General features: G+C 72.3%; 46 protein-coding genes and 1 pseudogene (2 of these 47 cut by a window edge). 25 read left to right on the top strand and 22 right to left on the bottom strand.

Annotated elements, in window-relative coordinates; genetic code table 11:
- The 3 genes in view from ACP4IX_RS22260 to ACP4IX_RS22250 are tightly spaced (at most 22 nt apart) and all read left to right on the top strand, a layout consistent with a single transcriptional unit that may run on beyond the window.
- Positions 1-3502: the 3' end of an SDR family NAD(P)-dependent oxidoreductase gene (locus tag ACP4IX_RS22260; RefSeq protein WP_426556458.1), read on the top strand. 3884 nt of this gene lie to the left of the window's left edge; the window shows 3502 of its 7386 coding nt (coding positions 3885-7386); the start codon falls outside the window, past its left edge; its stop codon occupies positions 3500-3502.
- The gene (locus ACP4IX_RS22255) at positions 3499-4872 is read left to right on the top strand and encodes a hypothetical protein (RefSeq protein ID WP_426521908.1); all 1374 of its coding nucleotides are present in this window, start codon (positions 3499-3501) and stop codon (positions 4870-4872) included. Before ACP4IX_RS22260 ends, ACP4IX_RS22255 begins: the two co-directional genes overlap by 4 nt.
- A gap of 22 nt (positions 4873-4894) precedes the next feature.
- Positions 4895-6001, top strand: coding sequence for a diiron oxygenase (locus tag ACP4IX_RS22250; protein WP_426521909.1), 1107 nt, complete (start codon positions 4895-4897; stop codon positions 5999-6001).
- Between the two features lie 287 nt (positions 6002-6288).
- On the opposite strand, the gene ACP4IX_RS22245 is transcribed toward ACP4IX_RS22250, so the two are convergent.
- The 5 genes from ACP4IX_RS22245 to ACP4IX_RS22225 form a co-directional block, all read right to left on the bottom strand.
- On the bottom strand, positions 6289-6507 hold the full coding sequence (locus ACP4IX_RS22245) for an EF-hand domain-containing protein (RefSeq protein WP_426556457.1): 219 nt from the start codon (positions 6505-6507) through the stop codon (positions 6289-6291).
- A gap of 169 nt (positions 6508-6676) precedes the next feature.
- Entirely contained in the window at positions 6677-6841 is a 165-nt protein-coding gene (locus tag ACP4IX_RS22240) for a hypothetical protein (protein ID WP_426521911.1), read from the bottom strand.
- A 70-nt stretch (positions 6842-6911) separates the two neighbouring features.
- On the bottom strand, positions 6912-7589 hold the full coding sequence (locus ACP4IX_RS22235; RefSeq protein ID WP_426521912.1) for a response regulator: 678 nt from the start codon (positions 7587-7589) through the stop codon (positions 6912-6914).
- A complete protein-coding gene (locus ACP4IX_RS22230) occupies positions 7586-8785 on the bottom strand; it encodes a sensor histidine kinase (RefSeq protein WP_426521913.1) in 1200 nt (399 codons plus the stop codon). Before ACP4IX_RS22230 ends, ACP4IX_RS22235 begins: the two co-directional genes overlap by 4 nt.
- 98 nt (positions 8786-8883) lie before the next feature.
- Positions 8884-11109, bottom strand: coding sequence for an MMPL family transporter (locus ACP4IX_RS22225; RefSeq protein ID WP_426521914.1), 2226 nt, complete (start codon positions 11107-11109; stop codon positions 8884-8886).
- A 385-nt stretch (positions 11110-11494) separates the two neighbouring features.
- On the opposite strand from ACP4IX_RS22225, the gene ACP4IX_RS22220 reads away from it, so the two are divergent.
- The gene (locus ACP4IX_RS22220; protein WP_426521915.1) at positions 11495-11908 is read left to right on the top strand and encodes a DUF2809 domain-containing protein; all 414 of its coding nucleotides are present in this window, start codon (positions 11495-11497) and stop codon (positions 11906-11908) included.
- 447 nt (positions 11909-12355) lie between these two features.
- Here ACP4IX_RS22220 and ACP4IX_RS22215 read toward each other — a convergent pair whose 3' ends face one another.
- Positions 12356-13414, bottom strand: a complete 1059-nt coding sequence (locus ACP4IX_RS22215) for a LacI family DNA-binding transcriptional regulator (RefSeq protein ID WP_426521916.1) — start codon at positions 13412-13414, stop codon at positions 12356-12358.
- Between the two features lie 138 nt (positions 13415-13552).
- Here ACP4IX_RS22215 and ACP4IX_RS22210 point away from each other — a divergent pair, with 138 nt between their 5' ends.
- The 5 genes from ACP4IX_RS22210 (at position 13553) to ACP4IX_RS22190 (ending at position 19831) form a co-directional block, all read left to right on the top strand.
- The gene (locus ACP4IX_RS22210) at positions 13553-14857 is read left to right on the top strand and encodes an ABC transporter substrate-binding protein (protein ID WP_426521917.1); all 1305 of its coding nucleotides are present in this window, start codon (positions 13553-13555) and stop codon (positions 14855-14857) included.
- Between the two features lie 10 nt (positions 14858-14867).
- A complete protein-coding gene (locus tag ACP4IX_RS22205; protein WP_426521918.1) occupies positions 14868-15824 on the top strand; it encodes a carbohydrate ABC transporter permease in 957 nt (318 codons plus the stop codon).
- The gene (locus ACP4IX_RS22200) at positions 15821-16639 is read left to right on the top strand and encodes a carbohydrate ABC transporter permease (RefSeq protein ID WP_426521919.1); all 819 of its coding nucleotides are present in this window, start codon (positions 15821-15823) and stop codon (positions 16637-16639) included. Before ACP4IX_RS22205 ends, ACP4IX_RS22200 begins: the two co-directional genes overlap by 4 nt.
- A complete protein-coding gene (locus ACP4IX_RS22195) occupies positions 16636-19017 on the top strand; it encodes a beta-glucosidase (protein ID WP_426556456.1) in 2382 nt (793 codons plus the stop codon). The genes ACP4IX_RS22200 and ACP4IX_RS22195 overlap by 4 nt, the downstream gene beginning before the upstream one ends.
- Positions 19018-19216: 199 nt before the next feature.
- Entirely contained in the window at positions 19217-19831 is a 615-nt protein-coding gene (locus tag ACP4IX_RS22190) for a DUF6629 family protein (RefSeq protein WP_426521921.1), read from the top strand.
- A 5-nt stretch (positions 19832-19836) separates the two neighbouring features.
- Here the strand turns inward: ACP4IX_RS22190 and ACP4IX_RS22185 are convergent, their stop codons facing one another.
- Positions 19837-21531 carry a PucR family transcriptional regulator gene (locus ACP4IX_RS22185; protein ID WP_426556455.1) on the bottom strand — a complete coding sequence of 565 codons (1695 nt, stop codon included), beginning with the start codon at positions 21529-21531 and terminating at the stop codon, positions 19837-19839.
- Positions 21532-21760: 229 nt separating this feature from the next.
- Here ACP4IX_RS22185 and ACP4IX_RS22180 point away from each other — a divergent pair, with 229 nt between their 5' ends.
- From ACP4IX_RS22180 to argG, 3 genes are read left to right on the top strand one after another with little or no spacing between them, the layout of a single operon-like run.
- Positions 21761-23029, top strand: a complete 1269-nt coding sequence (locus ACP4IX_RS22180; RefSeq protein ID WP_426521923.1) for an aspartate aminotransferase family protein — start codon at positions 21761-21763, stop codon at positions 23027-23029.
- 41 nt (positions 23030-23070) lie between these two features.
- Positions 23071-24510, top strand: coding sequence for an NAD-dependent succinate-semialdehyde dehydrogenase (locus ACP4IX_RS22175; protein WP_426521989.1), 1440 nt, complete (start codon positions 23071-23073; stop codon positions 24508-24510).
- A gap of 56 nt (positions 24511-24566) precedes the next feature.
- Positions 24567-26012: an argininosuccinate synthase gene (gene argG, locus ACP4IX_RS22170; protein ID WP_426521924.1), complete on the top strand. Its 1446-nt coding sequence runs from the start codon at positions 24567-24569 to the stop codon at positions 26010-26012.
- Positions 26013-26195: 183 nt separating this feature from the next.
- Here argG and ACP4IX_RS22165 read toward each other — a convergent pair whose 3' ends face one another.
- From ACP4IX_RS22165 to ACP4IX_RS22145, 5 genes are all read right to left on the bottom strand, one after another.
- Positions 26196-28472 carry a hypothetical protein gene (locus tag ACP4IX_RS22165; protein ID WP_426521925.1) on the bottom strand — a complete coding sequence of 759 codons (2277 nt, stop codon included), beginning with the start codon at positions 28470-28472 and terminating at the stop codon, positions 26196-26198.
- A 100-nt stretch (positions 28473-28572) separates the two neighbouring features.
- Positions 28573-29592, bottom strand: coding sequence for an oligopeptide/dipeptide ABC transporter ATP-binding protein (locus ACP4IX_RS22160; RefSeq protein WP_426521926.1), 1020 nt, complete (start codon positions 29590-29592; stop codon positions 28573-28575).
- Complete coding sequence (locus ACP4IX_RS22155) at positions 29589-31574, bottom strand: dipeptide/oligopeptide/nickel ABC transporter permease/ATP-binding protein (protein ID WP_426521927.1); 1986 nt, start codon at positions 31572-31574, stop codon at positions 29589-29591. Before ACP4IX_RS22155 ends, ACP4IX_RS22160 begins: the two co-directional genes overlap by 4 nt.
- Entirely contained in the window at positions 31574-32524 is a 951-nt protein-coding gene (locus ACP4IX_RS22150) for an ABC transporter permease (RefSeq protein ID WP_426521928.1), read from the bottom strand. The genes ACP4IX_RS22155 and ACP4IX_RS22150 overlap by 1 nt, the downstream gene beginning before the upstream one ends.
- A gap of 297 nt (positions 32525-32821) precedes the next feature.
- Positions 32822-34375: an ABC transporter substrate-binding protein gene (locus ACP4IX_RS22145; protein ID WP_426521929.1), complete on the bottom strand. Its 1554-nt coding sequence runs from the start codon at positions 34373-34375 to the stop codon at positions 32822-32824.
- Positions 34376-34560: 185 nt separating this feature from the next.
- Between ACP4IX_RS22145 and ACP4IX_RS22140 the strand changes: the two genes are divergently transcribed.
- The 6 genes from ACP4IX_RS22140 (at position 34561) to ACP4IX_RS22115 (ending at position 40807) form a co-directional block, all read left to right on the top strand.
- Positions 34561-35313: a FadR/GntR family transcriptional regulator gene (locus ACP4IX_RS22140; RefSeq protein WP_426521930.1), complete on the top strand. Its 753-nt coding sequence runs from the start codon at positions 34561-34563 to the stop codon at positions 35311-35313.
- A 294-nt stretch (positions 35314-35607) separates the two neighbouring features.
- Positions 35608-36624 carry an acetylxylan esterase gene (locus ACP4IX_RS22135; RefSeq protein WP_426556454.1) on the top strand — a complete coding sequence of 339 codons (1017 nt, stop codon included), beginning with the start codon at positions 35608-35610 and terminating at the stop codon, positions 36622-36624.
- Positions 36625-36650: 26 nt separating this feature from the next.
- Entirely contained in the window at positions 36651-38132 is a 1482-nt protein-coding gene (locus ACP4IX_RS22130; protein ID WP_426556453.1) for an exo-alpha-sialidase, read from the top strand.
- A 94-nt stretch (positions 38133-38226) separates the two neighbouring features.
- Entirely contained in the window at positions 38227-39186 is a 960-nt protein-coding gene (locus ACP4IX_RS22125; protein ID WP_426556452.1) for a dihydrodipicolinate synthase family protein, read from the top strand.
- A complete protein-coding gene (locus ACP4IX_RS22120; protein ID WP_426556451.1) occupies positions 39183-40130 on the top strand; it encodes an ROK family protein in 948 nt (315 codons plus the stop codon). Before ACP4IX_RS22125 ends, ACP4IX_RS22120 begins: the two co-directional genes overlap by 4 nt.
- Positions 40127-40807, top strand: a complete 681-nt coding sequence (locus ACP4IX_RS22115) for an N-acetylmannosamine-6-phosphate 2-epimerase (protein WP_426521935.1) — start codon at positions 40127-40129, stop codon at positions 40805-40807. Before ACP4IX_RS22120 ends, ACP4IX_RS22115 begins: the two co-directional genes overlap by 4 nt.
- A gap of 58 nt (positions 40808-40865) precedes the next feature.
- Here ACP4IX_RS22115 and ACP4IX_RS22110 read toward each other — a convergent pair whose 3' ends face one another.
- The 3 genes from ACP4IX_RS22110 to ACP4IX_RS22100 all read right to left on the bottom strand — a co-directional run bounded on the left by ACP4IX_RS22110 (position 40866) and on the right by ACP4IX_RS22100 (position 44126).
- A complete protein-coding gene (locus ACP4IX_RS22110; RefSeq protein ID WP_426521936.1) occupies positions 40866-42320 on the bottom strand; it encodes a glyceraldehyde-3-phosphate dehydrogenase in 1455 nt (484 codons plus the stop codon).
- 628 nt (positions 42321-42948) lie between these two features.
- Positions 42949-43554 (bottom strand): AMIN-like domain-containing (lipo)protein, encoded by a 606-nt coding sequence (locus tag ACP4IX_RS22105; protein ID WP_426556450.1) that lies wholly within the window; start codon positions 43552-43554, stop codon positions 42949-42951.
- 245 nt (positions 43555-43799) lie between these two features.
- Positions 43800-44126 (bottom strand): DUF2795 domain-containing protein, encoded by a 327-nt coding sequence (locus tag ACP4IX_RS22100; RefSeq protein WP_426521938.1) that lies wholly within the window; start codon positions 44124-44126, stop codon positions 43800-43802.
- 283 nt (positions 44127-44409) lie between these two features.
- Here ACP4IX_RS22100 and ACP4IX_RS22095 point away from each other — a divergent pair, with 283 nt between their 5' ends.
- Positions 44410-44811, top strand: coding sequence for an SseB family protein (locus tag ACP4IX_RS22095; RefSeq protein ID WP_426521939.1), 402 nt, complete (start codon positions 44410-44412; stop codon positions 44809-44811).
- Here the strand turns inward: ACP4IX_RS22095 and ACP4IX_RS22090 are convergent.
- The 5 genes from ACP4IX_RS22090 to ACP4IX_RS22070 all read right to left on the bottom strand — a co-directional run bounded on the left by ACP4IX_RS22090 (position 44808) and on the right by ACP4IX_RS22070 (position 49600).
- Complete coding sequence (locus tag ACP4IX_RS22090) at positions 44808-45209, bottom strand: MarR family winged helix-turn-helix transcriptional regulator (RefSeq protein ID WP_426521940.1); 402 nt, start codon at positions 45207-45209, stop codon at positions 44808-44810. The two genes, ACP4IX_RS22095 and ACP4IX_RS22090, sit on opposite strands and share 4 nt — an antisense overlap.
- A 164-nt stretch (positions 45210-45373) precedes the next feature.
- Complete coding sequence (locus tag ACP4IX_RS22085) at positions 45374-46405, bottom strand: LacI family DNA-binding transcriptional regulator (RefSeq protein ID WP_426521941.1); 1032 nt, start codon at positions 46403-46405, stop codon at positions 45374-45376.
- Entirely contained in the window at positions 46402-47307 is a 906-nt protein-coding gene (locus tag ACP4IX_RS22080; protein ID WP_426521942.1) for a carbohydrate ABC transporter permease, read from the bottom strand. The genes ACP4IX_RS22085 and ACP4IX_RS22080 overlap by 4 nt, the downstream gene beginning before the upstream one ends.
- Positions 47304-48284 carry a carbohydrate ABC transporter permease gene (locus tag ACP4IX_RS22075; RefSeq protein WP_426521943.1) on the bottom strand — a complete coding sequence of 327 codons (981 nt, stop codon included), beginning with the start codon at positions 48282-48284 and terminating at the stop codon, positions 47304-47306. Before ACP4IX_RS22075 ends, ACP4IX_RS22080 begins: the two co-directional genes overlap by 4 nt.
- Entirely contained in the window at positions 48281-49600 is a 1320-nt protein-coding gene (locus tag ACP4IX_RS22070; protein WP_426521944.1) for an ABC transporter substrate-binding protein, read from the bottom strand. The genes ACP4IX_RS22075 and ACP4IX_RS22070 overlap by 4 nt, the downstream gene beginning before the upstream one ends.
- A gap of 183 nt (positions 49601-49783) precedes the next feature.
- Here ACP4IX_RS22070 and ACP4IX_RS22065 point away from each other — a divergent pair, with 183 nt between their 5' ends.
- From ACP4IX_RS22065 to ACP4IX_RS22045, 5 genes and pseudogenes are all read left to right on the top strand, one after another.
- Complete coding sequence (locus ACP4IX_RS22065; protein WP_426521945.1) at positions 49784-51805, top strand: beta-galactosidase; 2022 nt, start codon at positions 49784-49786, stop codon at positions 51803-51805.
- A gap of 42 nt (positions 51806-51847) precedes the next feature.
- On the top strand, positions 51848-53410 hold the full coding sequence (locus ACP4IX_RS22060) for a glycoside hydrolase family 53 protein (protein WP_426556449.1): 1563 nt from the start codon (positions 51848-51850) through the stop codon (positions 53408-53410).
- 144 nt (positions 53411-53554) lie between these two features.
- Positions 53555-53842, top strand: a complete 288-nt coding sequence (locus ACP4IX_RS22055; protein WP_426521947.1) for an ArsR family transcriptional regulator — start codon at positions 53555-53557, stop codon at positions 53840-53842.
- Positions 53843-53972: 130 nt separating this feature from the next.
- A pseudogene (locus ACP4IX_RS22050) lies at positions 53973-54208 on the top strand (FluC/FEX family fluoride channel); the annotation flags it as partial.
- Positions 54209-54340: 132 nt separating this feature from the next.
- A complete protein-coding gene (locus tag ACP4IX_RS22045; RefSeq protein ID WP_426521948.1) occupies positions 54341-55177 on the top strand; it encodes an undecaprenyl-diphosphate phosphatase in 837 nt (278 codons plus the stop codon).
- 39 nt (positions 55178-55216) lie between these two features.
- On the opposite strand, the gene ACP4IX_RS22040 is transcribed toward ACP4IX_RS22045, so the two are convergent.
- A complete protein-coding gene (locus tag ACP4IX_RS22040; protein WP_426556448.1) occupies positions 55217-56275 on the bottom strand; it encodes a fatty acid desaturase family protein in 1059 nt (352 codons plus the stop codon).
- A 138-nt stretch (positions 56276-56413) separates the two neighbouring features.
- On the opposite strand from ACP4IX_RS22040, the gene ACP4IX_RS22035 reads away from it, so the two are divergent.
- A complete protein-coding gene (locus ACP4IX_RS22035; RefSeq protein ID WP_426521950.1) occupies positions 56414-57343 on the top strand; it encodes a glutaminase in 930 nt (309 codons plus the stop codon).
- Between the two features lie 16 nt (positions 57344-57359).
- Here the strand turns inward: ACP4IX_RS22035 and ACP4IX_RS22030 are convergent, their stop codons facing one another.
- A protein-coding gene (locus ACP4IX_RS22030; protein WP_426556447.1) for a D-alanyl-D-alanine carboxypeptidase family protein crosses the window boundary here: on the bottom strand, positions 57360-57671 show its final stretch. 870 nt of this gene lie beyond the right edge of the window; 312 of the gene's 1182 nt are visible here — the last part of the coding sequence; the start codon falls outside the window, past its right edge; its stop codon occupies positions 57360-57362.

Below are 57671 nucleotides of genomic sequence, written 5' to 3'. Positions count from 1 at the left end.
CCTGGACCGGATCCGCCCCCTGCTCGCCGATCTGCCCGACGCGCTGACCCTGACCCTGCCGGGTCTGCGCGTCGGGCTGCGACTCGCCCGCCTGCTGCGCGGAGAGGACGACCCCCGCGAGGTCCTCTTCGGCGAGGCCGACCAGCACTTCCTCACCCAGCTCTACGGCAACGCACCCCACCTGCGCCTGCACAGCGCCTACGCCGCGGAGCTGCTGGAAGCGATGGTCGGGCACTGGCCCGCCGACCGCCCCCTGCGCATCCTGGAAGTGGGAGCCGGGACCGGCGGCATGACCGCCGCGCTGCTGCCCGTACTGCCCCCCGAGCGCACCCGTTACGTGTTCACCGACCGCTCGGCCGGCTTCCTGGGGAAGGCGAAGGCCCGGTTCGCCGCCTACGACTTCGTCGAGTACACCACCTTCGATCTCGACCGCGACCCCGCCGAACAGAGCATGCGGGCACACGAGTTCGACGTGGTGATCGCCGCCAACGCGCTGCACACCGCCAAGGACCTGGCCGCCGCCGTCGGCCGGCTCGCCGTGCTGCTCGCCGACGAAGGCATGCTGCTGGCGCTGGAGAGCCACGACAGCGACTGGGTGTCCACCTTCTTCGGCGTGCTGGACGACTACTGGGACTACACGGACACCGCCCTGCGGCAGGACTCGCCCCTCCTCACCCGTGAGCAGTGGAAGGAACTGCTCGGCGCCCACGGATTCGACGCAGTGGCCTGCACCGGGGAGGCACCGGACGTGGAACGCGCGAGCGACTCGGTGATCCTCGCCCGGCGCGCGGCCGGCCCCGCCACCACCTGCCCGGCGCCCGCCGCGGCGGCGCCACCGGCCGCCCGGTGGCTGGTGGCGGCGGCCGCCCCCGACGCACTGTCCGGCCCCCTCGCCGAGGCGCTCGGCACCCGGGCCCTGCCGCTGGACGTGACGGACTGGGCCGCGACGGTGCCCTCCGGGCCCGACGCCTCCGTGCGCGTGGCCCTGCTGCTGGACCCCGCCTACCCGGCCGGCCCCACCGCCCCGGCGTCCGACCCGGCCGCCGCGATCACCCGCGCCGCCTGCCGCATCCGGGACGTGATGGCCGCCCTCGACACCTGCCGGGAAGCCTCGGTGTGGCTGATCCTGCCTCCGACCGGTCTCTTCCCGGCCCCGGAACGCCCCCAGGCACCCGAGGCCGCCGCCCTCTGGGCGCTCGGCCGCACCATCGCCAGCGAGTACCCCGCGACCGAGGTGCGGATGATCTCGCTGGAACGCTCGGGAGACACCGGACGGGACGCGGCGCGGCTGCTCGCCGAACTGCACGACCCCGGGGCCGAACGGGAGATCGTCCTGACCGGGGCCGGCCGCTTCGTCCCCCGGTTCACCCCGGCCGCGCCGCCGGTCCGCCGGCAGACCGACGGGTACCGGCTGAGCCTGCGCGACCCCGGCATGGCCCACCGTCTGGTCTGGGAACCGCAGGACGTCCCCGTTCCCTCGGCAGGCGAGGTGCTGGTCGCCGTACGGGCCGCCGCCCTGAACTACCGCGACGTGATGCTCGCCACCGGTCTGATCCCCGACGACCGGCCGGCACCCGGTCTCCAGGGACCCGCTCTGGGGCTGGAGGGCGCCGGTGAGGTGGTCGCCGTCGGAGCGGGAGTGACCGGCCTCGCCCCCGGTGACCGCGTCTTCGGCAGCGGAGTGGGCTGGCTCGCCTCGCACGTCACCGTCCGGGCCGAGCAGCTGGGACGGGTCCCGGAGCGGATGTCCTTCGCCGAGGCGGCCACCCTGCCCGCGGTCTTCCTCACCGTCCAGTACGGGCTGGAGCGTCTGGCGCGCCTGCGCGCCGGAGAGCGGGTGCTGGTCCACGGAGCGGCCGGTGGCGTGGGCATGGCCGCCCTGCAGTACGCGTCGTCCGTCGGCGCCGAGGTCGTCGCGACCGCCGGTACGCCGGCCAAGCGCGACCTGCTGCGGATGCTCGGTGTGCGGCACGTCCTGAACTCGCGGGACCTGCGCTTCGCCGAGGACGTCCGTGAACTGACCGACGGACGCGGTGTGGACGTGGTGCTCAACTCGCTTGCGGGCGAGGCCATCGCACGCGGTCTGGAATGCCTGAGCCCCGGCGGCCGGTTCGTCGAACTCGGCAAGCGCGACCTGTACGCCAACACCCCCGTCCTCCTGGGGCCTTTCCGGCGCAACATCGCCTACTTCGGCGTCGACGTGGCGACCCTCCCCGAGCAGCTGCCGAAGGTCGCGGCCGAGGAGTTCACCGAACTCTGCCGCCGGGTCACCGACGGCCGGTACCGGCCGCTGCCCCACCAGGTCCACTCCGCCGACGCGGTGCCCGAGGCGTTCCGCTCCCTGCGCCACTCCAGACACCTGGGCAAGATCGTCGTCGAACTCGGCGGGCCGGTCCCGGTGGAGCAGCCGGTGCTCCCGGCGGCCCTGGACGCCACCGGCAGCTACCTGGTCACCGGAGGTCTGGGCGGACTCGGGGCAGCGCTGGCGGAGCACCTGGTGCGCCGGGGAGCCCGGCATCTGATCCTGGTCGGCCGGCGGGGCGCGGACGCTCCCGAGGCGCCCGCGCTGCTGAAACGGCTCGCGACGGCCGGGGCACGGGTGACGACGCTCGCCGGCGACGTGGCCGACCGCGAGACGATGCGGCGGGCGATCGCCGACGCCGACGACGCGGGCCGTCCGGTGCGGGGCGTCCTGCACGCGGCGATGGTCCTCGACGACGCCCCGCTCGCCCAGCTGACGGCCGAACGCTTCGACGCCGTCCTGCACCCCAAGGTGCGCGGAGCCGCCGTACTGTCCGAACTCACCCTGGACCGCGAGCTGGACTTCTTCCACGTGTGCTCCTCGGTGGCCGCCCTGGCCGGCAACAAGCTCCAGGGCGCCTACGTCGCCGCCAACGCCTACCTGGAGGCCCTGGTCCGGCAACGGCGCGCCCAGGGCCTGCCGGGGTCCGCCCAGGTCCTGGGCGGTGTCGCCGAGACCGGCTTTGTCGTCCGCACCGGTTTCGAACAGACGCTGCAACGCCTGGGTTTCGGCTCGGTCACGCCGGAGGAGATCTGGCAGGCGTTCGAGAGACAACTCGAACACGGTCCCGACGTCGGGGTGTTCGGCCGGGTGGACTGGGAGCGGATGGGCCAGTTGCTCGCCGGGTTGAACCCGCCGGCCTTCGCCGCGTGCCGTCGGGCCGCCGGACGCACGGGGGTCGGCCGCGCCGAGGCGCTGCGCTCCAGGCTCGCCGCGCTCGGCGACGACGAGGCGGCGGAAGTGGTCTCCGAGGAACTGGCCGCGCTGGTGGCCGAGGTCCTGCAGACCACCCCCGAGCGCGTCGACCGCACCTGCAAACTGGACCAGCTGGGACTCGACTCGCTCATGGTCGTCGAGCTCTCCGTCGCCGTGGACCGGGCGCTGGGATGCAACATCCCCGCGCTGGAATTCATGGCGGCGAGCTGCCTCGACGATCTGGCACGCCGGATCCTGCCGATGGCCGCCGGAGGTTCCCGATGACCGGCCTCCCGGACCGCCCGGCGGTGAAGCTCGACGAACTGCCGTGGTGGCGGCCGCTGGTCGTGCAGGTCGCCGGTCGGCCCCACCCGGACGACACCGCGCTGGACGTCTTCGTCCGCCAGCTCACCGCGGCGTTCGAAGAACAGGGACACGCCGTCGTGGAGTCGTCGCACGGCGACGTCGACCTGCTGCTGATCGTCACGCACATCCCCACCGGTCCGCAGCCCCTGCCCGACCGGGTTCCCGAGCAGAGCCCACCGCTGAGCGCCCGGACGTGCGGCGAACTCGGGCTGCGCGTCGGCTCGCGCCGGACGGTGGTGGTCGCCCAGGTCCCCGAGGGGCTCGCCGGCCTGCCGCACACCGAAGCGGTCGAGATCGGGCGGACCGTCATGGCCCGGACGGCGGCCCCCCGCGTGGTCCTGGTCGGCCGTGGCGGGCGGGAAGCCACTCTGTTCACCCTGGAAGGCGGCCATCCCACCGAGACCGGGAGACCGGCCGACCGGATCCGCGACCGGCTGGTCACCGCCGCCTGCGCCCGGGACGTCGGCGACCGCTACGACGTGGTCCGCGACGCCCTGCCCGCCACCGCCTGGGCCGCCTCCCCGGCACCGGCACACCTGGCGGAGGCCGGGCGGCGCATGGGCCGGCTCGGCCTGCTCCCCGAACCGGTCCGCATCGACCGCTACGTCTCGGACGGCCTCGCCTCGCTGTACCGCGAGTACCTCGGCTGGAAGCGCCTCAGCGAGGGCATGCTGTTCCTCTACGACCCCGGCCTCGACGCCGTCGTGGTCACCGCCTCCGGCAGCTGGGACGTCGACAAGCGGGACCTGCGCGAGGACGAGGTCACCGTGCTCCACCCCCGCAGCCGCGGCGAGCGCCTGCGGGTCCTCGCCCCGGAGGGACTCGACCCCAAGGGGCCGTCGGTGGAGGCGTGGGAGGTGTGCGCCCTGCTCTCCTCCGTTCCCACCGTCCGTCTCGGGCGGTCGGCGAGCGGGCACTGGGTCGTGGACCCCGACGGCGAGCGCACGGCCCCGCTCATCCGCGGCGGCGTGCACGCCCACGTGGGAGTCGACCGGGCCGACGCGGCGGTCATCGAGTCGGTACCGCCCAACCGGGAGCTGTACCCGTACGGCTTCGGCTGCGGGACCGACCTGATGGCCGACGTGGCGGCCGACACCGCCGCCCGGTCGCAGGCCGTCAACGATGCCGCGGATCCCAGGCTGTACGTCCGCTGGCCGATGCTCTACCACGGAGAGATGGCGGTGGAACTGTGGAAGCCCGGCCTCCCCGAACGCCCGCTCCAGGGACTGCTGGACGCCTACGCCCACGCCGTCCGTTACACCCCCGACCACGTCGACCAGCCGCTGTAGCACCGGAAGGAGGACGACGCTCGTGACATCTCCCGCCCCGCCCCCGTCCGCCGCCGGCCACTGGACCGTTCCCGCCGGCGCGGCGAGCACCTTCTCCTGGGAGTACGACGACGGCCGCGAACGACTGCTCGCGCTCTACCAGCGCGGCAAGGACCGGCAGTGGGACGCCGTACGCAGGATCGACTGGCAGCTCGACGTGGATCCCGCCGACCCCCTGGGCACCCCCGACGAGGCGCTCCCGCTGTACGGCACTCCGTACTGGGAACGTCTGGGACCCGAGCGGCGCGGCGAACTGCGGCGGCACGTCGCCGCCTGGCAGTTCAGCCAGTTCCTGCACGGTGAGCAGGGCGCCATGATCTGCTCGGCCCGCATCGTGGAGACCACGCCCGGCCTCGACGCCAAGTTCTTCGCGGCGACCCAGACCATGGACGAGGCCCGCCACGTCGAGATCTTCTCCCGTTTCCTGCGGGAGAAGATCGGCCTGAACTACCCGGTCAACGACAGTCTGCGCACGCTGCTGGACGACACGCTGCGCGACTCCCGCTGGGACATGCCGTACCTGGGCATGCAGGTCCTCGTGGAAGGGCTGGCGCTGGCGGCGTTCGGGCTGCTGCGCGACACCACCCGCCGGCCCCTTCCCCGGCAGCTGCTCGCCTACGTCATGCAGGACGAGGCCCGCCACGTGGCGTTCGGCCGGATGGCCATGAGGGACCACTACCGGGGCCTGACCGCGAAGGAACTGGCCGAGCGCGAGGAATTCGTCATCGAGGGCTGCCACCTGATGCGGAGCCGGCTGCGCGGCACCGAGGTGCTGGAGAACTTCGGTGTGCCCCGTGCGGCGGCCGTCCGCATCGCGGAGGAGAGCGACTACCTCCGAGTCTTCCGCCGGGCGTTGTTCTCCCGGATCGCGCCCTGCGTCAAGGACCTCGGGCTGTGGAGCCCCGAGGTCCGGGAGGCGTTCGCCGACCTGTGTGACGGGGACGCGCGGGGGAGCGACCTGGACCGGCTGATGCGCCAGGACGACGAACTCGCCGAGGCGCTGGACGCGGAGCGGTTCGCCGCCGAGGAGACGGCGCGCACGGCGGAGGTCACCGCGATGATCTCCTTGGGAGAGGACGCGGGCCGGTGACGCCGCCACGGCGCCCGCCACGGTCCGGCCACGGGAGAACACCGACGGACTGACCGGCGTCGCCGCCGGCACTGACCCGCACGCACCCGCGCGGCCCGTGGACCGCGGCGGGCGCGTGCGGGGCGTCGCGCGTTCCGGCCGTCGGCACACCGGCCCGCTCCGGCACGGGACGCCCGCGGCGTCCTCGGCGTTCGCCCGCCGCGACCCGGGACCACCACCACCTGCCGGTCCGGTACGAGGACCGGTCGGGACCGAGCACCGGCCCGCTCCGTGCCCGGCCGGCGATGTCAGCGGTTGATGCCCGCCCAGAACTCGTCGAAGGACATCCGGCGGTCACCGTCGGTGTCGAGCGAGTCGATCAGTCCCCGGGCCTGGGCCTCGGTGATCTCGGTGCCCTCCAGCTCCGCCACGACCCGCCGGTACTCGTCCGCGGTGACCAAGCCGTCACCGTCCACGTCGTAGCGCTCGAAGACGCTCCGCGCCGCCTTCTCCACCATGTCCGCCATCTACCTCGTCCTTTCGTGATCTTCGATGCCGGCGCCAGCGTATCCGCCCGCGCCGGTCTCGGAGCGACCGAGGGATCAGGCTCTCGTGCCCGCCCCGGCAGACGGCCGTCAGGCACCGCCCGCCGGACATCGCCGGGCCGGCCCGCCCGGTGGCGCCGCCCCTCACCGGCTACGAGGCGCCGCGCAGGCCGTCCAGCAGTGCGCGGACCAGCCCTTCCGCCCGCACCGGTGCCTCGGCGCCCCGGCCGGTCAGCAGCAGACAGAGAGGCGAGCCGATCAGGGCGCCCACCACCGCGCCGACATCGGCGTCGGCGCGGAACCCACCGCTCCTCACGCCCGCGCGCAGCAGACCGGCGACGGTCGTGTGCCGCCCGCACCGGCGATCCGAGGGACCCGTGTGCGCGTCAACCGCCGGGGCTCGCACGGACCAGGCCGCTCTGGTAGGCGATCACGACCAGTTGGGCCCGGTCGCGGGCGTTGAGCTTGGTCATCGCGCGGGAGACGTGGCTGCGCACGGTCAGTGGGCTCAGCACCAGCTGGTCGGCGATCTCGTGGTTGGACCTGCCGAGCGCGGCCAGCGCCATGACCTCACGCTCGCGGTCGGTGAGCAGGGTGAGGTGCTCCGGCGACGTGAGGGGCCCGTCGTCGACCGGGGTGGCCAGGAAACGGGTGATCAGCGCCCGGGTGGCCGAGGGGGAGAGCAGGGAGTCACCGGCCGCCACGGTGCGGATGCCGTCCAGCAGGACGTCCGGGCCCACGTCCTTGCCGAGGAAGCCGCTCGCCCCGGCGCGCAGGGCCTTGGCGACGTTCTCGTCGTTCTCGAAGGTGGTGAGGATCAGGACCCGGGTGGCGGCCAGTTCCGGTCGGGAGCAGATGTCTGCGGTGGCGGTCAGACCGTCGGTGCCGGGCATGCGGATGTCCATGAGGACCACGTCGGGCGTGTGGAGGCGGGTGAGGTCGATCGCTTCCCGTCCGTCGGTGGCCTCCGCGACGACGGTCAGACCGGGGTCTGAGTCGATGAGGATGCGGAAGGTGGCCCGCAGCAGGGCCTGGTCGTCGGCGAGCAGGATGCGGATGGTCATGGGGCGGTGCCTTCGGCGTGGCCGTGCAGGGGAAGGGTGCAGACGACCTCGAAGCCGCCCTCCGGCCGGGGCCCCGCGCGGAAGGTGCCGCCCGCGGCGAGGGCCCGTTCGCGCATGCCGAGAAGCCCGAAGCCGCGCCCGGAAGCGTGACCGGACCCGGGCCGGGGCACGGGACCGGCGGTGTCGTTGGTGATCGTCAGGGTGAGGAAGTGAGGGGTGTGGGCGAGCCGCACCCGCGCGGTGCGGGTGCCCGCGTGCTTGGTGACGTTGGTGAGGGCCTCCTGGACGATCCGGTACGCCGTCAGGTCCAGCCCCGGTGCGAGCGGCCGTGGCCGGCCCTCCTCGATGATGGTCACGTCCAGGCCGGCCGTCGCACAGGCGGCCACCAGGCCGGGCAGCTGCGCCAGGCCGGGCGCGGGCGCCAGCTCGTCGTCGGTGTCGGTGTCCTGGCGCAGCAGTCCGACGGTGGCCTTGAGTTCACGCAGGGCCGCCGCGGTGGTCCCGGAGAGTTCACCCAGGATCTCGTACGCCTTCTCGGGATCGGCCCGTGCGAGGTGGGCGGCGGTGCCCGCCTGAGCGTTGGCCAGGGCGAGGTGGTGGGCGACGACGTCGTGGAGTTCGCGGGCGATGCGCATACGTTCCTGGACGACGCGGTGTCGGGCCTCCTCCTCGCGCTCGCGGGCGATGTGCTCGGCCCTCGCGGCGGCGTACTCGCGGCGGACCCGCACGTAGCCGCCGAGCGCCGCGGACAGCGGCACCCAGGCCGCCGGATTGACCAGGCCGATGATCCACTGGTCCCGAAGCGAGCCGTGGAACAGACCGGAGACGACCATCAGCGCGGTGACCGCCAGCGCGCTGTACCAGGCCGTCCGGCGCTCGGTGCGCAGGCTGACCGAGTACTGCGCGACCATGAGCGGGCCCATGTTCATGGCCGTCACGAGGTGTCCCATGGCGGCCAGGGCCACCATGCTCAGCGCGGTCACCGCCAGCACCGGGAGGGGATGGCCGTGGCGCCGGGGCAGTGCGGCACAGGCGAGCGCGGACACGGCGACGGCGGGCCACAGCGGGGGCGGTCCCGGCATCACGGACAAAGACAGGAGACAGCCGGAGACGGCGATCGCGAACAGCGACACGAGGAGGACGGCCTCGGCCGTCCGGGGACGGCTCGCCGCCCGTTGTCGCCAAGGTGTGCTCATGGTGCGTTCTCCGGGTCGGGCCTGTGAGGACATCGTGACAGACACGGGCCGCGCGGCCGTGGGAGACGGCAGCGCGGCCCCTCGGCGAGGGATGTGGATCAGATGCGGACCGGTTCCCGGGGGCGCTGGTCGCCGCCCGCGGGAGTGGACCGCTCGGTGAGTCCGGTGCCCTCGACGTCGACACGGGGCAGTAGCCTGTCGAGCCATCGAGGGAGCCACCAGGCCTTGTCCCCCAGCAGGGCGAGGACGGCGGGCACGATCGCCATGCGGACGACGAAGGCGTCGAAGAGCACGGCGACGGCGAGACCGAAGCCGATCGTCTTGATCATGGACTCGCCGGACCCGACGAAGCCGGAGAAGACCGCGATCATGATCACCGCGGCGGCGACGACCACCCGGGCGCTGTGCCGGAAGCCCGTGACGACCGCCTGGCCGGGGCGCTCGCCGTGGACGTACGCCTCGCGCATGCGGGCGACGAGGAAGACCTCGTAGTCCATGGCCAGACCGAAGACGATGCCCACCAGGAAGATCGGCATGAGGCTCATGATCGGGCCGGTCTGCTCGACGCCCAGCAGTTCGGCGCCCCAGCCCCACTGGAAGACCGCGACGACCGTGCCGAGCGAGGCGAGCACCGACAGCAGGAAGCCGAGGGCCGCCTTGACGGGCACGAGTACGGAGCGGAAGACCACCAGGAGCAGCAGCAGGGACAGCAGCACGATGACGGCCAGGTAGGGCACCAGAGCGTCCTGCAGGGCCTGCGCGACGTCGATGTTCATCGCGGTGCTGCCGGTGACCTCGAAGGTCGCGCCGGTGTCCGACTCCAGGCCGGGGCGCTCGGCGCGGATGGTCCGGACGATGTCCTTGGTGGCCTCGTCGTTCGGGCCGGTGGCCGGGACCGCCGAGAAGAGCGCGGCGTCACCGGCCTCGTTGAACTGCGGGGGCGTGACGGACACGACGCCCTCGGTGTCCTTGATCTGCTCGGCGATCGTCGTCGCGGCCGCCTTCGGGTCCCCCGCGCCCCTGACGTCGGCGACGATCGTCAGCGGACCGTTGAAGCCGGCCCCGAAGCCGTCGGCCAGCGCGTCGTAGGCGCGTCGTTCCGTCGTCGACGTGGGCTTGGCCTCGGCGCCGGGCATGCCCATCTCCAGCTGGGTGGCGGGCAGGGCCAGGGCTCCCAGACCGGTGACGCCCAGGAGCAGCACGGCCACGGGGCGGCGCATCACGAAGCGGGCCCACCGGGTGCCGCCGTTGTCCTTGGCTCCGGCGGGACGCCGGGCGGCGGTGCTCCGCTTGCCCGCCTTGCGGACCTTGCGGGACAGGACGGCGTCCGGCCACGTCCCGAGCAGGGCGGGCACCAGGGTCAGCGCGACCAGGACGCCGATCGCGACCGCTCCGGCGGCGCACAGACCCATCTTGGTCAGCATCGGCACGCCGACCACGGACAGCCCGGCGAGCGCGATGATCACGGTCAGACCGGCGAATACCACGGCGGAACCGGCCGTGCCGACCGCGAGACCCGCCGCCTCCCGCGGGTCGCGGCCGTTCGCGCGCTCCTCGCGGTAACGGGAGACCACGAAGAGGGCGTAGTCGATGCCGACCGCGAGCCCCAGCATGGAGGCCAGCGTGCCGGTGGTCATGGACAGCCCGAGAGCGCTGCCGAGGGCGAGGATCGCGCACATGCTGACGCCCACGCCGATGACGGCCGTGAGCAGCGGAAGCCCCGCCGCCGCCAGGGAACCGAAGGTGATCAGCAGGACGACGGCGGCGAGAGCGATGCCGATGGCCTCGGCCGAACCGCCGGCGGCCGGCTGCGAGGCGAGCGCGGTACCGCCCACCTCCACGGTGAGGCCCGAGGCACGGGCTTCGCCGATGGCCTTCTCCAGGCCGTCCTTGCCGGCGTCGGTCAGGTCGCCTGCCTTGACCTTGTACGTCACCGTGGCGTACGCGGTGGAGCCGTCCTCGCTGACCGCGCCGGCCTTGAAGGGGCTGACGGCGTTGTCGACCTGGGGGCCCTCGGCGGCCGTGGACACCAGCTCGTCGATGGCGGCGCGGTGGTCGTCGGCGGTCACCTTCTCCCCGTCGGGGGCGATGAACACGATGCGCGCGTCGGCGCCGTTGGCGTCCGAGCCGGGGAACCGCTCCCCGATGAGGTCGAACGCCTTCTGGGCCTCGATGCCCGGCATGAACGAGGTGCCGTCGTCACCGGCGGCGGGGGCCTTGACGGCGCCGAGGCCGACGCCGCCGAGGACCACGGCCCACAGCAGGGTCACGAGCCAGCGCCGCCGGAAGGCGGCACGGCCCAGTCGGTACAGGAAGGTAGCCACGAGAAGGGTTTCTCCAAGGTCAGGTCTCAGGTAGGTACCAAGGCTGCATTTCCGAGGCCTGTCGGGGCATCGTGCGAGTGCTGTCCTTGCGGGCTCGTGACCGGGTACCAGCCGGGACACCGGCCTGGTGCGGGACGACGAGGCCGTACTCCTACCTGAGGATGACGGCGGGGGCGGACGCGGGAGCCGTAGCCGCCTCGACGCGTGGTCCCGGAGTCCACGGAGAGGTGACCGAGTGGCGGAGGGCGTGCGCGGCTCGGCCGTGGCTTCCCGTGCTCACCCTGCCCTTCCGCGCGGCAGGAACGCCGCACCCCGCGGCGCGCCCGGGACGCGGGTGCGTCGAGGGTGCTGCCGAGGGGCGGAGCCGGTCCAGCAGAATGACGGTATGGCCGCGCCTTCCAGAACCAGTGCAGGTTTCGACAGCGGGACGAACCGGATGCGCCTGTCGGCTGCCGCGGCCGCGTCGGTGACCGTGGGCGCGGGGCTGGGGCTCAGGGCCGCCGCGGCGGGAGACGTGGCCAAGTACGGCGGGGACGCCCTGTACACCCTGCTGATCGTCGCCCTCGTCGTCCTGGTCGTCCCGCGGGTGACAGCGTGGAAAGCCGGGGCGGTCGCGCTGGCCGTCAGCTGGGGGGTGGAGCTCCTGCAGCTCAGCGAGCTGCCGGCGGAACTCTCCCGGCGCAGTACAGCTGCCCGCTTGGTCCTCGGTTCCACGTTCAACCCACCGGACCTGTTCTGGTACGCGGTCGGCGCGTTCGCCGGATGGCTCGTCCTGGCGTCTCGCAGGACGGGGCGGTGACGCAGGTCGTCGACCCGGCCGGCCCGCCGGCCGGATCCGCCGCCTCCGTCCGTCGTGCCGGGCCCCATCACCGCGAGGTCCGGCCGCGGGGCCGGCGAAGGGCGGACGGACGTCGTACCGTCTTCGTGGCGGTCGAGGGGAGGAAGTCCCGTGGCCCGCTCCAGAATCTGCCTGCCGGACCCGCGCACCGGCGGCACCGGGTACCGGCATGGTCACGCCCTGGACGACGGCACCCCCGGCCAGGGGTCGGCGCCCGCCGACGCTCGACGATGCGCGCGCCCTCGGCGGCGAGGCCGAGGGCGACGGCCCGTCCGGTGCTTCGGCTGCACGACCGTACGACCGCACGACCGCGGGGTGGTGTGACGGCGTACGTCGCGCCGCCAGGTGACCCGCCGCCGCGTGACCCGCGGGCGGAGTCGTCCGCCGCAGGTGACCGGCAGGGCTTCGTCACGGGTCTTCGGGCACACGTCCCGGTGGCGCCGCGCCCTGCCGTACGGCGAGGGCCGTGCTCTGCCGTACGACCAGGTGGGTGGCGAGTTCGATGCGCTGGGCGGCCCGGCCGGGGTCGTCCGGGCGGAAGAGCATACGGGTCGCTTCCTCGGCCATCTGGCGCAGCGGCTGGTGGACCGTGGTCAGTGGCGGGCTCGACCACTGGGCCAGGGGCACGTCGTCGTAGCCGACCACCGAGAGGTCCTCGGGCAGGCGCAGGCCCCTGACCCGAGCCGCCTCCAGCACACCGAGGGCCTGGAGGTCACTGCCCGCGAAGACGGCCGTCGGCCGGTCGGGGCCGTCCAGCAGGTCCATCCCGTGCTCGAAACCGCTCTGCACCTGGAAGTCGCCGAAGCGGACGAGGCGCTGGTCGACCGTCAGCCCCGCCATGGTCATGGCCGAGCGGTACCCGTCGAGACGGGCCAGTGAGCACAGCATGTCCTCGGGACCGGTGATGATCGCGACGCGTTCGTGCCCCTGCTCCGTGAGATGGCGCGTCGCGGCGAGGCCCCCGGCCCAGTTGGCGGAGCCCACGGACGGCACATCGGGGTCCGGGTCGCCGGCCGGATCGACGATGACGAAGGGAACGCTCCGTGACCGCAGCCGGTGCTTCATCTCGGCGGGGACGGACGAGAAGACCAGGACGACACCCAGGGGCCTGCGCTGGAGCACGCCCTCGATCCAGTCCGGCGCGGGTGCGTGCCGTGTGCCGCTCCTGGTGAGCACCACGGTCGCCCGCTTCGCCTTGGCGACGGTCTCCACCCCCCGGATGAGTTCCATCGCCCAGACGCTGTCCAGCTCGTGGAAGACGAGCTCGACGAGCGGGGAGCGCGGCGGGTTCGAGCTCCGGCGGCGGTAGCCGTGGACCTCCAGCAACTGCTCGACCTTGACCCGGGTGGTGCGGGAGACATCCGAACGACCGTTGAGGACCTTCGAAACTGTCGGGGGAGAGACCCCCGCTTCTTTCGCCACCTCGGCCAGGGTCACCCTGGCGCCCACCTCAACATCATCGTGCATACGGGCAGGATAGGTCATGCGATCGATAACGTTTTGAGTCGGCATCTGCACGGCCATTGACCAGAAATCCTGTCTCACTCTACTGTCCGAGCAGCATGGACTTTCGGTGATGGTGCCGAAACTTTCGAAAGGCGAACGATGAAGACACGTGCGCGCTTGCCCAGACTGGTCGCGACCGGTGCGACGCTCGCCCTGGCGCTGAGCCTGTCGGCCTGTGGTGACGGGAACGGCGGGGCGTCGTCGGACGACGGCAAGATCCATGTCCTGGTCTACGGGGACGCCAGCAACAAGGTCGAACAGCAGATCGTCGACACCTTCAACAAGACGTCCGACGTCAAGGCCGTCCTCGACACCATCCCCGGGGCCGACTACCAGAAGAAGCTTCAGACGATCATCAACACCTCCGAGGCGCCCGACCTCTTCTTCAACTGGGGCGGCGGCAGCATCAAGCCGTTCGTCAAGGCGGACCTGCTGCTGCCGCTCGACGACTTCATCAAGAAGAACCCGGACCTGGAGAAGAAGTTCCTGCCGACGGTCTTCGAGAACGCCGTCGTCGACGGCAAGCCGTACGGCATCCCGATGCGCGGCACCCAGCCGGTCCTGCTGTTCCACAACAAGGCGGTCCTCGACAAGGCCGGCGTCGAGCCGCCGAAGACCTGGGACGAACTGCTCGCCGCGGTCGACAAGCTCAAGGACGCGGGTGTCACGCCGATCGCGCTCGGCGGCGGCGACGTCTGGCCGACGCAGATGTGGTTCCAGTACCTCTACGACCGCATAGCCGGCCCGGAGCTGTTCGCGAAGGCCATCGGGGGCGACAAGAGCGCCTGGGAGAGCCCGGACAGCAAGAAGGCCCTGGACATGATCAGTGAGCTCGTCGACTCCGGCGCCTTCGGCAAGAACTACGACTCCGTCAAGTACACCAACGGCGGCTCGGTCCAGCTGGTGGCCTCGGGCAAGGCCGGCTTCGAGCTGATGGGTTCCTGGTACTACTCCCAGCAGCTGACGGACCACAAGGAGTTCGCCGAGAAGGACCTCGGCTACACCGCCTTCCCGGCCGTCGAGGGCGGCAAGGGCGACCCGGGCAACGTCGCCGGCAACACCAACAACTACTACTCGGTGATGAAGAAGACCAAGCACCCCGAGGCCGTCGCCGAGTTCCTGAAGCTCATGTACTCCGACGACTTCGTCAAGGCGCAGCTGGACATCGGCAACCTGCCGACCACCACCGACACCGACAAGTTCATCGACGGCTCGGGCACCCCCGAGTACTCGCGCTTCCAGTACGACCTCGTCGCCGACGCCCCGTCGTTCCAGCTCTCCTGGGACCAGGCGTACCCGCAGAAGGCGAGCTCGGACATGCACAAGGCCGTCCAGCAGTTCTTCAACGGACAGCTCGACACGGACGGCTTCATCAAGGCCATGCAGGCCCTCCCGACCGAGTGACGAACGGCTCATGACCACAGACCTCACGAGCGCTCGGCCCGCCGCCGGACCCCGCAAGGAGTCTCGGCGGCGGCCGCCCGCCTCGTCCGCAACGGAGGTGGGCCGCCCCGGCTTCGCCTGGGCGCTGCCCGCCGCAGTGTTCTTCGCCCTCTTCGCGATCGTCCCGCTGATCATGGTGGCGGTGCTGTCCTTCATGAGCTGGGACGGCCTCAGCTCGCCCGAGTTCGTCGGCATGGACAACTGGTCGCGCCTCGTCGACGACCCGGTCATGCTCGAGAGCATCTGGCTGACCCTGCTGCTGACCGCGCTCGGCGTGGTCCTCCAGACCCCGCTGAGCATCCTGCTCGGCGTCTGGGCCGCCGGTCACCAGCGCAACCGCGCCGTCCTGTCGGTCATCTACTTCATCCCGCTGCTGCTGTCCGCGACGGCCGTCTCCGTGCTGTGGCGGGCGCTGCTCGACCCGAACTTCGGCATCCCGGCCGACGCCGCCTGGCTGTTCGGGGACGGCAACCTGTTCGGTGAGCAGTCCACCGCCATCGGGGTACTCGCCTTCGTCAGCACCTGGCAGTTCACCCCGTTCCACACGCTGATCTACCAGGGTGCCGCCCGCGCGATACCGCCGGTGCTGTACCAGGCGGCGGAGATCGACGGGGCGGGCCGCTACCGGCAGTTCTTCCACATCACCCTGCCGCAGCTGCGCACCTCCATGATCACCTCGATGATCCTGATGATCGTCGGTGGCCTGACCACGTTCGAGACGGTCCTCATCCTGACCCAGGGCGGCCCCGGCACCGACACCACCATCAGCGCCTACTACATGTACGACAAGGCGTTCAAGAGCTTCGACTACGGCACCGGCTCCGCGATCGCCCTGGCCCTGGTCGTGGCGGCCACGATCATCTCGCTGATCGTCGTCCGGGTCTCCGGCTACGACAAGATGCGCAGCTCCATGGAGGGTGTGTCATGAGGCGCCGACCGAACTACCTGGCCGGCGCCGGCTCGCTCGTCTGGCTCTTCCTGGTCGGCCTGCCGCTGTACGTGATGCTCGCCGCGACCCTGCGCACCCGCCAGGACTACGCCGAGAACGGCCCGGTGTCGATCCCGGACAGCTTCACGCTGGACAACTTCACCGGCGCCTTCGACTCGGGCTTCGGCCAGTACTTCTTCAACACGCTGGTCGTCACCGCCAGCGTGATCGGCATCGTGCTGCTGCTGGTCCCGCCGCTGGCCTACGCGATCGTCCGCAGCCGCGGCAGGACCACGTCGGCGATCTTCCGGCTGTTCCTGCTGGGCCTCGCCATCCCGGCCCAGGCCGTGATCGTGCCGATGTTCTACCTGATCAGCGAGGCCGGGCTGTACGACAACCTGCTCGGCGTCATCCTGCCCACGGCAGCGTTCTGCCTGCCGATGTCCGCGCTGATCCTCAGCGGCGCGATGCGTGACATCTCGCCGGAGCTGTACGAGGCCATGGCGATGGACGGCGCGAGCCCCCGGCGCATGTTCTTCCAGCTCGTCGTGCCGCTCTCCCGCGGCGGCCTCTCCACGATCGTGGTGTTCTCCGCGCTCCAGGCGTGGAACGGCTTCCTGTTCCCGCTGGTTCTGACCCAGTCCGAGTCCACCAAGGTGGTCACCCTGGGGCTGTACAACTTCCAGACCGCGCACGGCATCGACATCCCCGGTCTGCTGGGGGCCGTGGTGCTGTCCATGACGCCCATCCTGCTCGTCTACCTGTTCGCCCGTCGCGCCCTGGTCCAGGGTCTGATGGGCGTCGGAGGAAAGTGATCGCCGACGTGGCCGTAGAGACCACCCCCGAAGTCCCCCTCTGGAACGACCCCGCCCAGACCCTCACCGACCGGGTGTCCGCGCTGATCGAAGCGATGACCCCCGAGGAGAAGATCGCCCAGCTGTACGGCGTGTGGGTCGGCGCGTCCAACGAGGGCGGAGACGTCGCCCCCCATCAGCACGACATGGAGGAGGCCGTCGACCTCGACGCGCTCCTGCCCACCGGACTGGGCCAACTCACGCGCCCCTTCGGCACCGCCCCCGTCGACCCGGCGCTCGGCGCGCTCTCGCTCATGCGCACGCAGGCCCGAATCGCCTCCCAGAACCGCTTCGGCATTCCCGCCCTCGCGCACGAGGAATGCCTGGCCGGTTTCGCCGCCTGGGGCGCGACCGCCTACCCCGTCCCCCTGTCCTGGGGCGCCACCTTCGACCCGGACCTGGTCCGGCGCATGGCCGCCGCCATCGGCCGCGACATGCGGGCCGTCGGGATCCACCAGGGACTCGCGCCCGTCCTGGACGTGGTGCGCGACGCCCGCTGGGGCCGGGTCGAGGAGACCATCGGCGAGGACCCGTACCTCGTCGGCACCATCGGCACCGCCTATGTGCGGGGCCTGGAGGAGGCCGGCGTCGTCGCCACCCTCAAGCACTTCGTCGGATACTCGGCCTCCCGCGCCGGACGCAACCTCGCCCCCTCCTCCGTGGGCCCGCGGGAACGCGCCGACGTCCTGCTGCCCCCCTTCGAGATGGCGGTCCGCGAGGGCGGCGCCCGCTCGGTGATGCACGCCTACACCGACACCGACGGGGTGCCCGCCGCGGCCGACGAGGACCTGCTGACCGGACTGCTCCGGGACACGTGGGGCTTCGACGGCACCGTCGTCGCCGACTACTTCGGCATCGCCTTCCTCAAGACGCTGCACGGCATCGCCGGCGACTGGGCGGGCGCCGCCGGGGCCGCGCTGCGGGCGGGCGTCGACGTCGAGCTGCCCACCGTGAAGACGTTCGGCGCGCCCCTGGCGGAGGCCGTCGCCGACGGCCGCGTACCGGAGACCCTGATCGACCGCGCCCTGCGCCGGGTGCTCACCCAGAAGGCCGTGCTCGGGCTGCTCGACGCGGACTGGAACCCGGTGCCTTCCGCGCTCGACGGCGCCGACCTGGAGGATCCGGACGCCCTGCGCGGCCGGATCGACCTGGACGGTCCCGGCAACCGCGAACTGGCCCGCACGGTCGCCGAGGAGGCGGTCGTGCTGCTCAGCAACGACGGCACCCTGCCGCTCGACCGGCCGCGCCGCATCGCCCTGGTCGGACCCAACGCCGAGGAGCCCACCGCCGTACTGGGGTGCTACTCCTTCCCCCAGCACATCGGCGTCCACCACCCCGGCACCCCGGTCGGCATCGCGCTGCCCACCCTGCGCGACACCCTGGCCGCCGAGTTCCCCGACACCGAGTTCACGGTCGTGCACGGCACGGGCGTCGACGACGGCGACGTCTTCGGCATCCCCGAGGCCGTCCGCGCGGCCCTGGACGCCGACGTCGTCGTCGCCGTGCTGGGCGACCGCGCGGGGCTGTTCGGCCGCGGCACCAGCGGGGAGGGCTGCGACGTCGAGTCACTGGCCCTGCCCGGTGCCCAGCAGCAGCTCCTCGACGCGCTGCTGGACACCCGCAAGCCGGTCGTGACGGTGCTGCTCGCGGGCCGGCCGTACGCGCTGGGCCGGGCCGTGGCGGAGTCCGCCGCGATCGTGCAGTCCTTCTTCCCCGGCGAAGAGGGCACCGCCGCCCTCGCCGGTGTGCTCGGCGGGCGCATCAGCCCCACCGGCAGGCTGCCCGTCAGCGTGCCGCGCGGAGCCGGTACCCAGCCGACCACCTATCTCGGGGCGCGGCTCGCCCACGCCAGCGAGGTGTCGAACATCGACCCGACGCCCGCCTTCGGCTTCGGGCACGGCCTGACGTACACCACGTTCGACTGGAGCGACCTCGTGGTGCACGAGAAGGAGGCCCCCACCGACGGCGCGTTCTCGCTCGGACTCACGGTCCGCAACACCGGCGAACGGCACGGCACCGAGGTCGTCCAGCTGTACCTGCACGACCCGGTCGCCTCCGTCGTCCAGCCGGTGCAGCGCCTCATCGGCTACACGCGGGTGCCGCTGGCCCCCGGCGAGGCCCGCAGGGTACGGGTCGAGATCCCGGCCGACCTCGCCTCCTTCACCGGACGCGACGGCCACCGCGTGGTCGAGCCGGGCGACCTGGAACTGCGGCTCGCCGCGTCCAGCACCGCCCCGCTCCTGACGGCGACGGTGACCCTCACCGGCCCGGAACGCCGTGTCGACCACACGCGGCGACTGCACGCCGTCTTCGGCCTGGAAGCCGCTGCCGACGCCTGATCCGCCGGCCGGACCACGAGCGGTGCCACCCGGCGACCTCCGGGTGGCACCGCTCGTTCGAGGGCCAGTGTGGGCCAGTGTTCAGAGGGCCGGCGGGCCGGCGGGAAGACTCCCCGCGCGGTGCGGCCGTGTCGACGCGGCCGTGCCCCGTCGGATCGGTGACGATGGAGGGCCCGTCGGCCGACCCGAGGACGCAAGGATGTGCTGGAGCGCGGAGGCCGACCTCGTCGCGGGCATCGGGGTCGCCGCCGTCGGCGTGGGCTGTGTGGTCCGGGCACGGCGGGGCCGCGACCTCCCGCTGGCCGCGCTGCCCTTGCTGCTCGGAGCCCATCAGATGGTCGAGGCGGCCGTCTGGGCCTCGGACGGCGGGACCGGCCCGGCCACCCTGGCCTGGACGGTCATGGCCCTCCCGCTGCTCGCCCTCTGGGTGCCGGCGGGCGTGCTGTGCGCCGCGCCGCGGTCCGCGCGGCGCCGCCTGACCGTGCCGCTCGCCGCCGGGGCCGCGACGGCGACGGTGCTCTCGTACGTACTCGCCACGCGCCCCGTGCGGGCGGAGATCCGCGGACGCACCGTCGGCTACGTGGTGGACCTGCCCCACGCCGGGCTGCTGGTCGCGGGCTATCTGGTGGCCACGGTCGGCTCCCTGCTGCTGTCCGGCGACCGCGGCCTGCGCGTGCTGGGGTACCTGGCCGGCGCGGGCGCGCTGGTCTGCTGGGCCCTGTGGCGGCTGGAGTTCGTCTCGACCTGGTGCGCGTTCGCGGCGGTGTGCTCGGTGGTCCTCTTCGGCTGGGTGACCGGACGCGGGGCGCGGTGAGCGGGTCAGCGGCCCCGCAGGGCGTCGAGTGCCTGCAACGCCACGTGGAGTTCGGTGCGCTGCTCGCCGGAGTCGAGGTCGCGGCCGAGCAGCCGTTCGATCGTCCGCAGCCGTTGGTAGACGGTCTCCCGGGACAGACCGCCGGCCCGGGCGGCGGCGGTCTTGTTGCCGGCGGCGTCCAGGTAGCCGCGCAGGGTCGCCAGGAGATCGGTGCCGTGGCGGGCGTCGTGGTCGAGGAGCCGGCCCAGCTGCCGTTCCGCGTACTCCTGGATCCGGGTGTCGTCGCGGAGCGCGAAGAGCAGGCGGCGCAGGCCGATGTCGGACCGTTCGTGGAAGGAGCGGTCCGCCGGGAGGGGCTGACCGGGCTCGGTGGCCTCGGCCACCCGGGCCGCCTCACGGAACGAGCGGGCGACGTCGGCGAGGTCCGAGGCCGGCGAGCCGACGCTCACGGTGGTGTCCGGGGCCGGGTCCCGTGCGGTGCGGCTCAGCCGCTCGACGCTCTGCCGCCAGGGCCGGGACGGGTGCAGCGCCAGCAGGACGCCGAGGCGGGTGGGGGCGAGGAGACCGACGAGTGCCGGGACCCCCGTCGTCCTCAGCTCCTCGGCGAGGCGGGTCTCGGTCCTCGCGGTGTCCTCTTCCGCCGGGACGTCCGCGAGTACGGCGACGAAGCGGGTGTGCTCCGTCGGCAGCCCCAGTGCCGCCACTCGGGCGCGCGCGTCGGCGGGGGAGCGGTGGCGCTGCTCGACGAGGTCCCGTAGCGCGTTGCGGTGCGCGGTGCGTTCCCAGGACGCGGGGTGGGTGAGGCGGGCGATGGTGAGGGCCATCGCGGTCCTCTCCAGCACGGTGACGTCCTCGGGGCCGAAGGCCGCGGGCGTGCCGGGGAGCATGACCAGCCGCCCCCAGCCCTCGCCCCGGTACTCCACCGGGGCCACGAGCCAGCCCTCGGGGCCGCGGACACCTGTGCGGTCGGCGGGCGGGGTGGCCCGGGAGCGCCGCTCCCAGCCGGTGAGCGCGGCGTGTGCCGTGCTGCCGGAGGGTTCGCAGACCAGCGCCCGGTGGACCAGGCTCTCCAGCACCACCGTGCGGCCGCTCATCTCCGCCGCGGCGCGCAGGACGTCCTCGGGGCCGGCGCCGCGCAGGGTGAGGGTGGTGAACGCCTCGTGGACGCGCTGCGTCCTGCGGACCGCTTCCGCCTGGTTGCCGAGGATCAGTGTGTGGACGACCTGGGTGACCTCCAGGAAGTTGACGTCCTCGGCCAGCGTGACCAGGGGCAGGCCGCGGGCCCGGCAGGCGTCGACCAGGGGGTCGGGAGGCCGGTGGTATCGGCGTACGAGTTCGATGACCAGGGCCGCGGCGCCGACGGTGGCGAGCTCGTCGACGTAGCGGCGCACACCGGTGGGATCGTCGGGCAGCGGCATACCGGTGGTGAGGACGAGTTCGCCGCCCTTCAGGAAGGAGGCGGGGTCCGTCAGTTCGGTGATGTGGACCCAGCGGACCGGCCGGTCGATGTGGTCCCGGCCGGTGACCACCTGCGGGTCTCCCGCGGCCAGGACCGGCAGCGCCAGTACGTCGGCGACGGTGGGCGAGCCTGCCGGGCCCGGGCACCACCCGGCCGACGAGGCGTCCCGGCCGCCGCGACCGGCGGAGGTGCCGGGGCCGTCGCGGCCGTGCTCCGGAGCCGGGTGCCGCTTCTCGCTCACGGTGCCTCCCTGCGCGCCCCTGTCACTCTGACAAGCGTCGCTGACCTGCGCAAGAGCGCTCGGGCGGCGCATCCGGCGCGGACGGGCGGCGCGGCGGGAGCGGAGCGGTTGGCACAACGTCCGGATACCGCGGCCCGGCCGGACAGATCAGGCGGTGCCGGGTCCCGGACCGAGGGAAGGCTCGGAAGACCGCACCGCAGCAGACCGACGATCACGCCGGGAGGCGAGCATGACCGCACTGTCGCCGCACCTTCGCCAGGCCACGCCCGTGGTGGCGGTCCGGGGCGAGGGCGTCCACATCCATGGCGAGGACGGCCGCCGCTATCTGGACTTCACCGCCGGAATCGGCGTCACCAGCACCGGACACTGCCACCCCCGGGTGGTGGCCGCCGCACAGGAGCAGGTGGGCACACTGATCCACGGGCAGTACACGACCGTGCTGCACGAGCCTCTGCGGCGCCTGGTCGACAGGCTCGGCGAGGTGCTGCCGGCCGGTCTGGACAGTCTGTTCTTCACCAACTCCGGCAGTGAGGCGGTGGAGGCGGCGCTGCGCCTGGCCCGCCAGGCCACCGGACGGCCCAATGTCCTCGTCTGCCACGGCGGTTTCCACGGCCGGACCGTGGCCGCCGCCTCCATGACCACCTCCGGCACCCGCTTCCGGTCCGGCTTCTCGCCGCTCATGAGCGGTGTGGTCGTCACCCCGTTCCCGACGGCCTTCCGCTACGGCTGGGACGAGGAGACCGCCACCCGCTTCGCCCTGCGGGAACTCGACCACACCCTCCAGACGGTCTCCTCTCCCGCCGACACCGCCGCCGTCATCGTCGAGCCGGTACTCGGCGAGGGCGGGTACGTACCCGCGACCCGCGCCTTCATGGAAGGGCTGCGGGAACGCGCGGACCGGCACGGCTTCCTGCTGATCGTCGACGAGGTGCAGACCGGTGTCGGCCGCACCGGCCGGTTCTGGGGCCACGAGCACTTCGGCATCACCCCCGACGTCCTCGTCACCGCCAAGGGACTGGCCAGCGGGTTCCCACTGTCCGGGATCGCCGCCTCCCAGGACCTGATGCGCAGGGCGTGGCCGGGCTCGCAGGGCGGTACGTACGGCGCCAACGCGGTGGCGTGCGCGGCTGCCTGCGCCACGCTCGACGTCGTACGCGACGAGAAGCTGGTGGAGAACGCCGAGGCCATGGGGGCGCGGCTGCGCCACGGACTGGAGACGGTGGCGGCCCGGACGCCGGCCGTCGGGGACGTACGCGGCATGGGGCTGATGCTGGCCTCCGAGTTCGTCACCCAGGACGGCGAGCCCGACCCCGGGACCGCGGCGCGGGTCCAGCGGGCCGCCGTCGACGAGGGCTTGCTGTTGCTGCTCTGCGGAGCCTGGAACCAGGTCGTCCGGATGATCCCGGCGCTGGTGATCGACGAGCCGGGGATCGACGAGGGGCTGCGCGCCTGGGCGGCCGCCGTGGAGGCCGGCACCTCGGAAGCGGCGAACCGGTGAGCACCGCCGGGAGGGACCCCGTGACCGGCACTCCGCCCTCCATGACCGGCGCTCCGACCCGGCTCTTCATCGGCGGTGCCTGGGCGGACGCGGCGGACGGTGCCACCATGCCCGTGGACGACCCGGCGACCGGCGAGACCCTCTGCCACGTCGCCGACGCGGGCCCCGGGGACGCCCGGCTCGCCGAGAAGGCGGCGGTCCGCGCGCAGGAGGAGTGGGCCCGTACGGCACCGCGGGCGCGCAGCGAGATCCTGCGCCGCGCGTACGAGATCGTCCTCGACCGCAGCGACGAACTCGCCCGCCTGGCGACGTCGGAGATGGGCAAGCCGCTGGCGGAGGCCAGGGGAGAGGTCGCGTACGCCGCCGAGTTCTTCCGCTGGTTCTCCGAGGAGGCCGTCCGCATCGACGGCGGCCACGGCATCCTTCCCGACGGACGCCACCGCATGCTGCTCTCCCGGCGCCCGGTGGGTCCCTGTCTGCTGATCACCCCGTGGAACTTCCCGCTGGCCATGGGCGCCCGCAAGATCGGCCCGGCGATCGCGGCCGGCTGTACGGCGATCCTCAAGCCGGCCCCGCAGACACCGCTGTCCAGCCTGGCCCTCGCCGCGATCCTGGACGAGGCCGGGTTGCCGGACGGCGTGCTGAACGTCGTCACCACCTCCCGGGCGGGCGAGGTGTGCGAACCGCTCCTGCGTGGCGGTCACATCCGCAAGCTGTCCTTCACCGGCTCGACGGCCGTCGGGCGCCTGCTGCTGGCCCAGTGCGCGGACACGGTGGTGCGCACGTCGCTGGAGCTGGGCGGCAACGCGCCGTTCATCGTCTTCGACGACGCCGACCTGGACGCGGCCGTGGACGGCGCGGTGATCGCGAAGATGCGCAACATGGGTGAGGCGTGCACGGCCGCGAACCGCTTCTTCGTCCACCGGCCGGTGGCCGACGCGTTCGCGCGGCGCCTCGCCCGGCGGATGGCGGCGCTCGTCGTGGGCCCCGGCACCCGGGACGGCGTCGACGTCGGCCCGCTCATCGACGCCGCCGGGCGGGCCAAGGTCGAGGCCCTGGTGTCGGACGCGGTGGAGCGCGGCGCCCGCGTCCTGACCGGCGGCCGTACGCCCGAGGGCCCCGGCTGCTTCTACCCGCCCACGGTGCTCACCGACGTCTGCGCGGACAGCCGCCTGATGAGCACGGAGATCTTCGGCCCCGTGGCGGCGGTCCTCACCTTCGACGACGAGGACGAGGTCGTACGCCGCGCCAACGACACCCCCTGGGGGCTCGTCGGCTACGTCTTCACCGAGGGCCTCGACCGCGCCCTCCGTGTCAGCGAACGCCTGGAGACCGGCATGGTCGGCCTCAACACCGGCCTCGTCTCCAACCCCGCCGCGCCCTTCGGCGGGGTCAAGCAGTCCGGGCTCGGCCGCGAGGGCGGAACGGTGGGCATCGAGGAGTTCCTGGAGTACCAGTACATCGCGATGCCGGCCCGGTGACGGAGTGGACCACCACCGGCTTTGCATGGTCATGCGTAATCATGCATACTCTTCCTATGTCCAAGGTCCTCACCTCCCTTCCCACCGGCGAGCGCGTCGGTATCGCCTTCTCGGGCGGCCTCGACACCTCGGTCGCGGTCGCGTGGATGCGTGACAAGGGCGCCGTCCCCTGCACGTACACCGCCGACATCGGTCAGTACGACGAACCCGACATCGCCTCGGTGCCCGACCGTGCGAAGACCTACGGCGCCGAGATCGCGCGCCTGGTCGACTGCCGTGCGGCGCTGGTCGAGGAGGGCCTGGCCGCGCTCACCTGCGGGGCGTTCCACATCCGCTCGGGCGGGCGTGCCTACTTCAACACCACGCCGCTCGGCCGTGCCGTCACGGGCACGCTCCTCGTCCGGGCGATGCTCGAGGACGACGTCCAGATCTGGGGCGACGGCTCCACCTTCAAGGGCAACGACATCGAGCGGTTCTACCGGTACGGCCTGCTCGCCAACCCGCAGCTGCGCATCTACAAGCCGTGGCTGGACGCCGACTTCGTGACCGAGCTCGGCGGCCGCAAGGAGATGTCGGAGTGGCTGCTCGCCCACGACCTCCCCTACCGGGACTCGACGGAGAAGGCGTACTCCACCGACGCCAACATCTGGGGCGCGACCCACGAGGCCAAGACGCTGGAGCACCTCGACACCGGCGTGGAGACCGTGCAGCCCATCATGGGCGTGCGGTTCTGGGACCCGTCCGTCGAGATCGCCGCCGAGGACGTCACCATCGGCTTCGACCAGGGCCGCCCGGTGACGGTCAACGGCAAGGAGTTCGCCTCCCCGGTCGACCTGGTGATGGAGGCCAACGCCATCGGCGGCCGGCACGGCATGGGCATGTCGGACCAGATCGAGAACCGGATCATCGAGGCCAAGAGCCGCGGCATCTACGAGGCGCCCGGGATGGCCCTGCTGCACGCCGCCTACGAGCGCCTCGTCAACGCGATCCACAACGAGGACACCCTCGCGCAGTACCACACCGAGGGGCGGCGCCTGGGCCGGCTGATGTACGAGGGCCGCTGGCTGGACCCGCAGTCGCTGATGATCCGGGAGTCGCTGCAGCGCTGGGTCGGCTCGGCGGTCACCGGCGAGGTCACGCTGCGGCTGCGGCGCGGTGAGGACTACTCGATCCTCGACACCACGGGCCCGGCGTTCAGCTACCACCCGGACAAGCTGTCGATGGAGCGCACCGAGGACTCCGCGTTCGGCCCGGTGGACCGGATCGGCCAGCTCACCATGCGCAACCTCGACATCGCGGACTCCCGCGCCAAGCTGGAGCAGTACGCCGGGCTCGGTCTGATCGGCACCGCCAACCCCGCCATCGGTGCCGCCCAGGCCGCCGCGACCGGGCTGATCGGCGCCATGCCGGAGGGCGGCGCGCAGGCCATCGCCTCCCGCGGCGAGGTCTCCGGCGACGACGAGCTGCTGGACCGCGCCGCGATGGAGTCCGGCACGGACTGACCGGTCCCCGAGAGGATCCCTCACAGCGACGGAGGGCCGGCCCGACGCCTGCGGGCGCCGAGCCGGCCCTTCTGTCTCTCGTCGACCGGTGGGGCCGGCCCACGGCCCGGCCCGGGACCGCCGGCAGCAGCCGTCCGGCGGTCCCGGAGGCGGGTCCTGACGCGGGGCTCGGGGAACGGTCCGTCAGCTCTCCTGCCCCGCGTCCGGAAGGCGCGTTCCCCGCGCGCCGGGGAGCCTGTCGGGTGATCGTCCGGCCGGGAAGCGGGAATCGTCCTGCCGGCGTTCGGCGTTGAGCTCGTCGACCGCGCCTAGCGCGTCGCCGATCGTCGCGTAGTCCACCGCGATGAAGTTGACCGGCCTGCCGCGCTGCCGCTCACAGGTGTGCGCCCGCTCCAGCACGCGCTGCCGGGAGTTGACGATCCCGGCGTCCAGCCGGCGCCCGCCGCCCGCCGTGACGAAGTGGTTGAGCAGGAACAGCCGCTTGTCCGCGCCGCCCCGGTTCGGCAGGCAGGACATCTCGTCCGGGCTGCGGAACGCGAAGGGCGTCTCCATGCCGTACCGGTAGAAGTTCCGGTACCACGGCGCGGGCCCGTCGGCCTTCTCCGCGAAGACGACCAGGCGCCGGCCGCTGTCGATCATGTCCCCCAGCTTCGGCCACGGGCGGTCCGGATCGGCGTCCGGCTCGTACAGCAGGTCGGAGAGTCCGGCCCGCAGGAAGGCGCTCTGGCTCGCCGCGGAGTCGACGCCGTCCTGCAGGACGAGCGTGACGACCTCCGTGGGGTTCGCGCGCAGCCACGCACCGATCTGCCGCAGCGCGGGCACCAGTTCGAGGGCCCCGGCACCGCACACCGAGTGGCACAGCCACAGGCCCGGGTGGGGAGGGTTCACCCGCTCCAGGATCCCGGTGAGCCGCCGGCGCAGCGAGGGGGAGAAGTCCGACGTACTCAGTCGGTCCGCGACCTCCTCGGGCCGCTCCCACCGGTGCGTGTCGAGGAGCAATACCCGCACCCCGGCGCCCAGCTGGCCGACGATGTCGGGGTCCTGGAGGGGGCCGATGAACCGGTCCGCCGTCGTGGCCATGGCATTGTGCGACGCCAGCTGGGCGATCTCGTCGTAGCGGGCGTCGCACAGCTCGGCGCTGCCCTGGCAGATGCGCGGTGAGGAGCCGGTGATCGCCACCGGCGCCAGCATCGTGCCGACGAGCGCGCACGCCGTGACGGCGAAGGTCAGAGCCGGGCCGTGCCGCGGATCGGTGAGGACCGGCACTCCGGGCCCGGTCTGCCAGACCCACCCGACGGTGATCAGCAGGGCGCCCGCCGCCAGCAGGATCACCGCGACCACGGTGGCGGTGGTCAGGAGCCCGTCGAGAGCGGTCGCCTGGATGTCGCCGATGAGATCCGACGCCGCCGGGGGCCACGAGGACGGCGTGCCGAACAGCGTGTCGCCCCGGGTGAGACGCAGCAGGAAGACCGTCAGTGCCAGCAGTGAGGCGGCGGCGGCCGGCACCCAGCCGAGCGGCATCAGCCGGCGCTTGGCGGGGGAGGGGGTGGCGAACCACAGCAGCGTGAGCGCGGCGGCACAGAGCACGGCCGCCGCCGGTTCCACCACCTCCTGGAAGAGGCGGGTGACGGCACGCGCGCGGTCCACCGGAGCGAGCGCCTCGTGCGCGGGATCGACATCGACGGTGATGACCCACGTGCCCGCGTTCGCCTCCCGCAACAACTCCGCGGCGGCTGCCCGGACCTGGTCCGTCAGGGCGACCGGCGCGACCGCGGCCAGTGCCGAGGCCACGTCTCCCCGGTCCATCGCCGCCTGCACGCCGGGTCTGGTGCCGGCGCGCGCGGCCTCCGGCACCAGACGCATCAGCGCGTCCGTGGCCGCGACCGCCTGGCTGCGGGAGAGCGGCAGCGACGGCAGGCCCTCCAGCGGCGCCTCACCGGCCACCACCTGCGCCGTGAGTTCGGACAGACGCTGCACGAAGGCCTGGAAGTCGGGTTCCGACTGCTGCTGCAGGGCGGCGACGGCATCACCGAAGTAGGCCCGGCTGAGCCGTTCGACGTTCGCGACGACGGGCTCGAGGTCGACCGTGATCCGCAGCCGGTCGCGGTTCCCCTCCAGGTAGTGGATCACCTCGGCGATCTGCCGGTCGCCCATGGCCCGCAGCGTCTCCGGCGGGATCACCACCTTGAGGTTCGAGGTGATGGTGGACTGCGGAACGGGCAGCCGGTCCAGCAGTTCCTGAGCCAGGGGCGTACTGGCCGGGTCGACCAGCACCTCGTCGTAGAACCGCTGGTAGGCCTGCTCGTCCTCCAGCGCCTGGCCGTAGAAGTCCGGATCGAGCACGGTGCTGCGCACGACGGCGGCCGCGGCCAGGACGGTCAGGCTGAGCACCGCGACGCACCAGAGCAGTACCGCGACCCAGGGCGAGCGCCGGGGCGAGGGCCGAACCAGTCCGTCCATGGCCCCATTCTCGTTTCGGCCGACCGTCGTGCGACACGGCGTCCGAGCGGAGAACGCCACCACACACATGCCCCGGCCCGGCCGGCCGATGCCGGTCGGATCAGCCTCCGCTCAGCGCTTCCTCCTCGGCCGTGCTCCGCTGGGGACGGACACAGTGCCAGCGATGTCCGCCGGGACCGTCCGTGGCCGCGGGGAAGGCGGTGGCGCACGCGTCGTCCGCCTTCCAGCAGCGGGTGCGGAACGGGCAACCGGAGGGTGGATGGGTGGCCGACGGCACCGGGCCGTGCAGGACGATCCGCTCGGGGCGCTCCAGCAGGCTCGGCGTGGCGGAGAGCAGCGCCTCGGTGTACGGGTGGCGCGAGGCGCCGGAGACCTGGGCGGCACCGCCCTCCTCCACGACCCGGCCCAGGTACAGCACCGCTATACGGTCCGCCAGATAGCGCACCGTCTGCACGTCGTGGGAGATGAACACCATGCCCAGACCGAGGCGGGCCCGCAGATCCACCAGGAGGTTGAGGATCTGGGCGCGCACCGACACGTCCAGCGCGCTGGTGGGCTCGTCGGCGACGATCAGCTCCGGCTCCAGGGCGAGGGCGCGGGCGATGGCCACGCGCTGGCGTTGGCCGCCGGAGAGCCGGCCGGGCAGCGCCTCCAGGGTGTGGCCGGGCAGACCGACCAGGTCGAGGAGTTCCTCGACGCGCCGCTCCCGCTCGGCGCGGGTGCCGCGACGGTGCACGTCCAGCGGGTCGCGCAGGATCTGCCGGACGGACAGCCGCGGGTTCAGCGCGGTGGAGGCGTCCTGGAAGACCACGCCGACGGAGGCACCGAACCCGGTGCGGCGCTCGGTGGCGCTCATCTTCCACAGGTCCTGGCCCCGGAAGTACACCTGTCCCTCGGTGGGGCGCTGCAGTCCGGTGACCACGCGGGCCAGCGTGGACTTGCCGCAGCCGGACTCGCCGACCAGGCCGAGGATCTCGCCGCGCCGGACCTCCAGAGAGGCGTCGGTGAGGGCGTGCACGGCGTCCCGGCGCAGGATGCCCCCGCTGCGGGCCTTGTGACGTACGTGGATGTGGTCGAGTCGGACGAGAGGGTCCATGGCGGTGTCCTTCCGCGCGGTCATCGGGCGCTCTCCAGCGAGTCGGCCGACCGCTTCCCGGGTGCCGGGTGGTGGCAGGCGATGAGGTGGTCCCGCGCGGCGCCGCGGTCGGCGGGGGGCGGCGGGGTGGTGGCGCACAGCTCGGTGGCGGCGGCGCAGCGGGACGCGAACCGGCAGCCGGGGCCGAACGCCCTGGGCGCCGGTACGACGCCGCGGATCTGGTGCAGCCGCTCCGCCCCCGACTCCAGCGAGACGACCGAGCCGAGCAGACCGCGGCTGTAGTGGTGCGCCGGGTCGGTCAGCAGCGAGCGGGTGTCGCCGGCCTCGGCGACCTGTCCGGCGTACATCACCGCGACCCGGTGGGCGAGGTCGCCGACCAGGGCCAGGTCGTGGGAGACCAGGACCATCGCGAAGCCGAGTTCGTCGCGCAGCCTCACCAGCAGCTCGACGACCTGGGCCTGCACGGTGACGTCGAGCGCGGTCGTCGGCTCGTCGGCGATGAGCAGCCGTGGGCTGCGGGAGAGCGCCATGGCGATCAGCACCCGCTGGCGCTGGCCGCCGGAGAGCTCGTGCGGGTAGCTGCGCAGGGTGCGCTCGGGGGACAGGCCGACCAGTTCGAGCAGTTCGGCGGGGGTACGGGTGCCGCCGCGGGAGGTGAGCCACGTCAGCTGGGTGCCGATCAGCACGGACGGGTTGAGGGACGACATGGCGTCCTGGTAGACCATGGCGATCTCCGGGCCCATCAGCGCCCGGCGCTCCTTCGGCGACATCTTCAGGAGGTCGCGGCCCCGGTAGAGGATCTCGCCCTCGGCCTCGGCGTTGCGGGCCAGCAGGCCCATGATCGCGAGGCTGGTGATCGACTTGCCGCAGCCCGACTCGCCGACCAGTCCGAGGGTCTCGCCCTCGCGGACGGTGAAGGAGATGCCGTCGACGACGCGGGTGTCGCCGTAGCGGTCGGGGAACCGGATGGACAGGTCGCGCACGACGAGCAGTTCGGGCGCGTCCTCGCGCAGCGGCGGCACGGCGGGCTCCGTGGCCGCGAGCCGTGCGGCGAGCTCGGTGAGCGCGGCGTCCACGGCGGCGGCCTCCGCACCGGGCACGGCGGCGGCCTTCTCGTCGGAGTCGGAGCCGGAGTCGGTGCCACCCGTGCGGGACCTGTCCGGAGCGGCTGCGGCGTCCGTCATGCCCTCGGACAGGACGTTCAGCGCGAGCACCGTGATCAGCACGCACAGTCCGGGGAAGAGCGTCGCCCACCAGCCGCCCGAGAGCAGGATCTGCCGGCCGTAGGCCAGGACGCTGCCCCAGCTGGGGTCGGGGTCCTGCACACCGGCGCCGATGAAGGACAGGCTCGCCTCGAAGATGATGGAGTCGGCCACCATGACGGTCGCGAACACCAGGACCGGCGCCGCGCAGTTGACGGCGACGTGCCGGGCCACGATGTGACCGCGGCGGGCGCCGATGACCCGCTCCGCGGCGACGTAGTCCTCGCCGTACTGCTCCAGCACGTTGGCCCGTACGACCCGGGCGAGCGAGGGCGAGTAGACGAAGGCGATGGTGAAGATGATGACCGGGACGCTGGGCCCGAAGACGGCGACGAGTACGGCGGCCAGCGCGATCGGCGGGAACGACATCACGATGTCGAGCGTGCGCATCACCGACTCGTCGGCGAGCCTGCGCGAGGTGGCGGCAAGCGCGCCCAGGGCCGAGCCGAGGACCAGGGCGAGGAGGGTCGCGCCGAGACCGATGATCAGGGAGTAGCGGGCGCCGTGCACGACCCGGGCGAACACGTCGCGGCCGGCCCGGTCGGTGCCGAACCAGTGGTCGGCGCCCGGCGCCTGGGCGGGTATGCCGGTGGCCAGGGGGTCCTGGGTGAGCAGCGGGGCGAACACCGCGCCCAGCACGACCACGAGCAGGATTCCCAGGGCGATCCGGGAGGGCACGGGCAGGCGGCGCAGGCGGGCGCCGGGCTGCGACAGCCGCGCGGCGAGGGAGCTTGGGGCGAACATCACACCGTCCTGATGCGCGGGTTGACGAGCAGGTAGAGCAGGTCGACGACGACGTTGACCACGAGGAAGGCGACCGCGATGGTGAGCACGGTGCCCTGGACGAGCCCGACGTCGCCGCCGTTGACGCCTTCGAGGATCAGCTTGCCCATGCCGGGCAGGTCGAAGATCGCCTCGATGACGACGGCGCCGCTGAGCATGTAGCCGACCTTGACGCCGAGCACGGTCAGCGGGGTGACCAGGGCGTTGCGCAGCACCGACCGGATGATGAGGAAGGGCGGCAGGCCGCTGCCCCGGGCGGTGCGCACGTAGTCGCGGTCGAGTTCGGTGACCATCGAGGTGCGGATCAGGCGGGCCAGTGAGGAGGCGACGGGCAGCGCGAGGGACAGCGCGGGCAGGGTCAGGCTCTCGAGCCAGCCGGAGAGGGAGTCGGCCGGGTTGACGTAGCCACCGGTCGGGAAGAGCGGCATGTTCAGCGCGAACTGCTGGATGAGCAGCACACCGACCCAGAACGAGGGCAGGGCGATCCCGGCCATCGACAGCATCCGGAAGACCTGGTCCGGCCAGCGGTCCCGGTAGACGGCGCTGAGCACGCCGAAGACCAGCGCCAGCACGATGGCCAGCGCCAGCCCGAGCAGGGTCAGCTGCAGCGTGAGCGGGAAGGCGGTGGCGATCCGGTCGGTGACGGGCTGGCTGGGCGACATCGTGACACCCAGGTCCCCTCGCAGCAGATCGCCCAGGAAGGCGAAGTAGCGCACCGGCAGGGGGTCGTCGAGCCCGTTGGCCTCGGCGAACGCGGCCCGTGCCTCGGGACTCGCCGAGTCGCCGAGCGCGTTGTACGCGGGATCGGTCGGCGAGAACTGCAGGACGACGAAGACCAGCAGCGCGATGCCGAGGACCATCACCGGCATCATCGCGACGCGGCGCAGCGCGAGCCGGAGAAATGCAACCATCGTGAGGTTCCTAGAGGTTGGAGCGGGGGCCGCCGCGGTTCGTGGGGGCGCGGTGGCGTCCCGACGGCCTGGGCGTGCGGGGCAGGGGTGTCGTTCGGATCGGGCCGGCTCCGGGGGACGGCACCCTGCCGTCGGGGCCGGGCGGGGTCCGGTGCGGACGGCCGCGGGGCGGAGGAGGGCGGCAGGGCGGAGCCCTGGCAGCCGGCGGCAGCGCCGCTGGGGGCACCGCCCACGCCCTTCGGGCCGTGGGGTGCGTGTGCCGGGCCCCGCGACCCCGGCGAGATCCGAACGAACCTCCTAGGCCCGGCCGACGTCGATGAAGGACAGCCCGGTGGTGGGCAGCGGCTTGAACCCCGTCAGTGTCCCGTCGCGCCAGGCGGTGGGCAGCTTGCGGTGCAGCACCGGGTACAGGGCGGCCTCGTCGGCGACCAGGTCGGTGACCTGGCCCCACAGCGCCTTGCGCTTCGCCGCGTCGGCCTCCGCCGCGGCCTTGTCGAGCAGTGACCTGGTCTGCTTGTAGGCGGCGGAGCCCTTCCACCCGTAGCGGTTCTCCGGCCAGAAGCCGTAGTAGAACCAGCGCAGCAGCAGGTCGGCGTCGTTGCCGAAGACGGACGGGTCGCCCGGCGCGGCCAGGGCGTCGAAGCGCCCCTTGTCGATCTTGGCGTACTGGGCGGGGGACTGGGCGATGTCGAGCTTGGCGTCGACCCCGATCGCCGCCCAGCTCTCCTTGATCAGGGGCGCGATGTCCTTGATCCAGCCGTTGTCGGTGAGCAGCAGCGTGAAGGAGAGCTTGCCCACGCCCGCGTCGGCGAGCAGCTTCTTGGCCTGGTCCGGGTCGTGCCGGTAGACGGTGGAGGCCTTGTGGTGGTCGGGGTGCGTGGCCGGCACGTATCCGGTGGCGGCTTCGGCGTTGCCCAGCAGCGCCGTGGAGATGATCTTCTCGGTGTCGAGCCCGTAGTGCAGGGCCTGCCGCACCCGCTTGTCCGCGAAGCGCTCGTCGGCGCAGTTGAACATGAGGAACAGCAGTCCGAAGGACTGGACGGACTCGACCTTGTCCTTGCCGGTGAAGCCCTCGACGTCGATGTAGGGCACGTCCTCGATGGCCTGGACCCGCCCGGACTTGAGCGCGCTGACCCGCGCCGACGGGTCGGACATGAGCCGCCAGATCATCTTCTTGGCCTTGGCCGGGTGCGGGCCGTTGTACTTGTCGTACGCCTCCATGACGATCTTGTCCTCGCGGACCGCCGACACGAAGCGGTACGGGCCCGAGCCGACGGGCCCCGCGTCGAAGGCCTTGGCGTCCGCGCCGGCGATCTTCTTCGGCACGATCCGCACCACGGATATACGGGACGGGAAGAGCGCGAAGGCGTACTTCAGCTTGAACTCGACCGTCGAGGCGTCGACCGCGGTGACCTTGTCGATGAACGGGACGAACTGCGCCATGAGCGAGGCGTTCTCATCGTCCAGCACGCGCTCGAAACTGAACACCACGTCGTCCGCGGTGACCGCCGAGCCGTCGTGGAACGTCGCTCCCTGGCGCAGGGTGGCCCGGTAGGTCGTCGCGTTGATCTTCTTCGGCATCTCGGTGGCCAGGGCCGGACGCGCCACCAGCGTGGCGGGATCGAGGTCCACCAGGCCCTCGAAGATGTGCATGTTCGCGGCGTACGGGGTCGCGCCCGAGGTGATCATCGGGTCGAAGCCCGTGGAGAGCGGGTAGGAGATGCCGGCCTCGATGGTGTCGCTGCCGCTGCCCGAGTCACCGGCACCGTCCCCGCTGGATGCCGGCCCTCCGCAGGCCGACAGGCCCGCGGTGATCGTGGTCGCCACACCGAGGGCACTGGTGTATCTCATGAAGGTGCGGCGATCGACGCCGGCTGCACTGCGCGCGGACAAGGAGTCCTCCATGCGGGAGATGAGATGGTCGAGCGGTGGAGGAGGCGAGTGTGGTCGGCGCCTCACCGACAGCGCATCAGACGTCTGATGTCTGATGCTTGGTAATGTGGGAACGTAGCTGGGCAAATGAGAGGGGTCAAGAGGTGGCGGTGGGGCAAAGGGCGATTCGGCATACGGTGCCGGAGCCCAAAGCGGCACGACAACCGTTGCGCCAGGAGGTCGTCGACGGAATCAAGGCCTACATCCTGCGCAACGAACTGCGCCCGGGGGACCCCTTGCCGACCGAGCCCGCCCTGTGCGAGGCGCTCGGTGCGAGCCGCTCCAGTGTGCGGGAGGCGATCAGGATCCTCACCGCGCTCGACATCGTCGAGGTGCGGCACGGACACGGCACCTATGTCGGGCGGCTGAGCCTGTCGGCCCTGGTGGAGAGCCTGACCTTCCGCGGCCTGCTCAGTCCCGACGACGACTTCCAGGTGATGAGCGACCTCATCGAGGTGCGCGAACTGTTCGAACGCGGCATGGCCGAGCGGCTCGTGTCGTCCCTCGACGAGGAGCAGATCACCCGCCTCGGCGCGCACGTCGAGGAGATGCGCAGGGCCGGCGCCGGCGAGGGGCACGGTTTCGTGGAGGCGGACCGCGCCTTCCACACCCTGCTCCTCGCGCCGCTCGGCAACGACCTCATCGGCCAGCTGTCCACGGCGTTCTGGGACGTCTACGTCATCGTCGCACCGCACCTCGACGTCTTCACGCACGAGCACGAGGCGGCCACCATCGCCAACCACCAGCGCATCGTGGACGCCGTGCGGGACCGGGATCCCGTGGAGTTCGCGGCGGCGCTGACCGACCACTACGCGCCGGTTCGGCAGCGGATCGCGGAGGCCCGCGCCCGCCGCTGACCGGCTCCCGGCGGTGTCGCGGGCGCACGGTCGCGGCGCCCGCGACACCGGAGGCCGACACCCCCGGGGCGAAGCGGGTGGGTACTTGACGGTCGTCGTCCGGATCTCTAGTGTCCCAGGACAACAGACATCAGACGTCTGCTTTCGCCTCTCGGGAGTCGGCTCGGCCGTTTCCCTCCCGTACTTCCGTACTTCCGTACTCCGGTACGTCCGCACTTCCGTACGTTCCGCACTTCCGTACGTCCGCACTTCCGCGCTGCGCCGCGCGCACGCCTCAGACACCGGGGCCCCTTCATGCCACTGACGGACCTCACGCTCGCCCAGTGCCTCGCACTGCGGCCCGACCTCGACGAGCCCGCCGACCTCGACGCCTTCTGGGACCAGACCCTGAGCGAGGCACGGGCGCACGCGACGCCACCCCTCTTCACGCCCGTGGAGACGGGCCTGACCCAGGTGACGACCTACGACGCGACCGTGCCCGGATTCGCCGGCGAGCCCGTGCGCGGCTGGCTCCACCTGCCCGCCGGGGCGAGCGGCCCGCTGGGCTGCGTGGTGGAGTACCTCGGCTACGGACGCGGGCGCGGCCTGCCGCACGAACAGGTCCTGTGGGCCAACGCCGGTTACGCGCACTTCATCATGGACACGCGCGGCCAGGGCTGGTCCACCGCGGGAGGGGACACCCCCGACACCGCCGCCCTCAACCGCACCGTCCCCGGCTTCCTGACCCGAGGTGTGGAGAGCCCCCACGACCACTACTACCGGCGGGTGTTCACGGACGCCGTGCGCTGTGTCGACGCCGTCCGCGCGCACCCGGCCGTCGATCCGGACCGGGTCGCCGTCACCGGCGTCAGCCAGGGCGGCGGCATCGCCCTCGCGGTGGCCGGGCTGGTGCCGGGCCTGGCGGGCGTGCTGCCCGACGTCCCGTTCCTGTGCGACATCCGGCGCGCGGCGAGCATCACCGGCCTGCCGCCCTACACCGAGGTCGCCGAGTACCTGCGCCTGCACCGCGACCGCACCGAGACCGTGTTCACCACCCTGTCCTACGTCGACGCGGCCCTGCTGGCCGCCCGCGCCACCGCCCCGGCCCTCTTCTCCATCGCCATGATGGACGAGGTCTGCCCGCCCTCGACGTGCTTCGCCGCCTACCACCGCTACGGCGGCCCCAAGGACCTGTGCGTCTACGAGTTCAACGGCCACGAGGGCGGCGGCGGCCACCACCGGCGCGCACAACTCGTCCGGCTGCGGGAACTGCTCGCCCCGCCCGGCGGCCCCACCGGTCTCTCCGCCCTGCACGCCCCCCGACTCGCCTGATCCCTCACCTGAGAAGAGGCCTGTTCATGCAGCGAAGAGTCTCCCTGGCCATCGGCACCGCCTCCCTGGCCGTCCTCGGGGCCACCGTCCCCGTCGCCCACGGCGTCCCCGAGGCCTCGCCCGCCGCCACCGCCGGCACCCTCACCTCGCAGGACATCGCCACCGCCGGCACCGGCTCCCCCCACTACCGCATCCCCGCCCTGACCCGCACCACCAAGGGCACGCTGATCGCCGCCTACGACGCCCGGCCCACCCTGGGCGACCTGCCGGGCAACATCGGCGTCGTCGTGCGCCGCAGCACCGACGGCGGCACCACCTGGCAGGCGCAGCGGGTGGTGCGCAAGGAGGCCGCCCCCAAGGGCTACGGCGACCCCAGCCTCCTGGTCGACCGGGAGACAGGACGGATCTTCGTCTTCTACGCCGCCTCCGTGAACCAGGGCTTCTTCGGTTCGGCGACCGGCAACGACGAGAGCGACCCGAACGTCCTCCAGGCCGACTACAGCTACTCCGACGACGACGGCCTGACCTGGAAGCACGAGCGGATCACCGCCGACATCAAGAACCCCGCCTGGGCCGGCATGTTCGCGGCCTCCGGCGAGGGGATCCAGCTGCGGCACGGCACCTACAAGGGCCGCCTGATCCAGCAGTACGCCATCCGCCACAACGGCGCCAACTACGCGGTCAGCGCCTACAGCGACGATCACGGCGCCACCTGGAAGACGGGCACCCCGGTCGGGCCCGGCGGCGACGAGAACAAGACCGTCGAGCTGTCCGACGGCCGCGTCATGCTCAACAACCGCTCCAAGCCGTACCGCACGGTCGCGTACTCCACCGACGGCGGCGTCACCTACACCCCCTTCCAGCAGGACAGGGAACTGCCCGACCCCGCGAACAACGGCTCCGTCGCCCGCTTCGCACCGGACGTGCCCGCCTCCCACCCGCGGTCCTCCTGGCTGCTGTTCAGCAACACCGCCACCACCGGCAGCCGCAGTAACCTCACCGTCCGCCTCTCCTGCGACAACGGGCGGAACTGGCCGGTGCGCAGGACCGTCGAGGCCGGCTCGGCCGCCTACTCCACGCTCACCCCGCTCAGCGACGGCACCGGCGCCAACCCCCGGACGGGCCTGCTGTGGGAGCGCGACGACTACCGGCACATCACCTACTCGTCCTTCGACCTCACGTGGCTCGGCGGCGTCTGCGCACCCGTCACCGTGACCCCGCCCGCGTCCCTGCCCGCCGGGAGGACCACCGACGTCACGGTCCGCGTCGTCAGCCAGAACGACGTGCGGCTCCCCGCCGGCACGGTCTCCCTGAAGCTGCCGCAGGGCTGGAGCGCCCCCGCCGTCACCGTGCCCGCGCTCGACCCGGGCCAGGGCGCCAACGTCAAGATCCCCGTCACCGTCCCCGCGAACGCCACCGCGGGCGGCGTGGCGGCCACCGCGACCTACCAGATCCGCGGCTCCCAGCACTCCTACGGCGACGCGACGCTCACCGTCACCGCGCCGTAGACCGGCCGGGGCCGCCCGCACACCCGCCCTTCGACGCGGTGCGCGGGCGGCCCGTTCCACCCCGTACCACCACTCGCACAGCCCAGGAGACACCATGTCCTCGTCCCAGCCCCTGAGCGGCGTCGTGCCGCCCGTCTGCACTCCTCTGGATGCGTCGGGCGAGGTCGACACCGCATCGCTCGCCCGGCTCGTCGAGCACCTCGTCGGCGGGGGAGTGCACGGGCTGTTCGCCCTCGGCTCCAGCAGCGAGGTGGCCTTCCTCACCGACCGGCAGCGGGCGGTGGCCCTGGAGACGGTCGTCGAGGCGGCGGCGGGCCGGGTGCCCGTGCTCGCCGGCGTCATCGACATGACCACCCCCCGCGTGCTCGCCCACGCTCGGGCCGCCCGGCAGACGGGCGCCGACGCCCTGGTGGCGACCGCTCCCTTCTACGCCCGCACCCACCCGCGCGAGATCGCCGGCCACTTCCGCGCCGTCCGGTCCGGCGTCGACCTGCCCCTGTACGCCTACGACCTGCCCGTCTCGGTACACAGCAAGCTCTCCACGGCCCTGGTGCGCGACCTCGCCGTGGACGGCACCCTCGCCGGTCTCAAGGACAGCAGCGGCGACGAGGGAGGACTGCGCCGCCTGATCGTCGAACTCGGCGGACGCCACGGCCGGAAGGACGGCCCGGCACCCTCCTTCAGCATCCTCACCGGCTCCGAACTGACCGTGGACGCCGCCCTGCTGGCCGGCGCCGACGGCGTCGTCCCCGGCCTCGGCAACGTGGACCCCGCCGGCTACGTCCGCCTCTACGACGCCGTGCGCGGCGGCGACCTGGACGGCGCGGTCAGGGAACAGGAGCGGCTCGTCGAGCTGTTCGGCCTCGTCGACGCGGGCTCCGAGGACGAGATGGGCCGCAACTCCTCCGCCATCGGCGCCTTCAAGCACGCCCTGCGGCTGCTCGGGGTGTTCACGCACGGCACCACCGCCGCCCCGCAGATCCAGTTGGGTGAGGCCTCGGTCGCCCACGTCGAGCGGCACCTGCGCGGCGCCGGGCTGCTCCCGGTCCGATGAGCGGACGGTACTTCGACGCGCCGGTGATCGGCCTCGACCTGGGCGGCACGAAGATCGCCGCCGCCCTGGTCGGGGCCGACGGCACCGTCCTGGCCCGGCACACCCTGGCCACCCCGGCGACGGAGGGCGCCCGGGCGGTGCTGGACGCCCTGGCCGCGGGGGCCCGCGCGGTGTGGGCGCCGGGGGCCGCCGCGATCGGCGTCGCCGCGGCCGGCGTCATCGATCCCGCCACCGGCACCGTCACCAGCGCCACCGACACGATCCGCGGCTGGGCCGGCACCGCCCTGGCCGCCGGCCTCGCGACCCGTACGGGGCTCCCGGTGGCCTGCGACAACGACGTACGCGCCGCCGCCGCGACGGAACTCGCCGGCCTCGGCGAGGACGGCATCCTGATCTACGCCGCCGTCGGCACCGGCGTCGGAGGAGCCGTTGCCGCGGCGGGACGCGTGCTGCACGGCGCCGCCGGAATCGCCGGGCACCTCGGACACCTGCCGAGCCCCGAGGCGGACGGCCTGCCCTGCACCTGCGGGGCGACCGGCCACCTGGAGGCGATCGCGGCCGGCCCCGCCATCACCGCCCACTACGCGCGGCTCGGCGGGGAGCGGGCCGACCGCCTCCAGACCGTCGCCGAACGCGCCGCGCGGGGCGACCCGCACGCCACGCGGGCCATCACGCTCGGCGCCCGCGCGACCGGCCGTGCGCTGGGCGGCCTCGCCAACGCGCTCGGCCCGCACCGCGTGGTCGTCGCCGGCGGCGTGTCCCGCGTCGGCGCCCTGTACCGGGACGCCCTGTGCGCGGCGTTCACCGCGGAACTCATGCCCCCGCTGCGCGCGTTGCGCCCGGTGCCGCCGCACGGCGGAGCGGACGCCGCCGTCCTCGGGGCGGCCGCGCTGACCCGCACCCTGCCCCTGCACCGCCCTGAGACCACGGGAGTAGCCCCATGACCCCGGCCCAGCCCCTGGCCGAATCCCTGGCCGGCCGCCTGATCGTCTCCTGCCAGGCCCCGCCCGGGGACCCGATGCGCCACACCGACACCCTGGTCCGCATGACCCTCGCGGCACGCGACGGGGGTGCGGCGGCCGTGCGCGTCAACGACCCGGAGGTCGTCGCCGCCGCGGTCGCGGCCGTCGACCTCCCGGTGATCGGTTTGTGGAAGGACGGCGACAGCGGCGTCTTCATCACCCCGACGGTGCGCCACGCGCTCGCCCTCGTGGAGGCGGGTGCCGCGGTCGTCGCGGCCGACGCCACCGCCCGGCCGCGCCCCGACGGCAGTACGTTCGCGGAACTCGTCGAGGCGGTCCACGCGGCGGGCGGCCGGGTCATGGCCGACGTGTCGACACTCGCCGAGGGCCGGACGGCGGCCGCCCAGGGAGCCGACTTCGTCGGCACCACCCTGTCCGGCTATGTGCCGGGCTCCCCGGTCCAGACCGCGCCGGACCTGGCTCTCGTGACCGGCCTCGCCGGGGCGATCGGCACCCCGGTGATCGCCGAGGGCCGGATCGCGACGCCGGAACAGGCCGCGCAGGCCCTCGCGGCGGGCGCGCACAGCGTCGTCGTCGGTACCGCCATCACCGCGCCGACCGCGCTGACCCGGCTGTTCGCGCAGCACATGGCGTCCTGAACCGGCACGCGTGAGGGGCGGTGGGAGACAACCCACCGCCCCTCACGTGCTGTCGCGGTCAGACCGCCGGGGCCGGGTACGTCGGGTACTCCACCCCGGAGACGTGCTGCACGACGCGCACGACCTGGCAGGAGTAGCCGAACTCGTTGTCGTACCAGAGGTAGAGGATCGCGTTGTCACCCTCGACCTTCAGCGCGCCGGCGTCGACGATCGAGGCGTGGCGCGAGCCGATGAAGTCGCTGGAGACCGCGTCGGGGGCGCTGATGAAGTCGATCTGGCGCTTCAGCGGCGAGGTCAGCGACACGTCGCGCAGGTGGTCGAGGACCTCCTCGCGGGTGGCCTCGCGGGCCAGCTGAAGGTTGAGGATCGCGATCGACACGTCCGGTACGGGCACGCGGATCGAGCTGCCGGTGATCTTCGCCTCGAGCCCCGGGAGGGCCTTGGCGACGGCGGAGGCGGCACCCGTCTCGGTGATGACCATGTTCAGCGGCGCGGACCGGCCGCGACGGTCCGACTTGTGGTAATTGTCCAGCAGGTTCTGGTCGTTGGTGAACGAGTGGACCGTCTCCACGTGGCCGCGCAGCACACCGTACTCGTCGGCCATCGCCTTCAGCGGCGGGACGATCGCGTTGGTGGTGCAGGACGCGCAGGACAGGATCTGCTCGTCCGGCTTGACGGTGTCGTGGTTGACGCCGTGGACGATGTTGGGGACGTCGCCCTTGCCCGGCGCGGTCAGGACGACCTTGTCGATGCCGGGCCGCAGGTGCTTCGACAGGCCCTCGCGGTCGCGCCACTTGCCGGTGTTGTCGATGAGGATGGCGTTCTTGATGCCGTACGCCGTGTAGTCGACCTGCGTCGGGTCGTCGGCGTGGATCACCTTGATGACGTTGCCGTTGGCGAGGATCGTGCTGTTGGTCTCGTCGACGGTGATCGTGCCCTGGAACTGGCCGTGCACGGAGTCGCGGCGCAGCAGCGAGGCGCGTTTGACGATGTCCTCGGCGGCCCGCTCGCCGCCCCCGCGGACGACGATGGCGCGCAGCCGCAGGCCGTTGCCCGAGCCCGCCTTCTCGATGAGCAGGCGGGCGACGAGCCGGCCGATGCGGCCGAAGCCGTACAGGACGACGTCGCGGCCCTCGCGGCGGTCGGTCTTGTTGTCGCCGGTGGCTCCGGCGACGGCCTCCGCGGTGAACTCCTCCACCGTCAGCCCGCGGTCGTCGGCCCTGTAGGTCGCGGCGAGCATGCCGATGTCGATCTGCGAGGGGCCGAGGTCGAGCGTGGTGAGGGCCCGCAGGAAGGGCATCGTCTCGGTGACCGACAGTTCCGCACCGGCGATCTGGCGGGCGAAGCGGTGGGTCTTGAGGATGCTGACCACCGACTTGTTCACCAGGGAACGGCTGTGCAGCAGGATGGTCACGTCCTGCTCCCGGTGCAGCTTCCCGATCATCGGGATCATCGATTCCGCGATCTCTTCGCGGTGCTTCCAGTTGGTGAACGAGTCGTCGTTGACAGTCACGTCTCTATCTTTCGAGCTAGGCGGCGCTCATATGCTAACCCGACCGCACTTCTGATCGATCAAGTGGGCCCCCTCCTGATCAGATGAGTGCCAGTGAGTGCTGCTCGGATGAGTGCCGGCAGGCGTGGTGCCGTGCGCTCGGCCCCGGCCTCCCGGCGCGTGGACGCCCCGCGCTCCGCCGTGCACCGCGCGTTGCCGGACGCGGACGCCGTGGCGGCGTGATGGCGGGTTCCGGACGGTATTGACCGCGCCGGTGCACACGTTCGACGCGCGACAGGGTGGCGCCTTCCGTGTCTCGCTCACCTGTGAGGTGCCGACGGCTGCCGGAGGGTCCGGCGGGCGCATCGACACCTGCCGCGGGCGTGTCGCGCGGCTCGTGCCCGGCCAACAGGTGGTGGAGGTGCTCGAGTTCGAGTCGGCCGCCCCCGCCGTCCAGGGCGCGACGACGATTCCACCGCGCTCGCCGAAGTGCGCGGTGGCACGGAGGTCGTCGTCGCCCACGACGGGCTCCCCGGCGCGGTGCCCGCCGTGGACGACGGGGCGGGCACCGCGCATGGCCCTGGCGGAAACCGGCCGCGCTGGTGGAGGCCGCCGAGCGCCGGAACGAGGCGCCGCCGGGCCCCCGGGCTCAGCGCGTCCCGCTCCAGGAGTGGGCGACGTCCACCACGAGGCGGCCGTCCAGTGCCAGTACCCGGAAGGGCAGCCGGGTGCGGACGCCGAGCCCGATCTGTGTCTCGCCCTCGAAGCTGCCGGCGAACCGGGTGTCCCTGAAGGTGCGGTAGCCGGTGAGGTCCACATCCGGCAGGGGCCGGTCGGCCCGGCCGGGATACGTGGCGGCGCCGGTCTCGGGGCGGTAGCCGGGTGCGGCGATCCTGACCTCCAGGACGGCTCCGCCGTCCACCGCGATCGGGCGGCCCGAGCCGTCCTGGTGAACGCGGTCGACGTACCGGACCACGTAACCGATGCGGTCGGCGCTCGCACCGGGTACGTCGACGACCATCCGGTCGAAGCACGCGTGGCGCGCGGTCCTGACGTCCTTCACCGGGGCCGTCGTCCCCGCGGCCCGGGTCTTGGCGAGGCTGCCCCAGCCCGTGGGGCATGCCGTGGTGTGCGCGGTGTCGCGTACGGTGCTCCGCGCGTCGGTGCCCGGGGCCGCGTCGGCCGCGACCGTGGCCGTCCCCAGGGCGGCGCCCGCGAGTACGACCGTCACCCATGCTGTTCTGCTTCGTCGCATTGTGTCCCCCGGTGTATGCAAGTTCCGGTATGGGATGAGACGAGTCGATTGACCGAAAGGTTGCGGGTGCGTTGGGGGTGCACTGGGTGCTTCGGGTGTGTTTCGGGCGCGCTTCGGGTGTACCGAGGGGGCGCACGCGACGGCCCCGCGCCGACCGAGGACCCGGTCGGCGCGGGGCGAGGACGCCAGGCCTGTGCGCCGGACGCCGGGCCTGTGCGCCGGGTCGGGTCCTGGTTTCCGCGGTGTCAGCGGTCCCGGTCCAGTTCCTCCTCCACGGGCGGCTTCGGCACCTCGCGCAGATGCTGCGACTGGCCCGGTTTGCCGCCCGCGCGGGCCTGTTCGGCGCGCTGTGCGGGAGAGGTGCCGAGGTCGGAGGCGGGGTCCACGCGCACCGACCGGGCCACCTCCTCGCGGTTGGCGTAGCTCTCGGGCGGGATGCCGCGCAGCGCGGCGACGGCGTCCTGCGAGGCGCCCGCCTCACGCGCCGCCCGGATCAGGTCGTCCTTGCCCGCGGGGAAGTCGACGCCCTTGATGGCGTCGACCACTTCTCGGGCGCTGGTGGTGTGGGACATGAGCACTTCTCCCGGTCGGGGCCTGGATTCCCGGAGCTCCGGGAATCCTCGGAGGCCCACCGGGTAACCGCACGAGCCCCGGTACTCACATCCCCGGCACACCTCGTGGCTCTCCGGCGTACCTCGGGGTTCTCGAGTCTCCCGCCGCACCCGACCGAAGGTGACCGTGCCGGCACCGGACGTGGAACAGGATTGCGCCCTGGACGATCGGGTACGCGAGGCTGGACCGCCCCGTACCGATCATCGGGGCGGGCCCCATCATCGCCGCTATCAGGGATCAGTCATGGAAACACCCGCGAACGACAACTCCGTCTCGCCCGCCCGGCGCGCGCTGGACACACTCGCCGAGAACACCGAGGACACGGCGGCGCTCGACACACTCGCGAGCAGCGACGTCCTCATCCCGGTGCCCGACGACGCGAACGAGCAGGACGCCACAGACCCCGGGATGCTGGCACTGCCGGTACTGGAACAGCAGGGCGGCCGTCAGGTGGTGCCGGTGTTCACCTCGGAACTGGAGATGGCCGACCTGCTGCCGTACGTCTCCCGCTACCGCATGGTGCCGCTGGGTGCCCTCGCCGCGCAGTGGCCGGCCGACGACCTGTCGCTGTCCATCGACGCCGGGTCGGAGCACCGCCTCACGCTCACGTCCGACGGAGTCCGTACCCTGCTCGCCCGTCCCTAGGGGCGCTCGTCGTCGCCGAGCATGCGGGCCAGTACGGCCCGCTGCAACGGCAGAACCTCGGTGTGCAGGTCGCGGCCCCTGCGGGTCAGCGCCACGTACACACCGCGCCGGTCCTCCGCGCACATCGTGCGCTCCACCAGCCCGTCCTTCTCCAGCCGGGCGATGAGCCGGGACAGGGCGCTCTGGCTCAGGTGGACCCGGCCGACCAGGTTCTGCACCCGGCACTGGGCGCCCTCGCCCGGCCCCTCGGTCACGAGGAGGTCGAGCACCTCGAAGTCGCTCGCCCCGAGACCGTGCGGGTGCAACGCGCGGTCGATCTCGCACATGGTGCGCGCGTGCACCGAGAGGATCTCACGCCACCGTTCCTCGAGCCGCGCACCGGCCGTCTTGACTGCCATACCAGCACGGTAACACCGGGACGACTGTTCATTGACTGTGCAACTAGTGTGCGTGCAAGGGACACGCTCCGGTCGGACCTTCAGGAAGCGCCCCACCCCGGCCCGGGGAAACGCCCAGGCAGGCCCGAGGGCGGCCCCACGGGACACACCCGAGGAAACACGGCTCACGCCGAGTCCCGCTTCACCAGCTCGGTCGGCAGGATCACCGCCGCCGGGTCCTCCCCGCCGATCTGGGCCAGCAGCACCCGGACCATCTCGGCGCTGATCCGGTCCCACGGCTGCCGGATGGTGGTCAGCTCGGGACTGGCGGCGACCGCCGCGGGGGAGTCGTCGAACCCACCCACCGCCACGTCCTGGGGCACTCGCCGCCCCGCCCGTTGCAGTGCTGCCAGGACGCCCTGCGCCATCAGGTCGGACGCCACGAACACGGCGTCCATGTCGGGGGCCCGCGCCAGCAGCCGCTCCGCCCCGGCCTCGCCGCTCGCCCGGCTGTAGTCGCCCGAGACGACGAGCCGTTCGTCGATCGCGATGCCCGCCTCGCCGAGCACCTCCCTGTAGCCGGCCAGGCGCTCCACACCGCCCGGGGTGTCGAGCGGGCCGGTGACCACACCCACCCGCCGCCGTCCCAGCGACAGCAGATGGCGGACCATGTCGCGGGCGCCGTCCCGGTCGTCGGCGGCCACGTAACTCACCTTCGAGCCCAGCCCGATCGGCTTGCCGCACGCCACCAGCGGTACCCCCGCCGCGCGCAGTTCCTCGGCGACCGGATCCCCGGAGTGGCTGGACACCAGCAGCACCCCGTCGACGTGCCCCGCCGTGATGTACCGCGTGATGCGCCGCCGTTCGTCCTGGGTCCCGGCGAGCATCAGCAGCAGCGGGACGTCGTGCGCGGCCAGCGCCTGGGTGCAGCCGCGCAGCAGGACGTTGAAGTTGGGGTCCTCGAAGAACCGCTCCTGCGGCTCGGTGAGCAGGAAGCCCACCGAGTCCGACCGCCCGGTGATCAGCGACCGGGCGTGCCGGTTGACGACGTAACCCGTCTTGCGGATGGCCGCGTTGACGGCTTCCTGCGCGGCCGGACTGACGTAGTGCCCGCCGTTGAGCACCCGTGACACCGTGCCCCGGGACACTCCCGCCTCGCGCGCCACGTCGTGGATCGTGGGCGGTCGGCGCCGGCCCCCCGTGTTGCTCATGGTCACGACTTTACGGCCCCGGAGAGCAGGTCGAGGCTCCAGAAGCGCTGGACGACCAGGAAGAGGGCGACCAGCGGAAGCACCGCGAGGAAGGCACCGGTGATCACCAGCGTGTAGAGCGCCGGCGTGTTCGCGCCCTGCTCCAGCAGTGTGTGCAGACCGAGCGTGATCGGGAACTTCTCGTCGTCGCTGAGCATGATGTACGGCAGCAGGAAGTTGTTCCACACGGCCACGAACTGGAACAGGAAGACCGTGACCAGCCCGGGCACCATCATCGGCAGCGCGACCCGGGTGAAGATGCGCCACTCGCTCGCCCCGTCCATCCGCCCGGCCTCCACCACGTCGGCGGGTACGGCCGCCGCCGCGTAGATCCGCGCCAGGTAGACGCCGTAGGGGGAGAGGATCTGGGGGAGCAGTACGGACAGGTACGAGTCCGTGAGGTCCGCCTCGGCCAGCAGCAGGTACTGGGGGACGGCAAGGATCACCGGGGGCATCAGCACGCCCGCCAGCAGTACGTTGAACAGGGTCTCCCGGCCGCGGAAGCGGTAGGTCGCCAGTGCGTAGCCGCTCAACGCCGACACGGCCGTGGACAGCAGGGCGCCGAGACCGGCGTAGAGGGCCGAGTTGGCCATCCACTGCCAGTAGACGCCGTCGCGGTAGGCGCTGAGGTCGCCCACGTTGTCGGCGAAGCCCGTGCCCGGCAGGAAGGTGAAGGTGGAGAACAGTTCGCTGCCCGACTTGGTGGCCGCGATCACCACCCAGGCCACCGGCAGCAGGCAGTAGACGGCGCCGAGCAGCAGCGTGAGCGTCGGGACCAGCGCGATCCGGCGGCGCGGCGGGGGCCCCTGGGCGGTGCCGGGCGTGGTGCCCGCCGCCGGCTGTGCCTTGCGGACGGCGAGGGAACTCATCGTGCTGCCTCCTGCTTGTTGCGGCGGTTGGCGGCCCGCAGGAACCCGAAGGACAGCGCCAGGGTGACGAGCGCGATGATCGCCGCCTGGGCCGCGGCCGCGTGGACGTCGCCGTTGCCGAAGGCGTCCTGGTACACCTTCATCAGCGGACTCCAGGTCGTGGACACGGAGTTGGTGAGCGGTTTGAGGGTGGTCGGCTCGTTGAACACCTGGAGCGTGGCGATGATCGAGAAGAAGAACGTCAGCACCAGCGACGGGGCCACCATCGGGATCTTGATGCGCAGCGCGATCTGCGACGGGGAGGCGCCGTCCAGCTTCGCCGCCTCGTACACCTCGGCCGGGATGGCCTGCAGCGAGGTGTAGATGACGATCATGTTGAAGCCGGTGCCGCCCCAGATCGCGATGTTCGACAGGGCGAGGTAGAGCGGACCGCCGTCCAGCAGGTCCGGCTGCGGCAGACCGAGCCGGTCGAGCACGAAGTAGAAGGGACTGACGTCCGGCAGGTACAGGAACCCCCACAGCAGTGCCGCCACCACGCCGGGAACGGCGTACGGCAGGAAGATCGCGAGCCGGGTGACCGGGGTGAACCGCACCTTCTCGGAGTCGAGCATCAGCGCGAACAGCAGGGCCAGGCCCAGCATCACGGGCACGACGAGGCAGCCGTACCCGAGCACGCGCAGCGCTCCGTCCAGCAGCTCGCTGTCGCTGAGGGCGTCGGTGTAGTTCTGGAAGCCGGCCCACACCTCCTGCCGCGCACCGGCGCCGAGGCCGAGCCCGGACACCTCCACCTTGCGGAAGCTGAGATGGACGGCGTAGCCGATGGGCAGCGCGAAGAACAGCAGGAACAGGGCGATCGCGGGGACGAGGAAGAAGTAGGGAGCGCGAGAGGCTCCTTTGCGGGCGGTGGTGGGAGACGGGTGGGCGTTCGGGGCGCCCTTGACCCCGTACGGCCCGCGGCGTGCCGTCGTGCTGGTCACTGGGCGACCTCGAAGCCCTGCTTCTTCAGGTCGGCGACCGTCTCCTCCTGCATGGTGTCGAGGGCGGCGGCGAAGTCCGACTTGTCCTTGGCGGCGGCGCCGAACGCGTCCTTGAAGGTGGTGTACGCGACGTTGACGTTCGGCCCCCAGGCGGAGGGTGCCGTCGTCTTCGCGATGTCGGCGGCCTTGGTGTAGAAGTCCGGCTGGTGGGAGAAGAACTCCGGCGGCTTGGTGAACGCGCCGCTGAGCTGGGCCGAGGTGGAGGCCGGGTAGATGCCGCCCTCCTTGGCCAGGGCGTTCAGCGCGCCGCGGTCGGTGTTCAGCCACTCGGCGAACTTCGCGGCGGCGTCCTTGTGCTTCGAGTCGGTGGTCACGCCGGTGGAGGAGCCGCCCCAGCTGCCGGTGCGCCTCCCGCCGTCCGGCCACTGCGGGAGCGGGGCCATGGCCCACTTGCCCTTGGTGTCGGGCGCGGCGGTGGTCAGCGTGCCGGGCGCCCACACGGCGCTGACCCAGGCGATCTGCTGGCCCGTGTTGAGCGCCTTGTTCCAGGCGGGCGTGTACATCGGCTGGTTGTCGACGGCGCCCTCCTTGACGAGGCCGCCCCAGAACTCGGCGACCTTCTTGGTCGCCTCGTCGTTGACCCCGACCTTCCACTTCTCGCCCTCGGTCGACCACCACTTGGCGCCGGCCTGCTGGGCGAGGCCCGCGAAGAGGCCGGAGTCGTTGGCGGAGAAGGTGGTGAGGTCCTTGTCGGGAGCCGCCTTCTTCAGCTTGCGCGCGGTCTCGGCGAAATCGTCCCAGGTGGCCGGGACCTCGAGGCCGTACTTCTCGAACAGGTCCTCGCGGTAGTAGAACATCATCGGCCCGATGTCCTGCGGGACGGCGTAGACCGCGTCCGTGCCCAGTGTGGTCTGCTGCCACACGCCCTCCGCGAACTCGCCCTTCACGTCGCCGACCTCGCCCGATATGTCGGCGAGCGCGTCGTTGCTGACGAGCGTGGGCAGTGCCTGGTACTCGGCCTGCACCAGGTCGGGCCCCTGGCCGGCCTTGTGCGCGGTGAGGATCTTGGTGACCAGCGTGTCGCCGGACGCCTGCTTCTTCACCGTGACGGTGATCTGCTGCTCCTTGCCCGGGCCCTTGTTCCACAGGTCGACGACCTTGTCCATGCCGGGCGTCCAGGTCCAGTACGTCAGCGAGACCGGACCCGACTGGGCGTCGCCGCCGTCGTCGGACGAGCCGCAGGCGGCGAGGGTGGTGGCGCCGAGCGCGACGGCGACGGCGGAAGTCACCAGGCGGCGGCGCTTCGTGTACGGCATGGAACTCTCCCCTGACCTGGGCCTCCGCCTGCTGCGGAGACCTGCCATGCTTCTGTGAGCGTTCACAGTAGAGAAACATCCCGGACACTTGTCAATGGTTGTTGCTGTGCGGTTATGTTGGGCTCGCACCGCTAGAGATGTGTGTGCACGTTCCCAATTGATCGATCACACGGGAGACCATCCATGCCGGAGACCACCCCCAGAGGCCTCACCGGGCTCGCCTTCGGCGGGGACTACAACCCCGAGCAGTGGCCCGAGGACGTCTGGCAGGAGGACGTCCGGCTGATGCGCGAGGCCGGCGTCACCCTGGTGAGCGCCGGGATCTTCTCCTGGGCGCTGCTGGAGCCCGCACCGGGCACCTACGACTTCGCCTGGCTGGACCGACTGCTGGACCTGCTGCACGAGAACGGCATCCGCGTCGACCTCGGCACGCCCACCGTGGTCCCGCCCGCCTGGTTCTACCGGGCCCACCCGGAGGCGCTGCCCGTGACCGCCGAGGGCGTGCGGTACGAGTTCGGCTCCCGCGGCGCCATCTGCCACAGCAACGCCGACTACCGCGCCGCCGCCGCGAACATCACCACCAGGCTCGCCGAGCGCTACGGCGCCCACCCGGCGCTCGCGCTCTGGCACGTCCACAACGAGTACGGCGTCCCCGTCTCCGCCTGCTACTGCGACTCCTGCGCCGCGCACTTCCGCCGCTGGCTGGCAACGACCTACGGCACGGTGGACGCCGTCAACGAGGCCTGGGGCACCGCCTTCTGGGGCCAGCGCTACGCCGACCTCGACCAGATCAACCCGCCGCGCCTGACACCGACGGTCGGCAACCCGGCCCAGGCGCTGGACTACAAGCGCTTCGCCGACGCCACCCTGCGCGAGAACTTCACGGCGGAGCGGGACATCCTGCACCGCCTCTCACCCGGCGTGCCCGTCACCACCAACTTCATGACCGCCCTCAGCCAGTGCGACTCCGTCGACTACTGGGCCTGGGGCCGCGAGGTCGACCTCGTCACCAACGACCACTACCTGATCACCGACGGCCGCCGCACCCACGTCAACCTCGCCATGGCCGCCGACCTCACCCGCTCCGTGGCGGGCGGCGCACCCTGGCTGCTGCTCGAACACTCCACCTCGGGTGTCAACTGGCAGCCCCGCAACCCCGCCAAGGCCCCCGGCCAGATGGCCCGCAACTCCCTGGCCCACGTGGCCCGCGGCTCCGAGGGCGCGATGTTCTTCCAGTGGCGGCAGTCGAGGCGCGGCGCCGAGAAGTTCCACTCGGCGATGCTGCCGCACGGCGGCACCGAGACGCGGGTGTGGCGGGAGGTGGTGGGACTCGGCGCCTCGATCGACTCGCTGAACCCCGTCCGCGGCACCCGCACCGAGGCCGACGCGGCCATGGTCTGGGACTGGCACTCCTGGTGGGCGCAGAACCTCCAGTGGCGCCCCAGCGAGGACCACGACCCGCGCGAACGCGCCGACGCCTTCTACGAGGTGCTCTACGACCGCCACCTCACGGTCGACTTCGCCCACCCGGAAGCCGACTTGTCGGCCTATCCCCTTGTCGTCGTCCCGGCCCTCTACCTGACGACCGAGGCGGCCGGGAACAACCTCAGGCAGTACGTGGAGAGCGGCGGCACCCTCGTCGTCTCGTACTTCTCCGGCATCGTCGACGAACACGACGCCGTCCACGAGGGCGCGTACCCCGGTGTGCTCAGGGACGTGCTGGGCCTCACCGTCGAGGAGTTCTCGCCCCTGCTGGCCGGCGAACGGGTGCGGGTCACCGGCCCGGACGGTGCCGGGCTGAGCGCCGACGTGTGGACGGAGTTCGTCGTGCCACGCGGCGCCGAGCCGGTGTGGACGTACGCCGACGGCCTGGCCGCGGGCCGGCCCGCCGTCACCCGGCACCGCCTCGGAGAGGGCACCGCCTGGTACGTCTCCACCCGCCTGGGCGCGGAAGGCCTGGACGCGGTCCTGGGCCGGGCCGCCGAGGACGCGCGCATCACCCCGCGCACCGACCTGCCCCGTGACGTCGAAGTCGTGCGCCGCACCGGCGAGTCGGGCACCTACCTGTTCGCGATCAACCACACCGCCTCGGACGCCGAGGTGCCGCTGGACGCACCCGGCACCGAACTGCTGACCGGGGAACGCGCCGCGGGCCGCCTTCCGGTCCCGGCCGGCGCCGTCCGGGTCGTACGGCTCGACGGCTAGCCGCACCTCATATCTCCTACGTCGAAGGGACGACGGACGACGATGTTCCACCCCAGACGCACCCTCAAGGCCCTGCTGCCGCCCCTCGTGGCCGGGCTCGCCCTCACCGCCCTGCCGGCCCAGAGCGCCCACGCGGCGAGCAGCCTCACCAACGGCGGCTTCGAGGCCGACGGCGGCGGAGCGGCCACGCCCACGGGCTGGTCGGAGTACGGCTCGACCGGCGCCTCGTACACCGAGGCGGGCGGCCACGGCGGCGGCAACCGCCTGAGCCACTGGTCGTCGTCCGCGTACCGGGTCGAGACGTACCAGTACCTCTCCGGACTCACCGACGGCAGCTACCGGCTGACCGCATGGGTCCGCTCCGGCGGCGGTCAGAACGCCGCGTGGACAGCCCTGAAGAACTGCGGCGGAACCGAGCAGCGCACCGACCTCCCGGTGTCCTCCAGCGGATGGATCCGGATCGTCGTACCGGTCGAGGTGACCGGCAACCAGTGCACCGTCAGCGTCAACAGCGACGCGAACGCCGGCAACTGGATCAACGTCGACGACCTGACCTTCACGCCGGGCGCGTCGGCCGGACTGCAGGTCAAGGGGGCCGACGTCTCGTCCCTCGCCAAGAGCGAGGCCGAGGGCGGCGTCTACCGCACGGCCTCCGGCGCGACGGGCGACGCGCTCGGCATCCTGGAGTCCGCCGGCATGAACTACGCCCGCCTGAAGGTCTGGGTGAACCCGGCCGACGGGTACAACAACAAGGCGCGTGTGCTGGAGACCGCCAAGCGCGTCAAGGCGCAGGGCATGAAACTGCTGGTCGACTTCCACTACTCGGACACCTGGGCCGACCCGGGCGCCCAGAGCACGCCCGCCGCCTGGGCGGGGCACTCGTACGGCCGGCTCAAGAGGGACGTGCACCACCACACGTACGACGTGCTGAGCGCGCTCGAGGCGCAGGGCACCGGCGCCGACATGGTCCAGGTCGGCAACGAGATCAACGGCGGCATGCTGTGGGACGAGGGCTCCACGGACAACTGGGCACAGCTCGCCGGGCTGATCAACAGCGGGTACGACGCGGTCAAGAGGGTCGACGCGGACACCCCCGTCGCGCTGCACCTCGCCGAGGGCGGTGACCTGGCGGGCACCCGCTGGTGGTTCGACAACGCCGTCGCGCACGGCGTCCGGTTCGACGCCATCGGCCTGTCGTACTACGGGTACTGGCACGGTCCGCTGTCCGACTTCCAGACCACCCTGGACGACGCGGCAGCCCGTTACGGCAAGCCGGTCTTCGTCGCCGAGACGGCCTATCCGTTCCGGCTGGACAGCGAGGACGCGCACGAGAACATCATCGACGTCACGGGCGAGCTCGTCCCCGGCTACCCGGCGACCCCGGCCGGGCAGCGCGCGTGGATGAACACGGTGGCGAACATCGTGGAGGCGGTCCCGAACGGCCGCGGCCTCGGCGTCTTCTACTGGGAGGCGACCTGGACCGCCGTGGAGGGCAACGGCTGGGACCCCGCCGACCCGTCCTCCGGCAACGGCTGGGAGAACCAGGCCCTGTTCGGCTACGACGACAGGGTGCTGCCCGCGGCGGCGTGGTTCCGCCACCGCTGACACCTTCCGCACCCTTCGCACACCTTCCGTACCGGCGAGGCGGTCCGGTGCCGGGCGAGGCGCCGGAGTCCCGGACAGCCGGGCCCCGGCTGCGGGACAGTGGACGGACACAGCAGGGGCGGGTCCGGACGGAGGGAGGACGAGATGCTGAGGATTCCCGTGCACGGCACGCGTCTCGACGTCCTGGAGTGGCTCAAGGACCCGACCGTCCATTTCCCGCCCCAGCACCACGCGGACGTCGTCGCGCACGGCGTCCGCGTGGAGCTCGTCGCCGCGAAGCTCGGCGTGTCCCGCCGGGTGGCCGGGACCCACCTCGGACTGCTGGCGGGACTCGGACTGCTCCGCGCCACCAGGATCCGGCGCCGGACGTACTACCGGCGCGACGAGGTTCGGATCGCCGAGGTGGCGCGGATGTTCGAGAAGGGCTGGTAGACCGGCGTCTGCGAGGCGCCCCCGAGAGTGGCCCGGAGGCCGTGCGGGCGTCGGGCCGGCCATCGGCCGCGGCCCCGGTGTGCGCGGCGCGGCGGCCTGCCGTGCCCGAAGAGCAGGAGGCCCTTGTCCGGTGCCGGGCCCGCTGTCCGGCGCGGCGCTCGCCGACGCCGCGGGTCCGACCTGCGCCCGCTGCTCGGGACCGGGCTGTGCGGCGCCCTCACGACGTACTCGGCCTTCTCCCGCGAGACGCTCCGGCTGACCGAGACGGGTGCTCGCCTCCTGGCGGCCGTGAAGGGGGCGGCGAGTGTGGCGGCCTGCCTGGGGTGGCGCGCGGGGGTGACACCGGCCGACGCGCTCCGGGCATGAGGCGAGGCACCGGCCCACCTGTAGTAGGACTGGCCGGATGAGGACCGTGCGGATGAGGTCCGCCCGGAAGGAGGACCGGCCCCGGCACGACCGGTCGCCCTCGTGTCCGCAGCCCGAGCAGAACGGGAACCCATGAGCGTCATCAGCATCGGCCAGGCCGTCGTCCTCGGAGCCGTCGAGGGGGTCACCGAGTTCCTGCCGGTCTCCTCCACCGGCCACCTGAAGATCGTCGAGGGGCTGATGGGCATCCCCGTCGACGACGACGCCGTCGTGGGGTTCTCGGCGGTCATCCAGGTCGGTGCGATCGCGGCCGTGCTCGTCTACTTCTTCAAGGACATCGTGCGGATCCTCACCGCCTGGGTGCGCGGGCTGGCCGACCGGGAGGAGCGCTACCACCACGACTACAAGTTCGCCTGGTGGGTCGTCGTCGCCACCATCCCGATCGTGCTCGTGGGCCTGGCCGCCAAGCCGCTGATCAAGGGACCGCTCGCCTCACTGTGGGTGGTCGCCGGCTCGCTGATCGTCGGCAGCGGCGTGATGTGGGTGGCGGACCGCACGGGCCGGCACAAGCGGGGCGAGGACGACACGTCGTTCACGGACGCGATGCTGGTCGGCGGCTCGCAGATCCTCGCCCTGCTCTTCCCGGGCTTCTCCCGCTCCGGTGCCACCATGTCGACCGCCCTGATGCTCGACCTCGACCGGGTGGCAGCCACACGGCTCTCCTTCTTCCTCGGCATCCCGGCCCTGACCGGCGCCGGCCTGTACGAACTGAAGGACGCCCTGGGCACCGGGGCGGGCGCCGCCCCGCTGGCGGTCGGCACCCTCGTCTCCTTCGTGGTGGCGTACGCCTCCATCGCCTGGCTGCTGAAGTTCGTCGCCCAGCACTCCTTCAACGCCTTCGTGATCTACCGGATCGTCGTCGGCGTGCTGCTGTTCGGACTGCTCGGCGCGGGCGTACTGCACAGCTGACCGTCGCACGCCGAGACCCGACCGGCACGCACTCGCCTCTCAGCGGGCGTCGCGCAGCGGCTCCCCGACGCTCCTGAGGTGCCGCAGCGCCTGCCCGTACGAGGCGAACAGTCCCGTCTGGCAGTACGGGACGCCCAGCTCGGCGCAGTACCGCTCGGTGATGGCCTGGGCCCTGCCGAGGGCGGGCGTCGGCATGCTGGGGAAGAGATGGTGCTCGATCTGGTAGTTGAGGCCGCCCATGAAGACGTCGACCAGCGCGCCGCCGCGCACGTTGCGGGAGGTGAGGACCTGGCGGCGCAGGAAGTCGAGCCGCGTGCCCTCCTCGATCATCGGCATGCCCTTGTGGTTGGGCGCGAAGACGGAGCCCAGGTAGACCCCGAACAGGCCCTGGTGGACGGCGATGAAGGCGAGCGCCTTGCCGGGGGAAAGAAGCGTGAACAGCCCGCCGAAGTACAGGACGAAATGGGCGACGAGCAGCGTGCCCTCCACTACCGGACGTTTCATGTGCGGGCTGCGCAGCGCCTTGAAGCTGTTGAAACTCAGGTTGAGACCCTCCAGCGTCAGCAGCGGGAGGAACAGGGCGGCCTGGTGCTTGCCGACGAAACCGGGAAGCCCCTTGGCCTTGCTCGCCTGGCGCTGCGACCAGACCAGGATGTCGGGCGAGACGTCCGGGTCCTTCTCCTCGTGGTTGGGGTTCGCGTGGTGGCGCGTGTGCTTGTTCATCCACCAGCCGTAGCTCATGCCCAGCAGCAGGTTGGCCACCAGGAGGCCGCCGATCTCACTGGGGCGGCGACGGGAGAAGACCTGCCGGTGGGCCAGGTCGTGGGCCGCCAGCGCGAGCTGGCCGAAGACGACGGCCAGCGCCACCGCGACGAACAGCTGGTTCCAGCCGTCCCCCAGCGTGAGAAGGGCGGCGACACCGCCCGCGAGTGCGAGGGCGACGGCGCCGAAGCGGACCGTGTAGTACAGCGGGCGGCGCCGGAGCAGCCCCGCGGCGGTTATGCGCCGTGAGAGTTCGGAAAAGTCGCTTCCCTTGTCGCGTCCCTTTTCCTGTTCGCGCGGGGGCGGGCTCTCGATGAGCACCGTTGGATTAGCCATGTACCTCAGTATGTGAACGGCTTCCCGGCCGCAGAATGACGTCTGCCCCCGAAGCGGGGGTGCGGCTAGCCCCACCCCCGGCGTCGCGGTCCTCGGCATCACCGCCCGGCGGTGCGGCGGGACCGGACCGGAGGAACAATGGCGATCATGAGTACGACGACCTACCAGCCGGTCCTGGAGCGCATCGCCGAGGAGATCGAACGGACCCCCGGAAGCGGCCGGCCCGCCGACTACATCCCGGCGCTCGCGGCCTGCGACCCGCGCCGCTTCGGCATGGCCGTCGCCGAGCCGGACGGCACGGTGTACGGGGTGGGGGACTGGCGGGAGCCGTTCTCCGCGCAGTCCATCACCAAGGTCTTCACCCTCGCCCTCGACCTGTCCCGGGAGGGCGACGCCCTCTGGGAGCACGTGGGCCGCGAGCCGTCCGGCAACCCGTTCAACTCCCTGGTGCAGCTGGAGTACGAGAACGGCATCCCGCGCAACCCGTTCATCAACGCGGGCGCCCTCGTCGTCACCGACCGCCTGCACACCCGTACCTCGGACGCGGCCGGGGAACTGCTGGCCTTCCTGCGTGCGGAGAGCGGCAACCCGGACCTGACCTACGACGAGGACGTCGCCGCCTCCGAGACCGCGCACGGGGACCGGAACGCCGCACTGGGCCACTTCATGGCGTCGTACGGCAACATCGACAACCCGGTGCCGGTCCTGCTGGAGCAGTACTTCCGCCAGTGCTCCATCGCCGCGTCCTGCGCCGATCTCGCCCTCGCGACCGGGTTCCTGGCCCGGCACGGCATCCGGGCCGACGGCACCCGGCTGCTGAGCCGCAGTCAGGCCAAGCAGGTCAACGCGGTGATGCTGACCTGCGGGACGTACGACGCGGCCGGCGACTTCGCCTACCGGGTGGGCCTGCCGGGCAAGAGCGGGGTCGGCGGCGGCATCATCGCGGTGGTGCCGGGCCACTGCACGCTGTGCGTGTGGAGCCCGGGCCTGGACGAGCGGGGCAACTCGGTGGCGGGAGTGGCGGCGCTGGACCGCTTCACCACGCTCACGGGACTGTCGGTCTTCTGACGGACGGCCGGAAGTGTCACATTCCCTTTGTCCGAAAGGCTCTGAGGCGCAGTGCCAGCGCCATGACCCCCGCGCCGAGCACGGCGGCGCCGGCGATCGCCCCGGCCTGGTGCCAGCCCGGGGCGTCCGGCGACGGCCGCGCCGCCGGGACCGCCGAGGGTACGGCCTCCGGCCCCGGCAGGGGCCGGACACCCCCGGGCGCCAGGGAACCCACCGGGTCGACGTGCCCGGCCGCCCCGAATCCCCAGTCGAGCAGCGAACGGGCCTCCTCGTACACGGCGTGGCCGCCGCCCTCCTGCGGGTTCATCACGGTCACCACCAGCGTCAG

This window comes from Streptomyces sp. WG5 (assembly GCF_049974565.1).
Lineage (GTDB): Bacteria > Actinomycetota > Actinomycetes > Streptomycetales > Streptomycetaceae > Streptomyces.
Note: the sequence above shows the minus strand (reverse complement) of the source record. Positions and strands in the feature narration are given on the sequence as shown.

Bases quoted from the DNA above. Each gene is read 5' to 3' on its own strand.
- ACP4IX_RS22255 (WP_426521908.1), top strand. From the start codon at position 3,499: ATGACCGGCCTCCCGGACCGCCCGGCGGTGAAGCTCGACGAACTGCCG.
- ACP4IX_RS22245 (WP_426556457.1), bottom strand. From the start codon at position 6,507: ATGGCGGACATGGTGGAGAAGGCGGCGCGGAGCGTCTTCGAGCGCTAC.
- ACP4IX_RS22235 (WP_426521912.1), bottom strand. From the start codon at position 7,589: ATGACCATCCGCATCCTGCTCGCCGACGACCAGGCCCTGCTGCGGGCC.
- ACP4IX_RS22230 (WP_426521913.1), bottom strand. From the start codon at position 8,785: ATGAGCACACCTTGGCGACAACGGGCGGCGAGCCGTCCCCGGACGGCC.
- ACP4IX_RS22220 (WP_426521915.1), top strand. From the start codon at position 11,495: ATGGCCGCGCCTTCCAGAACCAGTGCAGGTTTCGACAGCGGGACGAAC.
- ACP4IX_RS22215 (WP_426521916.1), bottom strand. From the start codon at position 13,414: ATGCACGATGATGTTGAGGTGGGCGCCAGGGTGACCCTGGCCGAGGTG.
- ACP4IX_RS22210 (WP_426521917.1), top strand. From the start codon at position 13,553: ATGAAGACACGTGCGCGCTTGCCCAGACTGGTCGCGACCGGTGCGACG.
- ACP4IX_RS22205 (WP_426521918.1), top strand. From the start codon at position 14,868: ATGACCACAGACCTCACGAGCGCTCGGCCCGCCGCCGGACCCCGCAAG.
- ACP4IX_RS22200 (WP_426521919.1), top strand. From the start codon at position 15,821: ATGAGGCGCCGACCGAACTACCTGGCCGGCGCCGGCTCGCTCGTCTGG.
- ACP4IX_RS22190 (WP_426521921.1), top strand. From the start codon at position 19,217: ATGTGCTGGAGCGCGGAGGCCGACCTCGTCGCGGGCATCGGGGTCGCC.
- ACP4IX_RS22180 (WP_426521923.1), top strand. From the start codon at position 21,761: ATGACCGCACTGTCGCCGCACCTTCGCCAGGCCACGCCCGTGGTGGCG.
- ACP4IX_RS22175 (WP_426521989.1), top strand. From the start codon at position 23,071: ATGACCGGCGCTCCGACCCGGCTCTTCATCGGCGGTGCCTGGGCGGAC.
- argG (WP_426521924.1), top strand. From the start codon at position 24,567: ATGTCCAAGGTCCTCACCTCCCTTCCCACCGGCGAGCGCGTCGGTATC.
- ACP4IX_RS22165 (WP_426521925.1), bottom strand. From the start codon at position 28,472: ATGGACGGACTGGTTCGGCCCTCGCCCCGGCGCTCGCCCTGGGTCGCG.
- ACP4IX_RS22160 (WP_426521926.1), bottom strand. From the start codon at position 29,592: ATGACCGCGCGGAAGGACACCGCCATGGACCCTCTCGTCCGACTCGAC.
- ACP4IX_RS22155 (WP_426521927.1), bottom strand. From the start codon at position 31,574: ATGTTCGCCCCAAGCTCCCTCGCCGCGCGGCTGTCGCAGCCCGGCGCC.
- ACP4IX_RS22150 (WP_426521928.1), bottom strand. From the start codon at position 32,524: ATGGTTGCATTTCTCCGGCTCGCGCTGCGCCGCGTCGCGATGATGCCG.
- ACP4IX_RS22145 (WP_426521929.1), bottom strand. From the start codon at position 34,375: ATGAGATACACCAGTGCCCTCGGTGTGGCGACCACGATCACCGCGGGC.
- ACP4IX_RS22135 (WP_426556454.1), top strand. From the start codon at position 35,608: ATGCCACTGACGGACCTCACGCTCGCCCAGTGCCTCGCACTGCGGCCC.
- ACP4IX_RS22130 (WP_426556453.1), top strand. From the start codon at position 36,651: ATGCAGCGAAGAGTCTCCCTGGCCATCGGCACCGCCTCCCTGGCCGTC.
- ACP4IX_RS22125 (WP_426556452.1), top strand. From the start codon at position 38,227: ATGTCCTCGTCCCAGCCCCTGAGCGGCGTCGTGCCGCCCGTCTGCACT.
- ACP4IX_RS22120 (WP_426556451.1), top strand. From the start codon at position 39,183: ATGAGCGGACGGTACTTCGACGCGCCGGTGATCGGCCTCGACCTGGGC.
- ACP4IX_RS22115 (WP_426521935.1), top strand. From the start codon at position 40,127: ATGACCCCGGCCCAGCCCCTGGCCGAATCCCTGGCCGGCCGCCTGATC.
- ACP4IX_RS22105 (WP_426556450.1), bottom strand. From the start codon at position 43,554: ATGCGACGAAGCAGAACAGCATGGGTGACGGTCGTACTCGCGGGCGCC.
- ACP4IX_RS22100 (WP_426521938.1), bottom strand. From the start codon at position 44,126: ATGTCCCACACCACCAGCGCCCGAGAAGTGGTCGACGCCATCAAGGGC.
- ACP4IX_RS22095 (WP_426521939.1), top strand. From the start codon at position 44,410: ATGGAAACACCCGCGAACGACAACTCCGTCTCGCCCGCCCGGCGCGCG.
- ACP4IX_RS22090 (WP_426521940.1), bottom strand. From the start codon at position 45,209: ATGGCAGTCAAGACGGCCGGTGCGCGGCTCGAGGAACGGTGGCGTGAG.
- ACP4IX_RS22080 (WP_426521942.1), bottom strand. From the start codon at position 47,307: ATGAGTTCCCTCGCCGTCCGCAAGGCACAGCCGGCGGCGGGCACCACG.
- ACP4IX_RS22070 (WP_426521944.1), bottom strand. From the start codon at position 49,600: ATGCCGTACACGAAGCGCCGCCGCCTGGTGACTTCCGCCGTCGCCGTC.
- ACP4IX_RS22065 (WP_426521945.1), top strand. From the start codon at position 49,784: ATGCCGGAGACCACCCCCAGAGGCCTCACCGGGCTCGCCTTCGGCGGG.
- ACP4IX_RS22060 (WP_426556449.1), top strand. From the start codon at position 51,848: ATGTTCCACCCCAGACGCACCCTCAAGGCCCTGCTGCCGCCCCTCGTG.
- ACP4IX_RS22055 (WP_426521947.1), top strand. From the start codon at position 53,555: ATGCTGAGGATTCCCGTGCACGGCACGCGTCTCGACGTCCTGGAGTGG.
- ACP4IX_RS22045 (WP_426521948.1), top strand. From the start codon at position 54,341: ATGAGCGTCATCAGCATCGGCCAGGCCGTCGTCCTCGGAGCCGTCGAG.
- ACP4IX_RS22040 (WP_426556448.1), bottom strand. From the start codon at position 56,275: ATGGCTAATCCAACGGTGCTCATCGAGAGCCCGCCCCCGCGCGAACAG.
- ACP4IX_RS22035 (WP_426521950.1), top strand. From the start codon at position 56,414: ATGGCGATCATGAGTACGACGACCTACCAGCCGGTCCTGGAGCGCATC.